48 protein-coding genes (2 of these 48 only partly in view) are annotated in these 57671 nt (G+C 67.7%); 23 read left to right on the forward strand and 25 right to left on the reverse strand.

Going from position 1 to position 57671, the window contains the following annotated elements; translation table 11 throughout:
• The 6 genes from NI1_RS12585 to NI1_RS12610 form a co-directional block, all read left to right on the forward strand.
• Positions 1-106, forward strand: partial view of a DUF7373 family lipoprotein gene (locus NI1_RS12585; RefSeq protein WP_067818892.1) — the end only. It extends 1103 nt beyond the left edge of the window; only the last 106 of its 1209 coding nucleotides appear in the window; its start codon lies beyond the left edge, outside the window; the stop codon is at positions 104-106.
• A gap of 61 nt (positions 107-167) precedes the next feature.
• Positions 168-1748 carry a serine/threonine-protein kinase gene (locus NI1_RS12590; protein WP_067818895.1) on the forward strand — a complete coding sequence of 527 codons (1581 nt, stop codon included), beginning with the start codon at positions 168-170 and terminating at the stop codon, positions 1746-1748.
• A 127-nt stretch (positions 1749-1875) separates the two neighbouring features.
• On the forward strand, positions 1876-3009 hold the full coding sequence (locus tag NI1_RS12595) for a DUF7373 family lipoprotein (RefSeq protein WP_084523066.1): 1134 nt from the start codon (positions 1876-1878) through the stop codon (positions 3007-3009).
• 21 nt (positions 3010-3030) lie between these two features.
• Positions 3031-4248: a DUF7373 family lipoprotein gene (locus NI1_RS12600; RefSeq protein ID WP_067818901.1), complete on the forward strand. Its 1218-nt coding sequence runs from the start codon at positions 3031-3033 to the stop codon at positions 4246-4248.
• A gap of 194 nt (positions 4249-4442) precedes the next feature.
• Positions 4443-4772: a WXG100 family type VII secretion target gene (locus NI1_RS12605; protein ID WP_067711754.1), complete on the forward strand. Its 330-nt coding sequence runs from the start codon at positions 4443-4445 to the stop codon at positions 4770-4772.
• Positions 4773-4819: 47 nt separating this feature from the next.
• Positions 4820-5119: a WXG100 family type VII secretion target gene (locus NI1_RS12610; protein ID WP_067819319.1), complete on the forward strand. Its 300-nt coding sequence runs from the start codon at positions 4820-4822 to the stop codon at positions 5117-5119.
• Positions 5120-5273: 154 nt separating this feature from the next.
• Here NI1_RS12610 and eccCa (NI1_RS12615) read toward each other — a convergent pair whose 3' ends face one another.
• Positions 5274-9305, reverse strand: coding sequence for a type VII secretion protein EccCa (gene eccCa, locus NI1_RS12615; RefSeq protein WP_067818903.1), 4032 nt, complete (start codon positions 9303-9305; stop codon positions 5274-5276).
• 173 nt (positions 9306-9478) lie between these two features.
• On the opposite strand from eccCa (NI1_RS12615), the gene eccD reads away from it, so the two are divergent.
• Entirely contained in the window at positions 9479-10939 is a 1461-nt protein-coding gene (gene eccD / locus NI1_RS12620; RefSeq protein ID WP_067818906.1) for a type VII secretion integral membrane protein EccD, read from the forward strand.
• An 8-nt stretch (positions 10940-10947) separates the two neighbouring features.
• Positions 10948-12363, forward strand: coding sequence for a type VII secretion-associated serine protease mycosin (mycP, locus tag NI1_RS12625; RefSeq protein WP_067818909.1), 1416 nt, complete (start codon positions 10948-10950; stop codon positions 12361-12363).
• Here mycP (NI1_RS12625) and eccB read toward each other — a convergent pair whose 3' ends face one another.
• A complete protein-coding gene (gene eccB, locus NI1_RS12630; protein WP_067819323.1) occupies positions 12364-13782 on the reverse strand; it encodes a type VII secretion protein EccB in 1419 nt (472 codons plus the stop codon).
• Positions 13783-13955: 173 nt separating this feature from the next.
• Between eccB and eccE the strand changes: the two genes are divergently transcribed.
• Positions 13956-15563, forward strand: a complete 1608-nt coding sequence (gene eccE / locus NI1_RS12635) for a type VII secretion protein EccE (protein WP_067818912.1) — start codon at positions 13956-13958, stop codon at positions 15561-15563.
• Between the two features lie 7 nt (positions 15564-15570).
• On the opposite strand, the gene NI1_RS12640 is transcribed toward eccE, so the two are convergent.
• The 3 genes from NI1_RS12640 to NI1_RS39245 form a co-directional block, all read right to left on the reverse strand.
• Entirely contained in the window at positions 15571-16131 is a 561-nt protein-coding gene (locus NI1_RS12640; RefSeq protein ID WP_067818914.1) for an NADPH-dependent FMN reductase, read from the reverse strand.
• Positions 16132-16145: 14 nt separating this feature from the next.
• On the reverse strand, positions 16146-17138 hold the full coding sequence (locus NI1_RS12645) for an LLM class flavin-dependent oxidoreductase (protein ID WP_067818917.1): 993 nt from the start codon (positions 17136-17138) through the stop codon (positions 16146-16148).
• A gap of 153 nt (positions 17139-17291) precedes the next feature.
• The gene (locus tag NI1_RS39245) at positions 17292-18671 is read right to left on the reverse strand and encodes an NAD-dependent epimerase/dehydratase family protein (protein WP_067818920.1); all 1380 of its coding nucleotides are present in this window, start codon (positions 18669-18671) and stop codon (positions 17292-17294) included.
• Between the two features lie 127 nt (positions 18672-18798).
• Between NI1_RS39245 and NI1_RS12655 the strand changes: the two genes are divergently transcribed.
• The 4 genes from NI1_RS12655 (at position 18799) to NI1_RS12670 (ending at position 21519) form a co-directional block, all read left to right on the forward strand.
• Complete coding sequence (locus tag NI1_RS12655; RefSeq protein ID WP_084523069.1) at positions 18799-19377, forward strand: RNA polymerase sigma factor; 579 nt, start codon at positions 18799-18801, stop codon at positions 19375-19377.
• A complete protein-coding gene (locus NI1_RS12660; RefSeq protein WP_067818922.1) occupies positions 19374-20054 on the forward strand; it encodes a QcrA and Rieske domain-containing protein in 681 nt (226 codons plus the stop codon). The genes NI1_RS12655 and NI1_RS12660 overlap by 4 nt, the downstream gene beginning before the upstream one ends.
• Before the next feature lie 68 nt (positions 20055-20122).
• Entirely contained in the window at positions 20123-20593 is a 471-nt protein-coding gene (locus NI1_RS12665) for a cupredoxin domain-containing protein (RefSeq protein ID WP_067818925.1), read from the forward strand.
• Between the two features lie 20 nt (positions 20594-20613).
• A complete protein-coding gene (locus NI1_RS12670) occupies positions 20614-21519 on the forward strand; it encodes a metallophosphoesterase family protein (protein ID WP_067819328.1) in 906 nt (301 codons plus the stop codon).
• A 110-nt stretch (positions 21520-21629) separates the two neighbouring features.
• Here NI1_RS12670 and NI1_RS12675 read toward each other — a convergent pair whose 3' ends face one another.
• Positions 21630-22463: an S-methyl-5'-thioadenosine phosphorylase gene (locus NI1_RS12675; protein WP_067818928.1), complete on the reverse strand. Its 834-nt coding sequence runs from the start codon at positions 22461-22463 to the stop codon at positions 21630-21632.
• 172 nt (positions 22464-22635) lie between these two features.
• Between NI1_RS12675 and NI1_RS12680 the strand changes: the two genes are divergently transcribed.
• A complete protein-coding gene (locus tag NI1_RS12680; protein WP_067818931.1) occupies positions 22636-22971 on the forward strand; it encodes a metal-sensitive transcriptional regulator in 336 nt (111 codons plus the stop codon).
• A gap of 58 nt (positions 22972-23029) precedes the next feature.
• Here NI1_RS12680 and NI1_RS12685 read toward each other — a convergent pair whose 3' ends face one another.
• The 14 genes from NI1_RS12685 to infA all read right to left on the reverse strand — a co-directional run bounded on the left by NI1_RS12685 (position 23030) and on the right by infA (position 34334).
• Positions 23030-24001, reverse strand: coding sequence for a nitrilase-related carbon-nitrogen hydrolase (locus NI1_RS12685; protein ID WP_084523071.1), 972 nt, complete (start codon positions 23999-24001; stop codon positions 23030-23032).
• 94 nt (positions 24002-24095) lie between these two features.
• Complete coding sequence (locus NI1_RS12690; RefSeq protein ID WP_084523073.1) at positions 24096-25058, reverse strand: AraC-like ligand-binding domain-containing protein; 963 nt, start codon at positions 25056-25058, stop codon at positions 24096-24098.
• 93 nt (positions 25059-25151) lie between these two features.
• Complete coding sequence (locus NI1_RS12695) at positions 25152-26006, reverse strand: nitrilase-related carbon-nitrogen hydrolase (protein ID WP_067819331.1); 855 nt, start codon at positions 26004-26006, stop codon at positions 25152-25154.
• 84 nt (positions 26007-26090) lie between these two features.
• The gene (locus NI1_RS12700) at positions 26091-27071 is read right to left on the reverse strand and encodes an AraC family transcriptional regulator (protein ID WP_169815570.1); all 981 of its coding nucleotides are present in this window, start codon (positions 27069-27071) and stop codon (positions 26091-26093) included.
• A gap of 207 nt (positions 27072-27278) precedes the next feature.
• A complete protein-coding gene (locus NI1_RS12705; RefSeq protein ID WP_067818945.1) occupies positions 27279-28244 on the reverse strand; it encodes a helix-turn-helix domain-containing protein in 966 nt (321 codons plus the stop codon).
• A 199-nt stretch (positions 28245-28443) separates the two neighbouring features.
• The gene (locus NI1_RS12710) at positions 28444-29268 is read right to left on the reverse strand and encodes a hypothetical protein (protein WP_157535085.1); all 825 of its coding nucleotides are present in this window, start codon (positions 29266-29268) and stop codon (positions 28444-28446) included.
• Between the two features lie 105 nt (positions 29269-29373).
• Entirely contained in the window at positions 29374-30288 is a 915-nt protein-coding gene (gene truA, locus NI1_RS12715) for a tRNA pseudouridine(38-40) synthase TruA (protein ID WP_084523126.1), read from the reverse strand.
• A gap of 247 nt (positions 30289-30535) precedes the next feature.
• Complete coding sequence (gene rplQ, locus NI1_RS12720) at positions 30536-31033, reverse strand: 50S ribosomal protein L17 (protein WP_067818951.1); 498 nt, start codon at positions 31031-31033, stop codon at positions 30536-30538.
• Positions 31034-31089: 56 nt separating this feature from the next.
• Complete coding sequence (locus NI1_RS12725; protein WP_029923719.1) at positions 31090-32148, reverse strand: DNA-directed RNA polymerase subunit alpha; 1059 nt, start codon at positions 32146-32148, stop codon at positions 31090-31092.
• A gap of 105 nt (positions 32149-32253) precedes the next feature.
• The gene (rpsD, locus tag NI1_RS12730; RefSeq protein ID WP_067711827.1) at positions 32254-32859 is read right to left on the reverse strand and encodes a 30S ribosomal protein S4; all 606 of its coding nucleotides are present in this window, start codon (positions 32857-32859) and stop codon (positions 32254-32256) included.
• A 21-nt stretch (positions 32860-32880) separates the two neighbouring features.
• Positions 32881-33294, reverse strand: a complete 414-nt coding sequence (rpsK, locus tag NI1_RS12735) for a 30S ribosomal protein S11 (RefSeq protein ID WP_067818955.1) — start codon at positions 33292-33294, stop codon at positions 32881-32883.
• Positions 33295-33303: 9 nt separating this feature from the next.
• A complete protein-coding gene (rpsM, locus tag NI1_RS12740) occupies positions 33304-33675 on the reverse strand; it encodes a 30S ribosomal protein S13 (protein WP_067818958.1) in 372 nt (123 codons plus the stop codon).
• Positions 33676-33900: 225 nt separating this feature from the next.
• Positions 33901-34014, reverse strand: coding sequence for a 50S ribosomal protein L36 (gene rpmJ / locus NI1_RS12745; RefSeq protein WP_033085975.1), 114 nt, complete (start codon positions 34012-34014; stop codon positions 33901-33903).
• Positions 34015-34112: 98 nt separating this feature from the next.
• Positions 34113-34334 carry a translation initiation factor IF-1 gene (infA, locus tag NI1_RS12750; protein WP_040804562.1) on the reverse strand — a complete coding sequence of 74 codons (222 nt, stop codon included), beginning with the start codon at positions 34332-34334 and terminating at the stop codon, positions 34113-34115.
• 2713 nt (positions 34335-37047) lie between these two features.
• On the opposite strand from infA, the gene NI1_RS12765 reads away from it, so the two are divergent.
• The 4 genes from NI1_RS12765 to NI1_RS12780 all read left to right on the forward strand — a co-directional run bounded on the left by NI1_RS12765 (position 37048) and on the right by NI1_RS12780 (position 43577).
• Positions 37048-38430, forward strand: a complete 1383-nt coding sequence (locus tag NI1_RS12765; protein ID WP_439957253.1) for a MinD/ParA family ATP-binding protein — start codon at positions 37048-37050, stop codon at positions 38428-38430.
• A 178-nt stretch (positions 38431-38608) separates the two neighbouring features.
• Entirely contained in the window at positions 38609-39796 is a 1188-nt protein-coding gene (locus NI1_RS12770) for a DUF7373 family lipoprotein (RefSeq protein ID WP_067818970.1), read from the forward strand.
• A complete protein-coding gene (locus NI1_RS12775) occupies positions 39793-41691 on the forward strand; it encodes a serine/threonine-protein kinase (protein ID WP_084523082.1) in 1899 nt (632 codons plus the stop codon). The genes NI1_RS12770 and NI1_RS12775 overlap by 4 nt, the downstream gene beginning before the upstream one ends.
• Positions 41688-43577, forward strand: a complete 1890-nt coding sequence (locus tag NI1_RS12780; RefSeq protein WP_067818973.1) for a serine/threonine-protein kinase — start codon at positions 41688-41690, stop codon at positions 43575-43577. Before NI1_RS12775 ends, NI1_RS12780 begins: the two co-directional genes overlap by 4 nt.
• 49 nt (positions 43578-43626) lie before the next feature.
• Here the strand turns inward: NI1_RS12780 and NI1_RS12785 are convergent, their stop codons facing one another.
• Complete coding sequence (locus NI1_RS12785; protein ID WP_245663188.1) at positions 43627-44133, reverse strand: DUF4254 domain-containing protein; 507 nt, start codon at positions 44131-44133, stop codon at positions 43627-43629.
• 178 nt (positions 44134-44311) lie between these two features.
• Here NI1_RS12785 and NI1_RS12790 point away from each other — a divergent pair, with 178 nt between their 5' ends.
• The 5 genes from NI1_RS12790 to NI1_RS12810 all read left to right on the forward strand — a co-directional run bounded on the left by NI1_RS12790 (position 44312) and on the right by NI1_RS12810 (position 50001).
• Positions 44312-45151, forward strand: coding sequence for a GntR family transcriptional regulator (locus NI1_RS12790; protein WP_067818976.1), 840 nt, complete (start codon positions 44312-44314; stop codon positions 45149-45151).
• Complete coding sequence (locus tag NI1_RS12795; protein WP_084523084.1) at positions 45148-45849, forward strand: GNAT family N-acetyltransferase; 702 nt, start codon at positions 45148-45150, stop codon at positions 45847-45849. Before NI1_RS12790 ends, NI1_RS12795 begins: the two co-directional genes overlap by 4 nt.
• 69 nt (positions 45850-45918) lie before the next feature.
• Complete coding sequence (locus NI1_RS12800) at positions 45919-47136, forward strand: DUF7373 family lipoprotein (protein ID WP_157535086.1); 1218 nt, start codon at positions 45919-45921, stop codon at positions 47134-47136.
• 9 nt (positions 47137-47145) lie between these two features.
• A complete protein-coding gene (locus tag NI1_RS12805; protein WP_067818982.1) occupies positions 47146-48405 on the forward strand; it encodes a DUF7373 family lipoprotein in 1260 nt (419 codons plus the stop codon).
• Positions 48406-48411: 6 nt separating this feature from the next.
• Complete coding sequence (locus tag NI1_RS12810; RefSeq protein ID WP_067818984.1) at positions 48412-50001, forward strand: serine/threonine-protein kinase; 1590 nt, start codon at positions 48412-48414, stop codon at positions 49999-50001.
• Position 50002: 1 nt separating this feature from the next.
• Here the strand turns inward: NI1_RS12810 and NI1_RS12815 are convergent, their stop codons facing one another.
• The 4 genes in view from NI1_RS12815 to mycP (NI1_RS12830) are tightly spaced (at most 43 nt apart) and all read right to left on the reverse strand, a layout consistent with a single transcriptional unit that may run on beyond the window.
• On the reverse strand, positions 50003-51802 hold the full coding sequence (locus tag NI1_RS12815) for a serine/threonine-protein kinase (RefSeq protein ID WP_067818988.1): 1800 nt from the start codon (positions 51800-51802) through the stop codon (positions 50003-50005).
• Between the two features lie 43 nt (positions 51803-51845).
• Positions 51846-52985, reverse strand: a complete 1140-nt coding sequence (locus NI1_RS12820) for a serine/threonine-protein kinase (RefSeq protein ID WP_067818991.1) — start codon at positions 52983-52985, stop codon at positions 51846-51848.
• A gap of 11 nt (positions 52986-52996) precedes the next feature.
• Complete coding sequence (eccCa, locus tag NI1_RS12825; RefSeq protein ID WP_067818994.1) at positions 52997-57007, reverse strand: type VII secretion protein EccCa; 4011 nt, start codon at positions 57005-57007, stop codon at positions 52997-52999.
• Between the two features lie 17 nt (positions 57008-57024).
• A protein-coding gene (gene mycP, locus NI1_RS12830; protein ID WP_067818998.1) for a type VII secretion-associated serine protease mycosin crosses the window boundary here: on the reverse strand, positions 57025-57671 show its 3' portion. It continues 799 nt past the right edge of the window; the window shows 647 of its 1446 coding nt (coding positions 800-1446); its start codon lies off the right edge, out of view; its stop codon occupies positions 57025-57027.

Here is a 57671-nt window from a genome sequence, read left to right on the forward strand (position 1 = left end):
CTACGTCTACTACAAGCGCTATCTCGGCGTGGTGTCCAGCGACAACGAATCCGACGTCCGCCAGCAGGTGGCGGCCGAATACGCCCTGCTGGCGAACAGCCTCTGAACACGGCCTCCAGTAAGCTCCGGGGGCACCGCACCACCCCGAGCTATCCAGGAGTACTGACATGGTGATGAGTCCCGGCACCATCGTCGGCGGGTATCGCATCGAGCGGGTGCTCGGTGCCGGCGGTATGGGCACCGTCTACCTGGCCAAGCATCCGAGCCTGCCGCGCATGGACGCGCTCAAGGTGCTCTCCGCCGAACTCTCCCGCAATGACGAGTTCCGTGGCCGCTTCCAACGCGAGGCCAATCTGGTTGCCGGACTGGATCATCCGAACATCGTCTCGGTGCACAATCGCGGTGAGGAGAACGGCCAGCTCTGGATCGCCATGCAGTACGTGGAGGGCACCGACGCCTCCGCCGAGCAGAAGCGCGATCCGGCGGCCATGACCCCGCTGCGCGCGCTGCGCATCACCGCCGAGATCGGGCGCGGCCTGGACTACGCGCATCGCAAGGGCCTGCTGCACCGGGATGTGAAGCCCGCCAACTTCCTGCTCGCCATCTCCGAGAACGAGGAGGATCGCGCGCTGCTGGCCGACTTCGGGGTCGCCAAGTCCACCGAGGACGCCACCGAGCTCACCCAGACCGGCAGCTTCGTGGCCACCATCGCCTACGCGCCGCCGGAGCAGCTGTCCGGGCACTCGCTGGACCATCGCGCCGATATCTACAGCCTGGCGTGCTCGTTCTTCAAACTGCTCACCGGCCAGAATCCTTATCCCGCAACGCAACCCGCGCTGGTCATGATGGGGCACCTGCACGAGCCGCCGCCGCGGGCGACCGCGCTGAACCCGCAGCTGCCGCAGGCGCTGGATCACGTGATCGCGGTGGCCATGGCCAAGGATCCGGCGCAGCGGTACAACACCTGCCGGGAATTCACCGACGCGCTGACCAATGCGCTGACCCCGGGCTGGAATCCGATCTCCACCAATACTTCCCCCACCTATCCGATCCAGGTGGCGCCGCCCGGATTCGTCAACTCCGGCGATCCGACCGAAAACTACACCGCCCCTTCGGGTCCCGGGCAGATCGCCGCGCCGCGCAAGAGCCGCAAGGGGCTCTATGCCGGGGCGGCCGGCGCGGCGGTGGTGGCACTCGCGGCCGGGATCGGCGTGGTCATCGCGACCGGAGACGACGGCAGCGTGAACGCCGACGTGACCGTATCGCGGGCAGCCGAGACGACGGCCACCTCGCCCAGCGCCGCCATGCCTCCGATGTCCAAGGCGCGCAGCGAGAATCCGTCCTTCGCGGGCAAGACCATCACCCTGGTCGATGTCGCGCAGTCGACGCTGAGCAACAAGTTCTCCATCTATTTGGACGGCACCGAGCAGACGCAGTTCCTGAAGGACCTCGGCTTCGTCTACAACCTGGAGTACCCGCGCAGTGGCGACGAGCCCTCGCCCCGGCCCGTCGAGGGCTACTCCGCGCTGAAGGTCACCGACGACTCGTACATCGTGGCGGTCCGCAGCGACGAGAAGGCGGGCAACGGGGGGCTGCTCGGCCTGCCGAGCGCCATCACCTCCTCGCGCGCCATCGTGATTCCGCTGGACGATGCGGCCGCCGTCGCCGCCTTGCGCACCTGGTCGCCGGAGTCCGAGCAGATTCTGATCAGCAAACTGGTCCCCGCGCTGCGCAAGGTGATCAAGTAGGGTTACCGGGGTCTTTGCTTCGGGGAGGGAAATGCGCAACTTCGGTCGTGCCTTATTGGCAGCGGGTCTAGCGGCGGCGGTGGCTTGGACCACCGCGTGCGGGTCCGAATCATCCACGGAATCGGCGGTGCCGGCGGAGCCCGTCATCGATCTGGCCAAGCTCGATGTCGGCAATCTGCCCACGCAGCCCAAGGTCTACGACAAACCCACCGCCATCGAGATGGCGAAGCTGGTGGAGGCTTGGCGGCTGGCCGAATACGTGCCGCTGCCCTCGGAAGTGATTCCCGAGGTCAAGTATCCGGCGCAGGCCATGAGCACCGTCGTACGCGCCTTCGTCGACTTCACCTCCGGAGCGGTGAAAACCCGCACCAAGGCCGACGGCGCGGCCATGAACGCCGCCGCGCCCGGTTTCGTCTCCGGATTCGTCAGCACGGGCAAGTCCGATTCCGAGTCCAGCCTGTCCTACGAGCTCGAGAACCTGGTCTTGCTGTTCAGTGATGAGCAGTCCGCCTCGGCCGCGGCGCAGGCGCTGGGCAAGCTGGATTTCGAGAGCGCCGCCAACGAAGAGCTGAAGATCGACAAGTATCCGGACGCCGTCGTGCATATCGAGAACAGCATCAGCGGCGTCGGCGGGCCGGTTCGATCCTGGTACGCCACCGGCAAATTCGTCGTCTTCACCTATGTGTACGACAGCGTCATGTCCCAGATAAAGCAGCGCGATCTGCCGAAACTGCTCGGCCGAGTGGAGCGCAGCCTGGACGTCATCCCGCCCGCCATCGCCAAGTTCTCCGCCACGCCGCAGGACAAGCTGATGGAGCTGGCGGTGGATCCCGACAAGATGCTGGGTCGCGCCCTGTCCACCGTCACCGCCGACAGCTCGCAGCCCGGTGTCCCCGGGGTGTACGGGCCGCATGCCGCGCTGCATATCAAGCAGGGCGAGGACCAGGTGAAACTATTCGAGGAGACGGGCGTGGACCGCCTCGGCTTCCGCGGTGGCACCGTCTACCGCGCTCGCGATGCCGCCGGGGCCGCCAAGATCGTGGCCGACCACGCTCAGACCACACGGCTGTTCAAGGCCGTCGAATCCCCGGCCAATCTGCCGAATGCCAAGTGCCGCCAGTACATCGCTTCGAAATACGCGATCAGCTTCTATTGCTTCGTCCAGCACGGCCGCTACGCCGCCGAAGTATCGGCGAATCAGCTGCTCGACGCCCAGCAGCGCATTTCGGCCCAGTACGCCATGCTGGTCAACGCCGGCTGATCGCAGAGTCGAGGAAATTCCATGCTTTCACGACGTTTTCGCGCCGCGGCGCTGGCACTGACCGCAATCGCCTTGTCCGCCTGCACTTCTCAGGTCGATGGCTCGGCACGCCCCGGCGAGATCGATGTCCGCACCCTGAATGTCGGCAAGTACCCCACCGGTCCGCTGGAAGAGCGCTACGCCTACCACCACGACATGAGCAACGGCTTCAATCTGGCGCTCGCGCGCCTCGCCGACCAGGTGGCGACGGGGCCGGAGATCGATCCGAAGTTCAAGTACGGCACCGGATCCGTGCCCTTCCTGGATTCTTCGAAGGCCACCAAAGTGCTGGCGGATGTCTCCGCGCCGATTCTGGATCGCAACGGCCTGATGTTCGGGTACGCGGTCGGCCACAGTGAGAAGGAACCCGACAAGAAGACGGGGAAGGCGCCGGAGGACAGCCCCTTCACCACCGTGACGGTCATGCAGTTCCCGGACGCGGCGACGGCCACGCGGGCAGCTGCGGAGCTGGAGGAAGCCGACTTCAATGTCGCGGCGGATCGCAATGAGCGGATCAACCTGTCGAAATATCCTGAGGCACATGCACATTGGCGGCCCGGGGTGGCCAGCATCGGCGCCGAGATCGCCCGCGGCAACTATGTGGTGGCGATCTACGCGGGCTCCGGGGAGGCGGAGACCGGCAAGCTGAGCGCGCTGGCCGAGAAGATCTTCGACGTGCAGCTCCCGCTGCTCGATGCACTCCCGCCGCTCGACCGCGAAGGCGTGCTGCGGTTGCCCGCCGATGCGGACGGGCTGCTACGCCGCACCCTCAATCCGGACGGCATCGGCACCCCGGACATCACCTCGCAGATCACCCTCGGTCAGCGTGGATATCAGCACCGGATATCCGATCAGGACTACACCAGCCGGATTCTGCGTGACTACGGAGTGGACCGGGTCGGTATCTCCGGCTCGTCCTACACCGGCGTCTCGGTGCTTTACCGCACCCGCGATGCCGAGGCGGCGGGGAAACTCCGTGGCGCGGTGGTCGAACGTAGCTATCCGGGTGCGGCCGATGCCCCCGCTGGGGTACCGGGTGCGGCATGCGGCGAAAACACTTCCAAGGGCACGAGCCAGAAGCGGTTCCGTTGTGCGGTGAACTACCGGAACTTCACCGCGACGGTGGAGGCCGATCAGCTCGAGGATGTTCACCAGAAAGCTGCCGCCCAGTACGCATTGCTGGCAAACGGCACCTGGTAGCCCGGTAGAGCGCATGGTGTGAGATCGATCTCGCGTGCGTGACCTCACCGTTCGGACGTAAGCACTGGTCACCGGCGGCGATCCTCGGATAGGGTGCTGGCAAATTGCTACATCGGGGTGGAACCGCCGGGCTGTGACCCACGTCCAATCAATTCAGAAGAGGTCGTCCGCCCGCGTATTCGAAAGGAGGCACCGTGGCCGGTGCATTCGAAGCCAGTAATGAGCTCATCCAGGCCAAGGCCCAGGAGTTCAAGAAGACCCACGAGACGCTCATGATCATGATTCGCGACCTCAAGCGCGATGAGGACAATATGACCGTCGGGTCGAAGTGGGAGGGCGAGGCCCGCAAGGCGTTCAACGCCTTCATGGAGCGCTACTACTTCCAGGCCGACAAGCTCAACGACAAGTTGATGCAGACCTCGGAGAACCTGATCAAGGCCGGCTCCAGCTACGAGGATCACGACCGCGACTACAGCGCCCAGGTCAACGCGCAGATGTCCAGCCTCGACCTGCCCGCGGTCTGACGGCCCTCCCCTCCTTCTCGAATACTTTGGCAAAGGAAGTCACCATCATGGCTACAGGCGGTCAGATCATCTCGGCCCAGTTCGCCGGCGTCGAGGACGGCGCGAACTCGATCATCAAGCGCGCGGAGCACATTCGCGACCAGCTCGAAGCCTTCCACCGCAGCGTGGAAGAGTTCGTCACCACCAACTGGAAGGGTGACGCCAACGAGGCGTTCGCCGACCTCCAGCGCATGTGGAACGGGCACGTGGGTCAGCTCAACGCCACCCTGGGCGGCGCGGCGACGCTGGTGCGCACCGGCAACGCCGAACTCCAGATCAAGGACACCGCGCTCGCGGGACTGTTCTGAGACGAGTACGAAAGCACGCCCCGGCACTGGAAAGTGCCGGGGCGTTCGCGTATCAACGGCCGCTTTCGTCATCCCGGCATGCTTTCAGCCGGGATCCACACCCAGCCACCGTGTGGATTCCGGCTGAGAGCGTGCCGGAATGACGGGGGCGCGGTCAGGCCGGGGGGAACCAGCCGAGTTGGACCAGGTCCTCACCTGCGCGGGTGACGTAGGTGCCGCGGCCCGGCGGCATCAGGGAGGGGCGGGTGTTGCCGAAGAGGATGCCCTCGTCGCGGCTGCAACTCATGACCAGGGCTGCCGAGTTCAGTTCCTTGAGCTGGTTCAGCGTGGCCTCGTACATGGCCCGGCCCGCACCACCGGAGCGGCGGGCGATGATCAGGTGGAAGCCGAGGTCGCGGGCGTGGGCCAGGTGGTCGACCATGGCGTGCAGGGGGTTGCCGCTGGAGGTCGCCACCAGGTCGTAGTCGTCGACGATCACGTAGAGTTCCGGCCCGCTCCACCAGGATCGGTCCTTGAGCTGCTGCGGCGTCACGTCCGGGCCCGGCATGCGCTTGCCGACGTAGGCGGCTAGATCGGCCATGTTCTGGGTGAATTGCGGTGCGGTGGAACCGTATCCGGCCAGATAGCCCTGCGGGACGGTGCCGAGCATGGTGCGCCGGTAGTCGCCCATGATGATGCGCGCCTGGTCGGGGGTATTGGCCGCGCAGATCGATTGCACGATGGAGCGCAGCAGCGTCGTCTTCCCGCTCTCGGAATCGCCGATGATCACCAGGTGCGGGCTGGCGTTGAAGTCCAGGTACACCGGGGCGAGCTCGGATTCGTTGATACCGAACGGGATTCGCATGGTTTTGGTCGCGGCGTCCGCGTGCGCGGGCCAGTCGCCCGCCATGCGCAGCAGATCCTCGCGCGGCAGGCGTTCGGGCAGCATTCGCACGCGCGGCGCGGGTCGTCCCGGGGTCGTCGCCGCGATGGCCGAAACCGCTTGCGCTACACCGATACCCAGGGTTTGCGGATCCGGGTCGGAGTCGACGCGCGGCAGTGCCGTCAGCATGTGCAGCCCGTCGGGGGTCATACCGCGACCGGGCCGCCCCATCGGGACCAGGGTGGCGAACTTGCGGCCCAGGTCGGAGTCCATGGGATCACCGAGGCGCAGTTCGATGCGGGTGCCGATCTGATCCTTGAGCGCCGGGCGCGCCTCCGGCCAGCGCGCCAGGGAGATCACCACGTGCACACCGTACGAAAGACCCTGCACGGCAAGGTTCATGATGGTCTGCTCCAGCGCGTCGAACTCCTGCCGGAAGACGCCGTAACCGTCGATCACCAGGAAGACGTCGCCGAACGGGTCCTCGTGCACGCCGGCGGCGGCCGAGCTGGAGGCCGGGCTCATGGCCCGCATACGCCGGAACTCGGCCATGGATTCGATGCCCAGCTGCCGGAACCGCGCCTCGCGCTGCCGCACCACGGTCACCATCTCGGCGATGGTGCGCCGCACCTTGTCCGATTCCAGCCGGGTGGCGACCGCACCGACGTGCGGCAGCCCTTCGAGCCCGACCAGGGTGCCGCCGCCGAAGTCCAGGCAGTAGAACTGCACCTGTTCGGCGGTGTGGGTCAACGACATCGACATGACCAGCGACCGCAGCGCCGTGGACTTGCCGGATTGCGGACCGCCGACCACCGCCACGTGTCCGCGCGAACCGGACAGGTCGACCACCATGGGATCGCGGCGCTGATCGTAGGGCCGGTCCACGATGCCGATGGGTGCGCGCAGGGTGGCGATCGGGTGCACGTCGCCGGTCAGCACCGAACGCGGCACCAGTTCGTCCAGGGTGGACGGCGCGCCCAGTGGCGGCAGCCAGATCTCGTGCGCGGGCCGCCCGTGACCGCGCACCCGCGACACCAGCATCTGGAGATTGGAGACCTGCTCGGCCTCGGGCGGCGGCGGCGGCGCCGCTTCCGGTACGGCGGGCAGCGGCAGGTAGTCGCTCGCCCGGAAATCCACGTGGGTGGCGGTGAAAAGCCGCGCGGTGGTGTCGAATTCGGATTCCTCGCGGCCGGACCGGGTGACATCCCGCGTCGAAGCGCCACCCAGGTAGGGCCCGGAAACATAGGCCGACTGGAATCGCACGATCTCTCCGGAGTTGGACTTGAGATAGCCGCCGCCGGGATTGTTGGGCAGGTTGTAGGCATCGGGCACGCCGAGCACCTGACGGGATTCGTTGGCGGAGAACGTCTTCAAGCCGATCCGATACGACAGATGGCTCTCGAGGCCCTTCAGCCGCCCCTCTTCCAGCCGCTGCGAGGCGAGCAGCAGATGTACGTGCAGCGACCGGCCCAACCGGCCGATCATGGTGAACAGGTCCGCGAAATCCGGGTGCTGGGCCAGCAATTCGGAGAATTCGTCCAGCACCACGAAGAGCGCGGGCAGCGGATCCAGGTCCGCGCCCGCCGCCCGCGCCTTCTCGTACTCCCCCACATTGGCGAAATTGCCCGCCGAGCGCAGCAATTCCTGCCGCCGGTTCATCTCGCCTTCGAGCGCATCGCGCATACGCGAGACGAGGTCGGCCTCCTCCTCCAGGTTCGTGATGATGGCCGCGATGTGCTCGACCCCGTCCAGTCCCAGGAAGGTCGCGCCGCCCTTGAAGTCGACCAGTACGAAGTTCAGCTGATCGGGCGAGTGCGTGGCGACCAGCGAAAGCACCAGGGTGCGCAGGAATTCCGACTTACCGGAACCGGTCGCGCCGATGCACAGTCCATGCGGGCCCATGCCGCCCTCGGCGGCTTCCTTGATATCCAGGTACACCGGCAGCCCGTCGGCTCCGACACCGAACGGCACTCGCAGCCGATCCTTGCCGTAGCGGGGCTGCCAAGCGGTTTCGGGGGTGAAGGTACCGATATCGCCCAGGCCCAGCAGTTGCGACCAGGTCGAAATCACTTCGCCCTCTTCGCCGCTCGCATCCGGTCCGCGTTTCACGGGTGCCCGGTAGGGAGCCAGCCGCCGCGCCGCCTGCTCGGCCTCGCGCGCGGTGATGCGGTCGATGATCGCGAACCGCTCCATCGCCCCGGATGCGCCCTGGCCCGCGCATTCCCCGTTCTCCACCACCATCTGGATCCCGCGCGAGGCCGCCAGCCGTGGCGCGTACCCGCACAGGTCGACAATGGTCACGCCCTCGAATCCGCTCTCCCGCAGAGGATCTTCCTCGGCCTCGAGCAGACCGCCGTCCACCACGATGATCAGCTGCGTCAGGTTCGGGTCCGGCGGCTGATTGCGGGAATAGCGAACCCGGTTGTGCAGCAACGGCCGCAGCCCGGCGTGCGCCTCGCGTATCGAGCCGTAGACCATGCGCTCGCTGCCGACGCCGTCCTGGGAATCGGGATGCTGGGTGTGCGGCAGCCATTTCGCCCACTCCCATTCGGGGGCGGTATCGGCTCCGCAGACCACCGCGACCAGCACCTGATCCGGTCCCTGGAACATAGCCAGCTGCAATAACATGGCCCGGGTCAGCTCTCGCGCCTGCGCCCGGTCGCCGGTCAGCTGAATGCTGGCGAACCCCTTCACGGCAATGGCGGTGGGCAGGTCCGGCACCGTGGAATGGGTACGGACGAAGCGCCTCAGCGAAACCGCAGCTATCGGTTCGAGTTCCTCCACCGGACCGGTTTCCGGGGCGACCAATCGAGTAGCCAGACGTTGGCTGCCGAGCCCGATCCGGGCGTGGCAGAAGTCCTTGTCCCCCGGCCGCCGCTCCCACATGCGAGTCGTGCCGGCCAGCATCCAGATCAACCCCGGCTCCGGATGACTCCACTCCACGGCGGCGCGCTGCTGTTCGGCGGTCTCGCGCACATCGCGGCGGACCTGATCGAGATAGCGCAGATAGTCCTTGCGGTCCTCGTCGGCCTCGGCCGCCTTCTGTCCCTTGCCGCTCTGCCCGGCGTACATGCCGACCATGGAGAAGACCATCATCATGGGGAACATCAGGCTCATCGGGTTGGACGCGATACCGCTGCCCGAGGTGAACATGAGCGCGACCATGCCGAGCATGCCGACCACCATCACCAGCGGCATGAGCTTGCCGAAGAGATTGGCCGGGACGGCGCGCGGAATCTCCGGCGGCGGCTGGAGCGTCACCTCACCGCCGGGCGAGCGTGGAATCTCCCGGCGCGGGCGTCGTTGAAACCGTACGGTGCTCATTGATTGCTCACTGGTCGGCATTCCCCCATGGATGACTTCAGTCCGGCCTCAGTGTACGGACCTGCACCGACATGCCGTAAAGTGCGGGCAACAATTCTGCACATCCCAGCGCCGCGACCGCATTCTCCCGACGCGCGCGCGGAAACGAGTTCTCACCCGGAGTTGGGGGCAGTGTGACCGACGCGCGAACAGATCAGCTCGACGAGACCCGCGGCACCGTCCGCGCGCCCGACCTCGCGCGCGTGACCATCCTGGCCAAACACACCCAGGTCGATATGGCCATCCCCGGCGATGTACCGGTGGCGCTGGTCATCCCCAGCGTGGTCGACATGGTCGCCCAGCACAGCCGGGTCAACGACTTCGATCACGACGGCGAGCAGTTCGAACCGCACGAATGGGTGCTGGCCCGGATCGGGCAGCCGCCGCTGACCGGGTCGCTCACCCTCGTCGAACAGGAGGTGCGCGACGGCGAGCTGCTCATGCTGGAGAGCGCCGAACACACCGCGCCCACACCGTTGTTCGACGACATCATGTACAACGTCGCGGTCGCCGACGCCGACCATTTCCGCGGCTGGACGCCCCGCACCGCGCGGCTCACCGGCTCGGTGCTGGCGGTGCTGACCATGCTGGTCGGCTGTCTCGGATTGCTGGCCGCGCCGGACGCGGTCCCCGGCTGGGTGAGCGGGACCGTCGCGCTCTTCGTCGCGGTGCTGCTGGTGATCGCGTCCACGGTGATCAGCCGCATGTACGGCGATACCGCCGGCGCGCTCGTGGTCGGCGGCTGCGCGTTACCGCCAGCGTTCGCCGCGGGCATGCTCTTCGTGCCCGATCATTACGGCTGGGCGAACCTGTTGCTGGGCGCGGTCCTGCTGGGCGCGATCGGGGTGCTGACCTGGCGAGTGAGCGGGGTCGGGCTGGGTCTGTTCATCGGCGTCACCGCGGTCGCCGTCTACGCCGTGCCGGCCGCACTGGTCGGGCTGCTGGCAGAACTGCCGGTCAAGGCCATCGGCGCGGGCGCGGCGGGGCTCGGTTTGGCCGGATTGTCGCTGGCCCCAAGGATTTCCATGCTGCTGGCCAAGCTGCCGCTGCCGCCGGTGCCCGCGCCGGGGACGCCCATCGATCCCACCGAGGACGATCCGGACGATCACCGCGCACTGCCCAGCCTGGAGGCATTGCGCGCCAAATCCGAACGGGCGCGCAAATATCTGGCCGGATTGGTAGCCGCCACCACGCTGGTCGTCGCGACCGGTGCGGTGGCCTCGGTCGAACCGATCGCGGACCGCCCGTACTGGCCGGGCCTGGCGCTGGCGGTGGTGTGCGCGGTGGTGCTCATGTTCCGCAGCCGCACCTATGCCGGAGCCGAGCAGGCGGTGGTGCTGCTGGCCGGCGGGGCCGCGATTCCGCTGGTGCTCATGGGTTTCGCCGCGTTCACGCTGCGTCAGCCGCTGGCGATCTTCGGCATCGCCGTCCTGCTGCTGGTGGCGGCGCTGGTGCTCGGCATTCTGGTGCCGCGTCAGCAAGCCACCCCGCCCATGCGCCGGGCGCTGGAATTGCTCGAATACGCCTTCGTGGCCGCCATTGTGCCGTTGGTGTTCTGGGTGACCGAGCTCTATTCGCTCGTGCGCGGACTGTAGCCGCCGCGATGTCGATCGCCCTGAGCGCCAAAGTCTTTCGTGTTGCGGCGGCCACCGCCGTACTGGCCGTGGGCATTACCTACGATGCCGGCCCGGCCGTCGCCGATCACCCGCCCGCCGTCGATCCCGGACTGCTGCCGCCCGGCGGTCCCGCCGCACCGCCCGGCAAGACCGAACATCCGGCCAATTCCCCTTGCATCAGTACGCAATCCGGCGGTGCGGGCCCGACCATCCCGGTCGCGCAGCGCTCCCTGGATCTCGAGCACGCCTGGCAATTCGCCAAGGGCGCGGGCCAATTGGTGGCGGTCATCGATACCGGGGTATCCCCGCACCCGCGGCTACCCGGCTTGATCCCCGGCGGCGACTACGTCGCGAACTCCGGTGACGGCACCGAGGATTGCGACGCCCACGGCACCCTGGTGGCCGGGCTCATCGCCGCCACCCAGCAGGAGGGGCAGGGCTTCGCCGGCGTCGCGCCCGAGGCGCGCATCATGACCATTCGCCAGACCAGCGCGCTGTATCAGGCCGAAGGCGCGGGCCGGGACAAGGGCCCGGACGATATGCCCGACGGCTACGGCAAGATCTCCGCACTGGCCTCGGCTATTCGCCGGGCCGCCGACGCCGGGGCGCGGGTCATCAATATCTCGCTGGTGGCGTGTCCGACCCGGGAACCCAGCAGTCCGGAAATGGGCATGCTCGGTGCGGCGGTGCGTTACGCGGCGGCGGAGAAGGATGACGTCATCGTCACCTCGGCCGGAAATACCGACACCTGCAAGGCGAGCAATCCGGGCCCGAATCCGGTGCGGCCCGATGAAGATCTGTGGAATCACATCACCTCGTATGTGGTGCCGTCCTGGTGGGACGAATACGTGCTCTCGGTCGGCTCCGTCGATTCCTTCGGCCAGTACTCGAAATTCACGGTGCCGGGACCGTGGGTCGGGGTGGCCGCGCCGGGCGAGAACATCATTTCCCTCGATCCGCGCAGCAATGGTTTGACCACCGCCAAGGTCACCAATCAAGGCCAGATAATGCCGTACAGCGGAACGAGTTTCGCCGCGCCCTATGTATCGGGCGTCGCCGCGTTGATTCGATCCCGATTCCCGGATCTGAACGCACACGACGTGATTCAGCGCATCGAGGCCACCGCGCACGCGCCCGGCGAAGGCTGGAATCCCTATATCGGTTACGGCGCGGTCGATCCCGTCGCCGCCCTGACCGCGCAGGTGCCGAAACAATTGCCGCCCAAACAACCCCACGCGGCCGTGGACCAACAGCTCGCCATTCCCAGCCCGCCCCCGCCGCCCGATCACACCGCGCGCAATGTGGCTTTGATCGGCACCGGCATCGTGGGATTGCTACTGGTTCTGGGATTTCTGGCGTCCTTCCCGCTGCGCCGCCGCTTCGGCGGGCACGACGAAGACTGATCAGTTCTGGTTCTGCCCCTTGACCGGTTGCGGCGCGGGATTCGGGTCCGGGGCCACCCCGTCATGGGCCACCATCGCGGCTTCCCGGCTCAATGTCGGTCCGGGCGCGAGCAATCCGATGATCGGCCACGGTGCGGGCTCCGGGGTGACCGCGGCGGGATCCATGCCGAGCGCCTTCGCCGTCTCCAGATCCTTGATGCCGTAGCGCACCCCGAAATCGGAGATGAAGAACAGGCTGTCGCGCCGCTGACTGTCGGGTTCGATGCCGGTGGCCTGAACGTATTCGCCCGCACCGGGTTCGGTGTAGAAGGCATCCACATTCGACCCGTTGCCGTCCGCCTGGGCCAGGGGCACCAGTCCGGCGCGATCGGGGATCGGCACCGCGTGGCCGGTGAGCACGGTCAGCTCGGCGTGCTTGCTGCCGTCGGTCTGGTCGGCCGCGCCGACCGGCCGCCAGGACAGGCAATCCACCGGCTGATCCTTGCCGTCCACCAGCTCCGGAACACGATCCGGATAGTTCGATACGTGCAGCGCGCCGGAGACCGGCGCGGCGGTGCGATCGGCCTGCGCGATGTAGTCGTCGGCGGCGGCCGATCGGTAGGTATTGCGGATGATGTCGGCGGTCAGCTGCGAAACCGGTTGCAGGCCATCGGCGAGCACGGCGTAGTAGCGATTGTCGCTGCGCACCTGCACCACATCCCCGATGCGATGGTCGCCGATCGAATACGCCGGGGCCGCACCGGCATCCGCGATCTGCGGCGGCACCAGCGGCAGCACCTCGGGGATGGCATTGAGCAGCCCCTCGCTGATCGGACGCGGGGTGCGGCCGCGAATATCGAGGGCATCCACCACGGCCCGGTCGTTCACATCGATGCGGGCGCGCTGATTGTCGTAGACCAGGTAGGCGGCGTCGCGCCCCTGCACCAGCAGCGCCTTACCGTCGGCGAGCGGTGCCGCCTTGTCGCCGAGCACCGGTGCGCCGACCAGCACCGAGGTGGTCAGGCTGCGGCTGCCGTCATTGGCGAGCACATCGCACACCGTCCAGGCGCGGTCGGAGGTGTCGTAGTTGAGCGAGGCGGGCGCGCCCGGAATGCCGATGAGCTGTCCGCGCGGCTTCTTCGCGAGTTCGGATTCCTTCACCGTGGCCGGTTTGGCGGCCTCCCCCGCCGCGAGCCGGGCCGAGGCGAGGTTGAGCGCCGGATGCACGACATTGTCGATGACCACGTAGACCGCGCCGGAGTCCTTGCCGATCAGGATCTTGCTGGACCCGATCTTGTCCTGCGGGCGGAGCAGAGCTAACACACCGCAACCGGCGAGTGCGACCAGCGCCAGGATCAACCCGACGGCGAAGGCCCGGGTCTGCGAGCGCATCGGGTCGTGCAGCATGCGCACGTCCCGGCGCACCAGGGCGTGCTCCATGCGGCGCACCAGAAAGCGGTACCCGCTCACCTGCCACCGCGTGGTGGGATTTGAAGGCGTCGAAATCACCCCCGACCAGTCATGACGTTCGCCGAACACAGTACAGTTCGCTGCGATCGCCATTCACACTCGGCCACCGGAACCGGGCCGAACGAGCCGCGCGGGGGAAGACGATGAGCGCTTCGGTGAGGCTGCGCAGCCTGCTGCTGGCACAGTTGACCGGCGTGGTTTTCCTGCTCGTCGCGGTGGCCTGCGGACTACCGTTCTGGGGTGCGCTCGCCATCGGCATAGTGGTCGGTCTGCTTCTTCTCTTGCCGTTAGGCAAACGACCAGTTTCCGAATGGCTGCGCACCCGGCGCGCGTTCCGCGGCCATCGCGAACACGCCGCCGCCGACCTGATGGACTTCCGCGCCGGGGACGGGCGCACGCTCGGGCTGTACCGCGACGGCAGCCGCGTCGTCGCGGTCGTCGAGGTACTGCCGGCCAAGGGCGGCCTGACCCGGCTCGGGCGCTCCACCGTGGCCGCCTCGCATCTGCTGCCGCTCACCGGACTCGCCGCCAGCCTGCGTCAGCACGACATCGCGCTGGCCGGGATCGACATCGTGTCGCACGGGCATCGCAGCCGCTCCGGGACACCGGCGGGGGCCATCTACGAATCGTTGCTGGGGCCGCTGCCCGCCACCGCGCACCGCACCGTCTGGCTGGCCATCGCCTTCGATCCGCTGCTCAGCCCCGCGGCCGCGGCCCGGCGCGGCGGCGGCGCGGACGGGGCCTGCCGGGCCGTCACCATCGCCACCCGGCGCATCGTGCGCCTGCTCGCGGACTCCGGTTGTCCCGCACGCATTCTCACCGCGCACGAGATCAAGGCGGCGGCCTTGCAGATCACCGCGGGGGTGGATCCCGCACGGCTGAAACAGCATTGGCGTTACGTGGAGCTCGGCAACAGCGTGAACCTGGGCGCGGCCGTCGACCCCGCGCGCCTGGATTCCGAGACGCTCGCGGGCCTGTGGGTACCGCAGTCGCGGGGCACCACGGTCGCGGTGCGGCTGCGGCCCGGACCGGATGCCGGGATCGTGCGAGTGGGGGCGGCGTGGCGGCTCACCGCGCGGGAACTGCCGGAAGAGCCATTGCAGCAGCACATGATCTCGATGAACGGGCGGCATCGCGAAGGACTGCTGGCGCATCTGCCGCTGGCCGTGCCCGGACTCGACGACACCGTCCCCACCGCGGAACGGCAGCTCGCCGAGATCGCGGAGGTGCAGCTGCCCGCCGCCGGATGCGGGCAGCTGCTCGGCTCCGACGATCAGGGCAACGGCGTCGCGGTCCGCGTTGTCGGACAGGGTATCTCGAGCGTGTACGTGGCCGGGGAGCTGTATCTGGCGCAGCAGCTGGTATTCCGCGCCCTGGCGGTCGGTGAACGGGTGCTGGTCCGCACCGACCGGCCGCAGGCGTGGAATCAACTGGTCACCACCATCGGCAATGCGGAGCGACTCACCCTCGCCACCGAAACCCACCAGCCCGATACCGAATTCACCGCGGTGGTGGTGGACGGGGTGCTCTCCGCCGCCCCGCACGCCGGTGTCACCACCATCTATCTCGCGGGCGATCCGCTGGGCTGGCCGGCCGCCCGCCCCGATCTGTCCATCCAGCAGCCCGGGGCCACCGGGAACCGAATCATCCTGCGCACCGGCAAGACCCAGGTCGAGCTGACCCTGGTCTCCATCCCACGGGAAGCGACCTACATCGGCCGGCCGCGCAGCGTGAGCGCCCTCGCCAGATAAGCCGTCCTCAGCCCGGATACGGGTCGGCGGCGCGGGCGGCGCGCAGAGTACGCCCCCACCAAGCCAATTGGCGCAGCAGCCGGACGGCGGCATCGATGGCCGCTCCGTCGGCGGTCTCGCCGTCCTGGTCGAACTTCCGTTTGGCCTCGTGGAAGCTGACCGTCTCACGGATCGACACCATGTGGATCTCCGCCACCACCTGCCGCAGCTGCTCCACCGCGCGCAGGCCGCCCGAGAGCCCGCCGTAGCTCACGAAACCGATGGGCTTGGCCCGCCATTCGCGTTTGGCGATATCCAGCGCGGTCTTCAGCGACGCCGGGTAGCCATGGTTGTACTCCGAGGTGACGGCCACGAAAGCGTCTGCGGCGGAGATTCTTTCGCGATACGCCTCGGCCTCGGGCGTATCGCCCAGATCCACCGGCAGCGGAGTCTCCGCCAGGTCGATGACGCCCACCTCGAACCGCTCGTCCGCCCGCGCGGTCCTCAGGAACCACTCCGCGACCACGGGCGCGAACCGTCCCGGTCGCGTGCTGGCCACTATCACCTCGAGCCGCAGCGGAGCTTCCATGCCGCGAGCCTAGGCTAAGCGGCCAGCGCCTTCTTGATCAGTTCGAACGAGCGTGTGCGCGTGTCGATGTCGTAGACGAGCGTATTGAGCATGAGTTCATCGGCCTGGGTATCGGCCAGCAGCTCCTCGACCTGCCCGCGCACGGTGGCGGGCGAACCGAGCAGCTGTCCCTGCCGCCGCTGGGCGATGAAATGCCGCTGCTGCGTATCGGGTTCGAAGCCGGCCGCCTCCTGCGGCGTCGGCAGGGCGCGGGGCCGCCCGCTCACCAGGTACAGGAATGCCAGATCCCGGGGCGTGGCCTGGAAATCGGCCTCCTCGTCGGTATCGGCGCAGATCGCCGAGGCCGCCACCATCGCGTAGGGCTCGGTCAAGGTCTCCGACGGCCGGAAGTTCTCGCGATACAACCGCAGCGCCGCCACGGTATTGCCCGGGCTGATGTGATGCGCGAACGCGAACGGCAACCCGAGCGCCGCCGCCACCTGCGCGCTGTACCCGCTCGACCCCAGCAGCCAGACGTCCGGCTTGTCGCCGCGCCCCGGCGTAGCGGCGATCCCGCCCACACCCGCAGGCCCGAAGTAGTCGATCAAAGCCCGCAGCTCCCGCGGAAAATGCTCCGCGTTCAGCCCCTCCGTGGTCCGCCGCAAAGCCGCCGCCGTCGCCTGATCGGTTCCCGGCGCCCGCCCGATCCCCAGATCCACCCGCCCCGGATGCAAGGCTTCGAGGGTCCCGAACTGCTCGGCCACCACCAACGGCGCATGATTCGGCAGCATCACCCCACCCGATCCGACCTTGATGCTCGAAGTGGCGGCGGCCAGATGCGCGAGCAACACCGCCGGCGCCGAGCTGGCGATCCCCGGCATGTTGTGATGCTCCGCCACCCAGAATCGCCGATACCCCAGCGCCTCCGTCCGCCGCGCCAACTCGGTCGTGGCCGCCAGCGCCTCCCCCGCACTCCGCCCACTCTCCACCGGCGCGAGCTCCAACACGGACAACGGCACGTCGATCATGAGACTCCTCCGAATACACCACAGACCCCCATCCCAACGCCGCGCCCCGCCGCCCTATTTCACCCACCCACTCGCGTCACACCGGCCGCGTGGCACACCACGGTGGAAATTGCCCGAATTTCCCGCGCTGGTGTGCCACTCGACCGCTGGGTTTCAGTGGGGGCGGGCGGCGGTGGAGGTGGCGTACTCGGCGAGGCCGCGGGCGGGCTGGATGCGGGCGGTGAAGTCGAGGGCGTGGCGGGCGCGGTCGGGGGCGGCTACCAGGTGGCGGATGTCGGTGAGGCGGTATTGGCCGGAGACGATGGGGCTGGGGGCTTCGAGGGCTTTCGCCATGATCGAGGCGACCTCCCACAGGGTGAGTGGGTGGCCGGAGGCGATGTTCAGCGGTACGAAACCGGCGAGCGGGCGGGCGATCGCGGCTACGGTCGCGGCGGCGATATCGCGGACGTGCACGAAATCTCTTACCTGGCCGCCATCTTCGAATACGCGCAGCGGGCGGCCCTGGCGCAGATCGGCGCGAAAGCGCGCGGCCACACCGGTTTCCGCCGATCGCGGCATGCGACCATCGGCGATGGGGTCGCCGTACACGTGGTGATAGCGCAACGCCGACGCCGCCGAACCGGTGCTGGCCGCCCAGGCCAGTGCGTAATGCTCCTGCGCGACTTTGCTTGCGGCGTAGGCACTCCGGGGACGTAGCGGCGCGTCCTCACCGATCGGTTCCCAGGTCAGCACCTCTCCGCTGCGCGGTGCGCGATGATCGAAATACCCGCGATCGAGATCCGCCCGCCGGCGCACCCCCGGGAAGAACGGCCCGCTCCGCACTCCGCGATACCGGCCCTCCCCGTACACAGCCACCGAAGATCCCAGCACCAGCCGCCGTACCCCCGCCCGCTCCATGGCGGCCAGCAGCATCGCCGTCGCCGTGTCATTGTGCGAGGCATACAAGGCCGCCCGCTGCATTCCGACCGGTCCCGGCTTGCCGATGCCTTGGCTCTCGCGGCCGCTGTCGCCCGCGCCCGTACGGACACAGGGCCCGGTACCGTGCCCCACGTCTTCCCGTCGTCCGGCCAGCGGCCGCCCCCGGCCGGGCAGCGCCTCCGGCAGGTCGCCCGTGTGCTCGGGCCCCGGCGCCTCCGGCACCCCGGAGTCGGGTGCATCCGGCAGCGTGTCAGGCGGTGTGGACCGATCGGGCGCGTGGGACAGGTCGAAGGCGGGGCCACCCGAGGACCGGCGGCCGGGACCGATGAGGCCCGCGGGCGGTTCCGGAAGGTCGGGCAGGGGGACCGCCGCCGCCAGATGACAGACCACGTCGATGCCGCGCAGCAGCGGCTCGAGCGCGTCGAGGTCCCGGATGTCCACCGGCAGAACATCTTCGGGAACAGCCGCGTTCGCACCGTGCACCATCGGCAACAGGGCGTCCACCGCGATGACCTCGTGCCCGGCCGCGACCAAGGCTCGATGCACGTGTCCCCCGATGAACCCGGCCGCGCCGGTCAGCAGCACCCGTACACCGTCGTGTCCGTCCGTGCTCATGACTCGAGCATAGGCGCGTCCGCGCGATGGGTCCCCCGGTGTCACGGCCCGCACTGAACTCCGGGCGGTGTAACCCCGTGCCCTATCGAGTAGGGACGGGGTGGCCGGATTCGGAAGGTAACGGGCGATGGCGGGACGGAGCGTTCCCCGATGGCGCGCAACGGCACGAGAACTGCCCGAGCGGTCCGCCGCACGGGAGCTACGGCTGGTCGCCGCCGACTCATATGCGGGCTGGGAGGAGGTGTACCGCGACAATGTCGGCTGGATCTTCGGTCTCATGTACGAGAAGACCGGAAACCGGCCCGACGCCGAGGATCTGACCGCCGAGGTCTTCTCCAGTGCGCTACCGCCGCTGCGGCTTTCGGCCGGACGACCGGAGGTGCGCGGCTATCTGCGCGCCACCGCGCGCACGGTCTTGGCGGCGCACTGGCGCCGGCGGCTGGGTCGTGAGATCACCTGCATCCCGGATGATCTCGCCGAGGCAGCACCGGAACCCGCGCCCGGAACCCGCGCCGCGGAGCGGGCGGCGGCGCTGCTGGCCGCGCTGCCGGATCGCTATCGGCGCATTCTGGATCTACGGTTCTTGCAGGGCATGTCGGTGCGCGAGGCGGCGGAGGTGCTCGGGATCAGCGTGACGAACGCGAAGGTGCTGCAACACCGGGCATTACGCGCGGCGGCGCGGGTGGAAGCGGGAGGTGGGTCGTGAGCGGGCGCGGTTTCCGCCGGTATGTCGAGGATCTCTTGCGCGGCCGCCGGCCCGGGGCGTTCCGGCCTGATGCGGAGGAGGCGGAACAGCTTCGCGTCGCCATCGCATTGCGCGCGGCCAGGAGCGGGGACGCCGAGCCGTCCGAGGAGTTCGTCGATGGCCTGCGCGATCGGCTGGCCGCGGAATTATCCGGTGCGGCACCGCGATCCACCGATGGTCGCGGTCGCCGTCAGGTGCTCGTCGGCGGATCGGTCGCCGCGGCGGCCGCGGTGGCGGGGGCGACGGTCGACCGGCTGATCACCGCGAATCCGGAACCGGAACCCGAAGCGACCACCACGGTGGAACCGAACAGCGGTGCGTGGCAGGCGATCGCGGCTGCCGCCGATCTCCCCGAGGGCGGGGTGCTCGCCTTCGATGCCGGCACCATCAGCGGATTCGTGCGGCGCACCGGGGGAATTCCGGTCGCGGTATCGGGGGTGTGCACGCATCAGGGGTGCAAGCTGTGGCTGGACGCGCCCGCCGATCGCTTGCGCTGCCCCTGTCACTCCACCTCCTTCGCCACCGATGGGCGCGTGCTCACCCATCAACTCCCCATCGCGCCCGCCACGCTCCCCCGCCTGCGGGTGCGCGAGAACGGCGGTGCCATCGAGGTTTTCGCGCCCACCCGGCCGGTGTAACCCCCGCGCCTATCTATTGGTGAACCCTCCGCCGACAACGGCGGAAGCACCGATCGGAGGCCCGGACCATGAGATTCCCCCTACGACGCGCCGCCGCGGCCGCCGCGCTCGTCATGACCGCGAGCGCTTGCGGCAGCAGCCCGCCCACGACGTCCGCGCCCGCCCCGACGCCCGTATTCGCCTCCGGCACCGAAACTCCCGGCCTGGTGCCGGACGGCTCCACCTCGGCCATGCCCGGCATGTCCATGCCCGCCACCTCGTCGTCCGGCGCGAATTCGCCTGCGGCGGGGCCGAACGCGGTGAACATCGACAACTTCACCTTCGCCCCTGCGACCTTGAGCGTCCCGGCGGGGACCACCGTCACCTGGACCAACCGCGACGAGGAACCGCACACCGTCGCGGCAGACAACGGCACCTTCCGCTCGCCCGGAATGGGCACGGGCGCACAGTATTCGTTCACTTTCACGAAGGCGGGCAGCTATGCCTACACCTGCTCCATCCACCCGTTCATGCACGCCACGGTGACGGTGACGCCGTGACCGAACGCGATCCCCAGTCCATGACCCGCCGCCAATTGATCCGGCACAGCGCGTGGTTCGGCGCGGCCGTCGGGCTCGCCGTCGTGGGCGGTGAGGTGGTGTCCCAGCTGGCGAGCGCACCGCCCGCCGCGGCCGCCGATCGGCCGACGCTGCGTTTCGCGCAGGTCAGCGACAGTCACATCGGCTTTCAGGGCGCCGCGAACACCGATGTGACCGCTACCTTCCAGACCGCGATCGACCAGATCAACGGGCTCGGCTACACCCCCGATTTCGTCATCCACACCGGCGACCTCACCCATTTGGCGACCCCCGAACAGTTCGACCAGGTCGAGCAGATGATGAAAGGGCTGAAGACCCAGCACGTGTTCACCGTGCCCGGGGAGCACGACGCGACCGACGATGCCGGGCAGCGCTATCGCCAGGTCTTCGGCAAAGGCACGCGCGGGGACGGCTGGTACAGCTTCGATATCGCGGGCGTGCACGTGATCGGGCTGGTCAACACGCTGAACCTGCAAAGCCTCGGGCATCTGGGCCGCGATCAGCTGGATTTCGTCCGGCAGGATGTGGCGGGCCTCGGCGACGACACCCCCATCATCGTGTTCAGCCATATTCCGCTGTTCGCCATGTATCCCCAATGGGGCTGGGGCACAGACGATGCCACCGAGGCATTGAGCTACCTCCGCCGGTTCTCCTCGGTGACCTGCCTCAATGGCCATGTGCACCAGCTGTTCACGAAGACCGAGGGCAATATCACCTTCTACAGCGGCACCACGACCGCCTACCCGCTGCCGGCCCCGGGCGATGGCCCCGCACCCAAACCGGTGACGCTGCCGGCCGGGAAATTGCATGACGCCTTGGGTATTCGCGAGGTCACCTACCAGCGCGGTCAGCAGTTGCTGGCGCTCAAAGACCAGAAACTGCGATAGCCCGCGCGGGCGCTGAGGTGCGACGAGGCATCTCGGGCACAGCGTGGTGCCCCGCTCGTCCGGCGGCGCGAGGGCTCACCACCCTCGCCACCGCCGGACGTGTGCGCACGCTAGGGCAATTCGAAGGGCAGCTGCACGCCGGTGCCGGTGAGCACGCGGCACTTGTCGCAGGTGTCATCGCCCTCGACGGCCGCGACCGCGCCGCGCACGAGCGCCTTGAACGGCACCAGGTTTCGCTCGAACTCGGCGAAAACGTCGGCGGCGGTGACGCCTTCACCGGATTCCAGGCCGGCATCCAGATCGGTGACGAGAGCGATTGCGGAGTAGCACATTTCGAGTTCGCGGGCGAGCACGGCCTCGGGGTGCCCGGTCATGTTGATCAGTTCCCAGCCGAGTCCGGCGAACCAGCGGCTCTCGGCGCGGGTGGAGAAGCGCGGGCCCTGGACCACGACCATGGTGCCGTGGTCCTTCATCGGCAGTTCCGGCACGGCCGCGCCGATGGCGGCGGTACGCAGCTGCGCGCAGTACGGGTCGGCGAAGGAGACGTGCACGCCGCCGGCGTCGTAGAAGGTCTGATCGCGGCCGGAGGTGCGGTCCACCAGCTGGTCCGGGACGGCGACGGTGCCCGGACCCCAGTCGGCACGCAGCGAGCCGACCGCGCACGGGCCGAAGATCCGGCGCACGCCCAGCGAGCGCAGCGCCCACATATTGGCGCGGTAGGGCACGGTGTGCGGGGAGTATTCGTGCTTGCGACCGTGCCGGGGCAGGAACGCGACCGCCCGCCCCTCCACCTGGCCGATGGTGATGGGCGCGCTGGGCGCGCCGAACGGGGTCTCGACCTCGACCGTGGTCGCGTCGTCACCGAAGAAGTCGTAGAACCCGCTACCGCCGATAATGGCCAGCGAGGCCCGAGGCTGGGTCTGATCGAAAGGCACCGAACTCATGGGCTCGATTCTTGCGCACCCGTGCATGGATGCCGGTGTCAGGTCCGCACACCCGGACCGACATCACACCCGGCCCGGTGCGGCGCGGCTGGCAGTCGCACCCCCGCGCGTGTACCCTCGGGGGGTATCAAATGGCGAGGGCCCGACAAGGCCGGGAGCGAGGACACGGTCGATGACGAACGAGCAGCAGTCCACCACCACGGACGAGTCCTGCCACGATCACGGCACGCACGGCTACATCACCGCCAAGGACGACTACCTCAAGCGCCTGCGCCGCATCGAGGGCCAGGCCCGCGGCCTCCAGCGGATGGTCGAGGAGGAGAAGTACTGCATCGACATCCTCACCCAGGTGTCGGCCATGACCAAGGCGCTCCAGGCGGTCGCGATGGGCCTGCTCGAGGATCACATCAGCCACTGCGTGGTCGACGCCGCGGTGGCGGGCGGCCCGGAGGCCGAAGCCAAGATCAAGGAAGCCACCGACGCCATCGCCCGCCTGGTGCGTTCCTGACGGATCCGAGTTCGGCCCGGCGGGGATCGATCCCCGCCGGGCCGAATCGTGCTCCGGCTCAGCAGGCCGCGGCGAAGCCCGGATACATCCCGGACACCATGGGCATGGCGCGCTCCTGCACGCCCGTGCGGGGCAGCGGACCGGCTCCCCAGCCGCGCGCCCGCTGCGGCGCCCGCACCGGCTCACGCGGATCCAGCCGGGGCCCGCGATCGATATCACCGACCTCGCCCGCACCCAGTTCGAGTTCGGCGTAGAGAATGCCGTCGGCGCCCTCGGCCAGCGCCGGCACCACTTCACCGCCGTCGGCCGCGAAGATGTGCGCCTGCCCGGTCCGGACCCCCGCCACCCCGCCCCAGCCGTGGTCGCCGACCACCGCGCACGGCGCCAGCACGAACGCGCTCCCCTCCAGCGCGTACATCCGGCTCACGGTCGGCCCGGACTGCGCGGGCGCGGTCTCCACCGCGGGCCCGCCCGGCCACGCCGCGACGTGGATCGTCTCCTCGTCGGCCCGCAGCGCCCGGGTGAGCAGCGTGCGCTGATTCTCCTGCCCCGACAGCGCACCCAGGCGGCCGAACGGGCTCTGGTGTACCGCCGGCAACTGCGGTGCGCCGGAGGCGAATACCTTGCGTTCGACACTGTTGAGCCCGGCTTTGCGGCGCACCGACAACACCTTGCCGCGATCGCTGATCACGGCTTGCGCCATGAAGATCCGGCGCTCCTGCCGTTCCCCGAATCCGAGCACGACGTGAATGTCATTGCGCCGCGCTGTCATTGCGATCTTCCGCATTTCGGCGCCATCCCTAGTCATCGAATTCTCGCGGCACCGAGTCGAGTATTCGACATTCCATTGATTGGATTCCACCCACCGCCACCACGGATACCCCGGTAGAAACGTCTCCGGAAACGCGACCAACCGGGCCCCCTCGGCCGCGGCCGCACCGATCAGTTCGACGACTTGCTCGACACCGTCCGACAACCGCAGCCATTTCGGCTCGGCTTGGACGGCGGCGACTCGCACCGTATTCCTCATCGCGCATTCCTCATGAAAGCTGATGCTTGCCAATCATTTAGGGAATGTCAGTGCCGGTGTGTGCCGTCTTTCGGACCGATCATGCCAAGGCCGGTCAGAGCAGGGCCCGGAATGCGCCCGGCGTAGTCCCCATTTCCAGCCGGAATGCCCGGTAGAAACTGCGTTCGGTGAGAAAACCCGCCGCCTTCGCCACCGCCGAGAGCGGCAACTGCGGCGCATTACGCAACAATTCGCAAGCGCGTTCGATTCGCATCCGCCGCAACGCCGTTCCCGGCCCACCCTCGAGTTCGTCGAAAACCCGATACAGGGTGCGGCGAGACATTCTGCACCCCTGCGCGATTCGATCCACACCCAGGTCCGGATCCGCGCAATGCGCACGCATAAAGGCCAGCACACGTTGCCGATTCAACGCGTCGGCGGATCGATCGCGCACCGCCCCGCCCGCGGCCGCGATCACCGCGGCGGCCAGCAGATCCATTCCCGATTCGGCGAGCAGCGCGGCCCCGCCCGGATCCTCCTCTTGCAGGCTCGCGACACCGCGGAAGAACTGCGCCACCACCCCGGGCGCGGTGGTGCGGCCGAACGCGGTCGCGGTGGGGACATCGGGACCGGCCACGCCGTAGCGCTCGCGCAGCCGGGTCATGGAGACCTGGAGCACCACCTGTTCCCATTCCCGTTCCATTTCCCAGTGGTACGGGCGGGTGGTGTCGTAGAACACCATTTCGCCGGGGCGGACTTCGGCGGTGCGGCCGTCCTGATGGAGCCGGGCGCTACCGGCAACCGGAATGCTGGCAATGAGGTACTGATCGTCGGCGTCGGCGATGAGCCGTTCGGTGCGCTGAATGCGCTGCGGGCCGGATCCGACCACGCTCAGGTCGATATCGCCGTATCGTGAGTGCTCGATGAACCCAGAAAAGCGACCGGTCGGTATTGGTGAAACGGCAAGCGGCACATACGCTTCGCTGACCTGCGCCTCCCAGCGCTGAAATGCCTCGCTGGCCGATGTTTCCGGACCGGACCGCACCTCTACTCGACTGACCGCGTCCGACCGATCCACTCCGCATCCCTCGACAAACCAGCCGGCCGGGGTACGACCGAATAGCAGGAATTCTGTCAGATACGAAGCGTCACAGCCAATACGAGCGTATGGCTAGGCCGCCGACTCCGCGGCGAGATCGAGCTCCAGATCGCCGTAGACCAGCCCCTCCTCGTGCCCGCTCAACGGCACACCCAGTTCCTCGCCACCCGGCGCGAAAATCCTTGCGTGCCCGCCCGGTCCGCGCACCAGCTGCTTGGCGGGATCGTTCCCGTAGCGGCTCTCGCTGCCCGCCACCTCCATCACCGCGCACGCCGCCACCACGTGCAAACGGCCCACCACCGCGTACCAGAGCGTGGCCGCATTGTTCACGCGCACACCCCATTCCACATCCCGCGCCGTGATGAACCCCGGCCACGAGACGATATGCACTTGCGCCCCAGTACGTTCCAGTTCGTGCCGCGCGGGCAGGTGCAACTGCTCGGAGCCACCCTGCACGCCGATCCGGCCGATCGCGGTCCGGAAGACATGGGGTTCACCGGCCTCGCCGCACCGGAATATCCGATGCTCCAGCGGGGACAGTTCGGGCTTGCGCCGGACTCCGAGCAGTACCCCGCGATCATCGATCAGGCACTGCGACATATACAGCGAATTCCCGCAGCGCTCACTGAAACCCAGCAGGACGTGAATGCGATGCCGGCGCGCGGCATCGGCGATCCGCCGGAATTCGGTGCGGCCCACGGTCATCGAATTGGTGCGATAGCGCGCCAGGAAACCCTGCCCCCAGCTCACCGAGTCCAGCCACAGCCACCACGGATAACCGGGCAGGAAGGTCTCCGGGAAAGCGACCAGTTGCGCACCACCCGCCGCGGCCGTCTCGATGAGCTCGACGACCTGTCCGACGCCCGCCCGCAGATCCAGCCAGCGCGGTTCCGCCTGGACAGCCGCTACTCGCACCTTCGTCGACACCTCGGCTCCTTCGACGCGAACGGGATTGCTGTGCAATCACCTTTCGCCGAAGCGCAGCCCGCGGCACCGACTCAGCGTGCCGCTCTACCGACCGCCTGTGCCTGCGTCCAGCTGGGTCCGGAACTGGCCCGGCGTCAACCCGGTTTCCTCGCGAAATGCCCGGTAGAAGTGCCGATCGGTGGAGAAGCCGGAGGCCGCGGCAATCGCCGCCAGCGGCCGCGCCGGATCCGCCCGCAAGAGCCGGCGGGCATGCTCGACGCGCATCCGGCGCATGAGCGCTCCCGGACCGCCGAAACCCTCGCACACCCGGTACAGCGTGCGCCGCGAGACCAGGCAGGCGTGCGCCACCTCTTCGATGGTGAGGTCCGGATCGGTGAAGCGCCTGCGCAGGTAGGCCAGCACCTGCTGCCGGGTGTAGAGCGAATCGGACGGGGCGGGCGAATCCCGGCCCGCGGCCAGCAGCAGCGCCGACCCGAGCATGCTCGCGCCCTCGGAACTCATGACGGCCGCGGCCTTCTCGGCCTCGCCCGGCGGTAGTTCGGCCAGCCCGCGGAAGAAGCTCGCGACCACGCCGAGCGCGCCGGTAATGGGAATCGCGGTGGCCGTGGGCAATTCATCCCGATGCAGTCCGGCGTGTTCGAGTACCAGGTGCATGGGGGCGCGCACGATGGCCGAAGTGGAGTTCTCGCTGGTCCGGCTCTCCAATGGGCGGCCGCTGTCGAAGAAGGCGATGGAACCGAGCTGCGATTCGGCGGTCTGGCGGCCCTGCTCGGTCCAATTCGTCCCGTCCAGCACGATATTCACCAAGAGGAACTCGTCTTCGGACTGTTCGACCAGTTTGCGGGAGCGCACCACCCGTTGCGCACTGGCACGCATGAGCGAGACGCTGAATCGATCGAATTGGGTGCTGGTGACCCGCCCGCGCCAATCACCATCGTGCAAAGGCTCGATGACCGAGGGCACGACGGCGTCGGCCACCAGCGCCTCCCAGCGCTCGAAGGCCTGGCGTGGCGAAACAGTTGAGGAGGAGCAGACCTCGACCGTGCCGACAGCGGCTTGATCCACCCGGTTATCTTCCCACCGCGCGCCGTCCGGCAAACGCATTTCGAACCTGTTCGCGTGCTGCCCGGCCATCGGCGGCTCGTGCGACGACCGGGCACCCCAAGTATTTCGATCAACGGTGGCGGTGTGACTGTCCGCTCGTGCCAGATCCCTGACCATTCGCGACAGCCGAAGTCAGCAATTCGGACTATTCACAATGAATCTCGCATTTCAGGCATGGCGCAGGCGGAATTCGCCCGGGGTCATACCGGTTTCGCGTTTGAAGGCCCGATAGAACTGCCGCTCCGAGACGAATCCCGCGGCGCGCGCGATGGAAAGCAGCGGACGCACCGGATCGGTCCGGATCAAGGCGACCGCGTGCTCGATTCGCAAGCGCCGCAACATAGCGGCCACCCCGTCCTCGCCGTCCTCGAAGAGCCGGTACAGGGTGCGCCGCGAGACCGCGCAGGCGGCGGCCACCTGTTCGACGGTCAGCGCCGGATCGGTGTAGTTGCGCTCCAGGAAGCCCAGGGCCCGCTGTTTGGCCAGTGCCTGCCCCGGTTCCTCGCGCGGCATCTCCCCCGCCGCCAATTGCACTACGGAGGCCAGCAATCCGGTGCCGTGCCGGGCCAGTATGGCCGCCTCGCCCGGGTCCGAATGCTGCAATCGGGCCAGCCCGCAGAAGAACCGGCCCACGATGCCCGCCGCGCCCACCGGGGGCAGCCGCACCGCCGTCGGCAACCGGTCCGCCGAGATCCCGGCCGCGCCCACCACCTGCGCCAGCGGCACCTGCACCACCGACACCGACCACGCCTGGTCGAAGTGCGCGGTAAACGGGCGCGAACTGACGTAGAGCATCAATCCGCCGTCGGCCATCTCACCGACCCGGCCGTCCTGCTCCAGCCAGCCGCGCCCGTGCGTGGTCACCGTGGCGAACAGGTACGGCTCGTCCGGCTCGTGAATCAGCCTGGGTATGCGGCTGATTCGCTGGCCGGTCGCCGACACCGTGGAGACTTCGATATCGGCGAAGCTGCTGTGCACGATCCGCGCCCGGAACTCCCCCGGCGCCACCGGCGTCACCACGAGCGGCACATAAGCCTGCGCCACCGCGGCCTCCCACTGCTCGAATGCCTCCTTCTCGGAAACTTCCGGGGTGGACCGGACCTCGACTACTGCGGGCTCAGAGGCGCCGCTCATTGGCCGATTGTCGCACCCGCGGCCAGCGTCGACCGCGAAATCCCTTCAGATATTTCAACTTTCGAATCCGGGTACGACGTGTACCGCATGCATGATGACGAACCGCAACTTGCGGACCGAACCCTCACCGGCGCGCATCCCCCGCCACGCCGCACGCACCACCGAAATCGATACACTCGGTGCGATGCCACGGCTTCGGTCATTCCGGCGCGATGCAGCTGAGGTGCGCGCGCAACACGCAGGCGGACACGCTGAACGGCGGAATCCCCTCCACCGCTTCGTCGAACGGCAGGATGCCGGCGTGTAGGTCGGCGGTGTCCTGCTGGGCGCGGACGGCGAGCGCGGCTTCGACCTGGCGGCGGAATTCGGTGCCGGGCAAAGGCTCGACGCAGCCGGTGAATTGGCCGCTCGCCACGCTCACGGCGCTGTCGAAGCCGTCGCCGGGGAACGGCACGATCTGTTCGACCGATCCGTCACCGAAGGTGTCCACCTCGACCAGGAATCCGTGCGGGCAGCCGGAGCGTTCGAAGCTTCCCACCAGTGCGGCGCCGACACCGTCGGCCGCGTTCACGCGCACGAACTCGCGCGGACGGACCGGTTCGGTGAATCGAGATGCCCACGGCGGCAGCTGAATTCCCGCCAGGATCAGGCGATCCACCGCGGCGGTCGCCGCATCCGCCAGCTCGCCCGGCGCGAGCCGCGACAGCCCGCACAGCAGCCCGAGCGCGGCGGGGGTGGGCCGAGTCTCCAGTAGCAGTACGCACCACGCGGTGAAGGCCCGGGCGAAAGCGGGGCCGCCGAGCCCGCCGAATTCGGCGACCGCGGCCGCCAGTAGCTCGCCCTCGAAAGCGCCCTCGTCCGCGGGCAATTCGGCCGCACCCGCGAGTACGCCGTCCAGTAGCTGCCACGGATCGAACTCTCCGCGCCGGCAGCGCGGGCAACCGCACAGCCCCGGCCTCGACGCTCGGCGACCGGCGCCACGCCCGCTCCGCTTGTGTCCCTTACGCCCCCTGTTTCGGCTCATGCCACCACGGTCCCCGGCCGCCGCATCCGCCGTGCCGAATATCTCGCCCCGCGCGAAGCTTCGCGCGACCCGACGACCGGCGTGTCGGGCGATCACACGCAAAGGTCAGTCGCCGCAGCAGCCTTCGGCGCTCGCGACGGTACGCATTTCCCGGGTCTGGGCATTACGGGCGGCGAGATCGGCGTCCGCCGGGTAATCGACGGCAATGAGACTCAAGCCGTGCGCGGGCGCGACCGTCACCGAACTGGAGCGTTCGCGCTCATTCAGCAAACCGGCAATCCAGTCGGGCGTACGTCGCCCCTCCCCCACCGCGAGCACCCCACCCACCAAACTCCGCACCATCGACCAGCAGAATGCATCGGCGCTGACATAAGCGGTGAGCAGGTCCCCGTCCTGCTCCCAATCGAAGCGCTGCAATTCACGAATGGTGGTGGCGCCTTCCCGCCGCTTACAGAAGGCGGCGAAATCATGCAGCCCCAGCAGTTTTCGCGACGCTTCCCGCATCGCCGCGAGATCCACACCGGAACGACAGGGCACCACATGCCGCGCCTGCAACGGATCCGCCCCGTAAGGCGCGGTGGTCAATCGATAGGCGTAATGCCGGCGAATGGCCGAAAACCGGGCATCGAACTCCGGCGGCACGATCCGAACATCCTTGACCCGCACATCTTTCGGCAGAAACCGCGCCAGCCGATGCACCAATTTGGGCCCGTCGACCTCGGTGTGCGTATCGAAATGCGCGACCTGCCCCTCCCCGTGCACCCCCGCATCGGTCCGCCCCGCCACGGTCAACTGAACAGTCTCCCGCTGCACCTTGCTCAGGCACTCCTCGAGCACCCCCTGCACGGTCCGCAGCCCGGGCTGCCGCGCCCACCCCGTGAAATCGGTGCCGTCATAGCTGATATCCAGTCGTACCCGAACCGAAACCGGCTCTGTCGGCTGATCCGCAACGATCACAGCGATCTCCTGGTTAACATGGAGAAAGCCCGCCGACCCGGAGGGGACGGCGGGCTCACTCATGGACTTTCCCACCTCGGATCCCAGGAACACGCCCCGACACCCGGTCGATTCGACATGCGGGTTCTCGGCGCTCCCACTGAGAACCCGGAATCGATCCCGACCCTGGGGTTTCAGGGGCCACCCTAGAGAACCCGGAATCGATCCCGACCCAGGGGTTTCAGGGGCCACCCTAGAGAACCCGGAGTCGACCCCACCCCCGGGGTTTCAGGGGTTTACCCCTGAGCACCCCAAGAGTGGGTGGAAGACATCAGTCTTCCTTCTTCTCCTCGGCGGCTTCCGCGGCGGGAGCCTCAGCCTCGACCACGGCCTCTTCGGCGGCGGCGGGGGCCTCGGTGGCCTTCTGCGAAGCGGCAACGCGACGGGCACGATCGGCCTCGTTGGTCACGGTCTTCTCGCGAACCAGCTCGATGATCGCCATCGGGGCGTTGTCACCCTTGCGCGGGATGGTCTTGATGATCCGGGTGTATCCACCGTCACGACCCTCGAACGAGGGACCGATCTCGGCGAACAGGGCGTGGACGATGTCCTTGCTACGGATCACCTTCATCACCTCGCGACGGTCGGCAAGGGTGCCGCCCTTCGCCTTGGTGACAAGCTTCTCGGCGTAGGGGCGCAGCGCCTTGGCCTTGGCCTCGGTGGTCGTGATACGACCGTGCTCGAAGAGCGCCGTCGCCAGATTGGCGAAGATCGCCTTCTGGTGCGACGCCGTCCCGCCGAAGCGGGCACCCTTCTTGGGCTTGGGCATTGTTGGAATCTCCTGTGTCTAAGGCCGATTCGGGGCGCTACACCCCGGCGTCGGGCCTAAAGCTGTTCGGTCTCGGCGTAGTCCTGCTCGCCGCTGTCGGTGTCGCTGAACGAACCGCTGTCGCTCCAGGTGCCGCTCGCCGCGTCGTAGCCGACGACGGAGGACGGGTCGAAGGAGGCCGGGGAGTCCTTGAGGGACAGGCCGAGCGAGTGCAGCTTGACCTTGACCTCGTCGATGGACTTCTGGCCGAAGTTCCGGATATCCAGCAGATCGGATTCGGTGCGGGCAACCAGCTCGCCGACGGTGTGCACACCTTCGCGCTTGAGGCAGTTGTAGGACCGCACGGTCAGATCCAGGTCCTCGATCGGCAGACCGAACGAAGCGATGTGGTCGGCCTCGGCCGGGCTGGGCCCGATCTCGATGCCTTCCGCCTCGACGTTCAGCTCGCGCGCCAGGCCGAACAGCTCGACCAGGGTCTTACCGGCCGACGCCAGCGCATCCCGAGCGGAGATCGAGTTCTTGGTCTCGACATCCAGGATGAGCCGGTCGAAGTCGGTGCGCTGCTCGACACGAGTCGCCTCGACCTTGTAGGTCACCTTGAGAACCGGCGAGTAGATCGAATCCACCGGAATCCGGCCGATTTCCGCACCCGAGGCCTTGTTCTGCACGGCAGGAACGTAACCGCGACCGCGCTCGACAACGAGCTCGATCTCCAGCTTGCCCTTGTCGTTCAGGGTGGCGATGTGCATGTCCGGATTGTGAACGGTCACACCGGCCGGCGGGACGATGTCACCGGCGGTGACGGTGCCCGGGCCCTGCTTGCGCACGTACATGGTGACCGGCTCGTCCTCTTCGGACGACACCACGAGGCCCTTGAGGTTCAGGATGATGTCGGTGACATCTTCCTTCACGCCCGGAACCGTGGTGAACTCGTGCAGCACGCCGTCGATGCGGATGCTGGTGACCGCGGCACCCGGAATGCTCGAGAGCAGGGTGCGGCGCAGCGAGTTGCCGAGGGTGTAACCGAAACCCGGCTCCAGCGGTTCGATGGTGAACCGCGACCGGTTCTCGGACACAACCTCTTCGGTCAGCGTCGGTCGCTGTGAAATCAGCATGGATTTTCCTCCTTCGAGCACCCACTATTTGATGCTCACGATTGGGAACTGTTGCGGCCCTGTGGTTTACAGAGCCGCAACCAGCGGCACGCTTACGCGCACCTATTACTTCGAGTAGAACTCGACGATCAGCTGTTCCTGGAGCGGAACATCGATCTGCGCACGCTCGGGGAGCTGGTGCACCAGAATGCGAAGGCGGCCGGGAACGACCTGGAGCCAACCCGGAACCGGGCGGTCGCCGACGGTCTCACGCGCAACCTGGAAAGGCAGCGTGGGCAGCGACTTCTCCTTGACATCGATGATGTCGTACTGCGAAACCTGGTACGACGGCACATCGACCTTCACGCCATTGACGATGAAGTGGCCGTGCGAGACCAGCTGACGAGCCTGGCGACGGGTACGAGCCAGACCGGCGCGGTACACGACGTTGTCCAGACGAGCCTCGAGCAGACGCAGCAGGTTGTCGCCGGTCTTGCCCTTCTGGCGGTTCGCCTCTTCGTAGTACTTGCGGAACTGCTTCTCCATGACGCCGTAGGAGAAGCGAGCCTTCTGCTTCTCCTGGAGCTGCATCAGGTACTCGGATTCCTTGATCCGCGCGCGGCCGTGCTGGCCGGGCGGGTAAGGACGACGCTCGAACGCCTGGTCGCCTCCGACGAGGTCGACACGCAGACGACGCGACTTGCGGGTGATGGGGCCTGTATAACGAGCCATTTTTCGCTAAATCCTTTCCCGCTAGACGCGACGGCGCTTGGGCGGCCGGCAGCCGTTGTGCGGCTGAGGAGTGACATCAGAGATCGAGCCGACCTCGAGGCCGGCGGCCTGAAGCGAGCGAATCGCGGTCTCGCGACCCGAACCCGGGCCCTTGACGAACACGTCGACCTTCTTGACGCCGTTCTCCTGCGCCTTACGGGCAGCGTTCTCGGCGGCGAGCTGTGCGGCGAACGGGGTCGACTTACGCGAACCCTTGAAGCCGACGTGACCCGAGGACGCCCACGAGATGACGTTGCCTTCCGGGTCGGTGATGGACACGATCGTGTTGTTGAACGTGCTCTTGATGTGCGCGTGGCCGTGCGGGATGTTCTTCTTATCCCGGCGACGCGACTTCTGAGTCTTCTTCGGGCCCGAGGCCCGGCTCTTCGGAGGCATGCGCTATCCCTACTTCTTCTTGCCGGCGACGGTCTTCTTCGGACCCTTACGCGTGCGGGCGTTGGTCTTCGTCCGCTGGCCGCGCACGGGGAGACCGCGACGGTGCCGCAGGCCCTGGTAGCAGCCGATCTCGATCTTGCGACGAATGTCGGCCTGCACCTCGCGACGCAGGTCACCCTCGACCTTGAACTCGCTCTTCTCGATGTAATCGCGGAGCTTGGTCAGGTCGTCATCGCTGAGGTCCTTGGAACGCAGATCGGCGCTGACGCCGGTCTCCGCCAGGATCTCCTGGGCGCGAGTACGGCCGATGCCGTAGATGTAGGTCAGCGCGATCTCCATGCGCTTTTCGCGCGGGAGGTCGACGCCCATCAGACGTGCCATGTTTGGCGATTCCTTACTTTTGCGGAGGTCTGCTCCCAGTCCGTCCCCGCGTAATGGGGCCCCGGCCTCCGTGCCGGGGGAAGGCCGCCATCCGCCCCCTTACGGGACTCGACGACGGCGACTGGTGCTGGGAGTTCTTCTTCTAGCCAATCCGAACCGCGTTCGGTGCTTGGCTGGTGAGCGACCGGGAATCAGAACCCCGGTGAGCCCGGCGCTAGGCCGAACTCAGCCCTGACGCTGCTTGTGGCGCAGGTTCTCGCAGATCACCATGACTCGCCCGTGACGGCGAATCACCTTGCACTTCTCGCAGATCGGCTTGACGGACGGCTGAACCTTCACGTCAGATCCAATCTCGGTTGGTGTCCACTGGCCGTGAACACAGTTTTTCCCCGGTCAGTTCGACCGGGGAAGACCCGGGGCTCGAAGGCCCCGGAAACTCACTTGTAGCGGTAGACGATGCGACCGCGGGTCAAGTCGTAGGGCGACAGCTCTACGACGACGCGGTCCTCGGGCAGGATGCGAATGTAGTGCTGCCGCATCTTGCCGCTGATGTGCGCGAGAACCTTGTGACCGTTCTCCAGCTCGATCCGGAACATCGCATTGGGCAACGGCTCGATAACCCGGCCCTCGACCTCGATGGCCCCTTCCTTCTTCGCCATATCCTCCGCGATCCCGGTTAGGCTGAACCTGGTTGGTTCATGCTCTGTACGGCTGGTCGGTCGCCACATTTCGTCGTGCATCTGCGTCGACCAGCTGCGATACTCGAGAGCCGGTATACGGACATGCCGCAACCACTCTGAGAACGCACCAGCAGCCAAGCTTACCCGTATCCCCAGATGCGGCCAAATACGGATGCCTCGGCGTGCGCCAGAACACCCTCGGGCCCCTCCTCCACCGGACAGTCCCGCCGACTCTCGCTAAACTGGCCACGCAATCGAGCAAGATCGGGACTCAGGGGTACGAGGGGTAGATGTGAGTCGCACCAACGACGGCCTCCCCATGCTGCCGCCGTGGCTGTCCGAGAACGAGGTCACGCCGGCCGGCTACGAAGAACCAGTCCGCAACCTCCCCCAAGAGGACCCGATCCCGGAGGAGAAGTCCTCCCGCGGTTTCTTCGGCCGCCGCAAGTCCCGCAAGGACACCCCGGCCCCCGAGCCCGAACACACTCCCGAACCGGTCCGCATCCCCGCGACCCCGTCGTGGAACCAGCCCGGCCAGCCCCCGTCCCCCACCGACGGCCGCGCCCCCGAATCCCAGCCCTACCGCCCCCCGGTAGCCCCGAATCCCGCGCCGCAGCCGCCGGCCGCCGACCCGGCCGCCCCCACCCAGCGCTGGTCCTCCGCCACCCCGCCCGCGGACCCGTCGACTCCGCCACCGCAGCGGCATCCCTCGGATCCGCCGGCGCAACCGCAGTCCCCGGCCGTCGATCCCACGGCAGCGACCCGGCAGTGGGCGCCCTCCACCCCGATCGCGCCACCCTCGAACCGACCGCCCGTCACCGGCGAATTGCCGACCGGCGCAACCAAATCCGCCCCGTCCGTGCCGCAGTCAGCCCCGGCCGCGCAACCACCGGCCCCGGCTGTCGATCCGGCCGAAGCGACCCGCCAGTGGCCGCCCTCCGACCCGGTCGCGGCACCACGGTCCCGCCCGCCCGCCACGGGCGAAATGCCGAACGGCACCGGTCGAACGGCCCCAGCAGCACCCCCGCACATTCCGGCCCCGCCGCCGGGCATCCCCGGCCCGCCCCCGCACTCCGCGCCCAATACCGTTCCGCCGCAACAGCATTCAGCCCCAGCGGACCCGACGGTCGCGCACACGCGCATCCCCCCGATGCCCCCGCTCGACGAGCGCCCAGCCGCACCTCGAGCGAACCGCAACGGCAACAGCCAGCTCCCGCCCCAACCGAACCCCACCGGCGACAGCCAGCTCCCGCCCCAACCGAACCCCGCAGGTTCCGACCGGAACGGCCCGGAACCGCTGGGCACGTCCGGGCCGGCCGCGATGACCACCCGTATGCCGCTGCCCCCATCGCCGCATGTCGCGCCGCCGGTGCAGCCCGGGCCGACCGAGGAACCTCGTCGACCGCAGTCGTCGACCCAGCTTCCGGCCCGCGCGCCCTTGCCTCCGCCGCCCGGCGTCGATATCCCGGCTCCCGGCCCGGTCGGACCGGCAGACCTCACCAGGCGTGTCCAACTGCCGCCGCTCAACCGGCCGGAAATACCCGCCCCGCCGAAAACGGCGAACACCTCGGAAGCCGGCGATATCGGCGGTGCTGACCGACCCCCGGCCCCCGGTACCGAACCCACTGGCACGGCCGCGAACTCCGGTCCCGAAGCGACTCCGGCCCAAGAGAATTCGAACCCCGACATTGGGGATGCGACGCCGGAGTCGATGAATCCCGTTACCCGGCCGACTGCCGCCACGCCTCCCGGCGATGCCGCTTCACAAGTCGCCGGGCCTGGCGCAAACCGAACCGCGGCCGCGACCGACACTTCCGGCCCAGCTGCGCGCTCGCCGATCGAGACCGATCCGATCGAGGCCGCGTGGGCCGCGGCGAGCGCCCCGATTCAAGTGCCGGGCGGGCTCGAACCCACTGCCGCACAGGCTCCTACGCGGCAGCCCGACAGCTTCGATCCGGTTGCTGCCGCAGCGCAGGCGGCCGCCGCGTCCGGGCTCACCGGCACGCCGACCAGGAACGACGGCCAACCGTCCGATACAACTTCGGGGACTACGGATTCTCCCGCCGCACCTGACAACACCGAGGGTGAACCGACCACGGGTCAGCTGCCGGTGACCGGCGGACGTCATCGGGCGACGAATGCGCCGCCGCTGACCCCGCCGCAGGGTTTCCCGGCACCCGTTAAGCCACAAATGGATTCATGGGCGAACCCCCAGACTCCGTCGCCATACGGGCCGCGAGGTGGTCAGCAGCCGGTTCCACCCGCCCCCGCCGGTCGGCAGCCCGGCGACAACAGCCAATGGATGGCTCCGCCTTCCACCCCGCAGGAACCGAATTCACCTGTGACGCAAGGCCGTACGGCACCGACCGGGTCGTCCCCGGCCACGCGGTCGAGCGAGCCCGCGTCGCAGCCGAACCCGTGGCAGCCCAACGGCTCGCCGGATGGTCCCGGACCGACCGGCGGACCTTTCACTCCCGGCACGAATCCAGCTGCCGCACACAGCTCGAATCCGATCGCTTCGCCGCCCTCGGAAGATGCCGGGCCGCAGGCAAACTGGCTGCCGGGCGCACAGCAGCAGGTTCCGCAGACTTCCCCCGCACCTCAGCAATGGGCCGCCGGTGGGCAACCGCAAGCCCCCTGGGGCGGCGGCACAGCTAACCAGGCGGACGCCGGGGAACACCCCCAGCCGGGCATGAACTCCCAGCCGGGCATGAACTCCCAGCCGGGCGCGAACCCTCAGCCAGGCGCGAACTCCCAGCCAAGCGCGAACCCTCAGCCAGGCGCGAACTCCCAGCCAGGCACGAACCCTCAGCCAGGCGCGAACTCCCAGCCAGGCACGAACCCTCAGCCAGGCGCGAACTCCCAGCCAGGCATGAATCCCGGGCCGGGCGTTAACCCGCAGTCGGGTGCGCAGCCGCAGTGGGGTGCCGATACGGCGGGGGGTCGGCCCGCGGCGGCAGCGCAGGGGCAGGTGCACGGGTCCGTGCCGGGCGCGGTGGATCCGCAGCTGGCGGCGTGGGCCACGCAGCAGCAGGCCGCTCGGCAAGGGGCGGACGGGCAGCAGTGGGGACAGCCGCAGGCAGGTCCGGGTGGACAGCAGTGGGGTGGGCAGCCGCAGTGGGGAGGCGGTGGCGGGCCGGGGAATCCGGCGCCCTCGCTGGACGATGTGCCGATGCGGCGGGCCAAGAAGGCGCCCGGGTCGGGGTGGCGGAAGGCCGTACACCACATGTCGGGCGGGAACATCAATCCTGGAATGTCCGCGGAGGAGCGGCGGCTCCAGGAGTTGGTGGCCCGGATCCGGCAGCCGGTGCGTGGCGACTACCGAATCGCGGTGCTGTCGTTGAAGGGTGGCGTGGGTAAGACCACCACCACCATGGGGCTCGGTTCGACCTTCGCTTCGATTCGCGGGGACCGGGTTATCGCGGTGGATGCGAATCCGGACTTCGGCACCCTGTCGCAGCGGGTGCCGTTGCAGACCCGGTCGACGGTGCGAGACCTGTTGCTGGATCCGAACATTCAGCGATATTCGGATGTGCGTCGGCATACCTCGCAGGGCGGCAGCCGGTTGGAAGTGCTTGCCAGCGAGCGGGATCCGGCGGCTTCGGAGGCGTTCAGCGATGAGGAGTACCGGGCGGTGGCCCGCATTCTCCAGCGCTTCTACAACATCATCCTCACCGATTGCGGTACCGGACTCATGCATTCGGCGATGGCGGGTGTACTGGACCTGGCGCATTCGCTGGTGCTGATCTCGTCCTCGGCCATCGACGGCGCGCGCAGTGCGGCGGCCACGCTGGACTGGTTGTCCTTGCACGGGCACGACCATCTGGTGCGGAACGCGGTGGTGGTGATCAACCTGCCGCGGCCCGGCGCCCCGAATGTGGGCATCAACCAGCTGCGCGATTACTTCCTGTCGCGATGCCGCGCGGTGCACATCATCCCGTACGACCCGCATCTGGGCGAGGGCGCGGAGATCGATCTGCATCGCCTGAGCAAGCCGGTGAAGCGCGCGTACGTGGAGCTGGCCGCCACCGTGGCAGACGATTTCGTGGTCGATCACCGGCGGCATCGCGGCTGATCGAGCGGCGGCGGCGCGGCCGGACCGGCACAAATCGGGTGACTCCGGTCCGGGCTCTCAGCTGGCTGGGCCCGCCGCCACGGTGATAGGTTGACGCCGACCGAGACCAGACCATTCGCTCGGTTTTCAGCTTGTGATCGACAGTCCGTGCGCCTCCGTAGCCGGACCGAGGGGGATTATGCGGTTCCGGTTCCACCGGCTCGCCGCGGTGGCGCTGACCGCTGCCGCGCTAGCCGGTCTGACGACCGCATGCGGCTCGGATTCCGGTGCCGGCCAGGAGTTTTCACGCTACGGCTCCTACTCGATCCAGCGCCCGGGCAACGCTTACGACGAAGGCGCGAGCAAGGCGCGGGGCCGATTGGCGGAGGGATTGCGGCTCGCCGACCACATCGTCTTCGGCAGTGATGTCGCACCGGAATTGACCGCCGGCCGCGGCGGCAAGGTGCTGTACGGCGCGCACGGCCTGGAGAACGCGACCGGCGTCTTCGCCTCGGCGCTACAACCTTTCGACCTGCTCGGCGCCTACATCGCCGACGCCGCCGACACGGCGTATCTCGGTGCGCACGAGGACCACTACCAGCTGACGGTGGCGCTGCTCTCCTTCCCCGACGACCAGACCGCCACCGCAGCCGCGGCCGCCATGGAGGCCGAGAACTTCGGGGCGAACAAGGACAACGCCCCCATCGCCCTCCCTGATCAGCCTGCCGCACTGAGCCATTGGCGTCCGGATCGCGCCAATATGGGCAGCTGGATGGCGTACAAATCCGTGGTGATCGCCCTGTACGTGCAGATCCGGGAGGTGAACCTGGATCGTCTGGTAGCCATCGCGAGCAAGGCATACCAGCAGCAGGTCTCCCAGCTCGCCGACTACACCCCGGTCGCCGCGGCCGATATCCCGAATCTGAAGCTCGACCGCGACAAACTGCTGACCCGCCTGGTGCGAACCGGTGACGACATCCCGGATCAGCGCGACTTCGCCGTCTACGGCCCCCGGGCTTTCGCGGTGTCCAGCCTCGATCCGGCCGCCGACGCGAAGCGGTACCGGGACGCCGGCGTCGACTCGATCGCGGTGTCTGGCAACAAGTATCTGTATCAGCTGCCCGACAGCGCCGCCGCCGGCAAGTTCGCCGCCCGGCTGACCGCCGATCCGACTGTGTCGAAGTACGTGCCCGCGGCCGGGGTCGCCGACACCCCCGAGATCTCCTGTTTCCAAGCCACCCAGGCGAATCCAACCGTCGCGGGCGCCCGCCGCTTCCGCTGCGTGATCCCGCACGGCAAGTTCGTCGCGGAGGTCTTCAGCAATCAGGAGCCGGATGTGCAGCAGTTGGCGGCGGCCGAGTACGCGGTATTGAAGGACGGCGAATGAAGGGCTTGGGTTCCAAGGATCCGGAATGGCTGGGCCGCAATCGCATGGTGGCCGTGATCGGTCAGGGCGGGATGGGCCGGGTGCTGCTCGGGCAGGCGCCGTCGGGAAGACTGGTGGCGGTCAAGCGGATTCACCCCCATCTGGCCGGCGATCCGGAGTTCCGCGCCCGCTTCCACCGCGAGGTGCAAGCCAGCAGCAAGGTGACCGGCGCCTATACGGCCGCGGTGGTCGACAGTGACACCGATTCGGAAACACCCTGGCTGGCAACCGAATACATCCCTGGCCCGTCGCTCAAGACGGTTGTCGAGGAGACCGGCCCGCTCTCCCTGGGCGGATTGCGACTGCTGGCGGCGGGTCTGGCGGCGGCGCTGATGGAGATCCATCGCGCCGGCCTGATCCACCGAGACCTCAAGCCCGCCAACGTATTGCTCTCCACCGACGGCCCCCGCGTCATCGACTTCGGCATCGCCCGGGCGCTGGAGGGCGACGCCCAGCTCACCGCCACCGGTTCGGTGATCGGCTCCCCCGCCTTCATGTCACCGGAACAGGCGCAGGGTCACCCGCTAGCCCCGGCCGCCGATGTCTTCTCGGTCGGCACCATCCTGGCGATGGCGGCCACCGGTGAGAGCCCGTTCGCGGGCACCGCGACACCCCAGGTCCTCTACAACGTCATGTACAACCCGCCGGACATCACCAAAGTGCCGGAACCGTTGCGGGACATCGTCGGTCGCTGCTTGGCGAAGGACCCGGAGCAGCGCCCGACCCCCGAGGAGCTGATGGCCGCGGCCGGCGCGATCGAGGCCGAACCGGTGTGGCCGGGCGCGGTGCGCGAGGTGATCGCCACCCACCGCACCGACTCCGACTGGTGGGCCGAGACCACCGCCAAACACGCGAAATACGAAGCGCAACTGGCTGATCTGCGGGCTCGCCGCAAACGCACCATCCGCCGGTGCGCCGCCGCGGCCGGGGCCCTGGTCCTGTTGATCGCCACCGGGATCGCAGCGCGGGAACTGGGCCTGCGGTCCGGCCACGCCAATGCCATGAGCAACCCGTCGGTGACCTTGACCGGCGCGGAATGGCGGCTGCTGGATGTCTGTGCGCTGCTGGAGAAATCCGGCACCGCAACGGTGGGCAAACGCACCGCCGACCTATCCGGCAACACCACGGGCAAGTGCTCCGCGGGCTTCACCGACTCGTCGGGCCTGAAATGGTACCTGGAACTCTCCGACAGCGAGTCGGTGTCGGACACCCTCTCCAAGTGGACGCCGTCCGGTGGGTCGGCGGCGTGGATGCCGATCTACGGCTTGTTCAAGGACGAGCAGGGCTGCGAACGCCGAGTGGTCACCCAGAACACCCCGGCGGTGGTCCTCGCCGTGACCGCCAGGTCACAGACGAAGGGCCAGAACGGGTGCAAGGTCGCCGAGTCGGTGATCCTGTCGGCGGTGAACCAGCTGACCACCAATCCCCCGCAGCTGGCCTTGCCGCCCGATTCGATCCGGCGGATCGCGCCCTGCGCGCTGCTGTCCCAAGACGTAGCCGCGCAGGTGCTGGGCACCGGCGCGGGCCGCAAGGAGGACATCGACAGCTGCTACGTGGAGAGCAACGACTACTTCATGAGCCTGTCGATGACCGAGCGCACCCGTCCGGATCAGGCCGACTATCAGGGCAAGACGAAAGAGACCGTCCAGATCGCGGGCAGGACGGTCTACGTCGATGACCCGATGCCCAAATACGGCCGGGGGAATTGCGAATTGTCCTATCTGTTCCGGCCGACCAAGGACAAGAAGGCGGAGGTGGCGTACGTGATGCTGGGCAATTGGAAGAGCCAGGACGCCGCCAACTGCGAGAAGGCGAAGCAGATCTTCGCCGCGGTACTACCTCAGCTGCCGAAATGACCGTCAAGCACCTGGCTCCCGGTGATCCGCGGCAGATCGGCCGGTACCGGATCCTGGGGGTATTGGGCGCGGGCGGTATGGGCCGGGTACTGCTCGGCACCGGCGCGGACGGCCGCCTGGTGGCCATCAAGCAGGTGCACGGCCATCTGCTCGACGAGAACGAGTATCGCGCCCGCTTCCGCCGGGAAGTGACTGCGACGACCCGGGTTTCGGGCGCCTTCACCGCACCGGTCATCGACTTCGATATCGATGCGCCGTCCCCGTGGCTGGCGTCGGCGTTCGTGCTGGGCGTGCCACTGGATCAGGTGGTGTCGGAATGGGGTCCGCTCCCGGTGCCCTCGCTGCGCATGCTCGCCGCCGGACTCGCGGCCGCATTGGAGGCGATTCACCGCGCCGGCCTGGTGCATCGAGATCTCAAGCCCGCCAATGTGCTGCTGGCCGCCGACGGCCCCCGGGTGATCGATTTCGGGATCGCGCAGCTGGCCGAGAATCCGGGCGGCCTCACCGAAACCGGTTCGACCCTGGGCTCTCCCGCGTTCATGTCGCCGGAACAGGCGCTGTCGGAACGGGTTACGGCCGCCTCCGATGTCTTCTCGCTGGGCGTGCTGATGATGAACGCCGCGACCGGGACGAGCCCGTTCGCGGCGCCGACCATGGCCTACACCCTGTTCAATATCGTGCACATCGAGCCGGAGTTGTCCGGGGTGCCGCCGGAGTTGCGCGAGTTGGTGGCCACCTGCCTGCACAAGGATCCGGCGGCGCGCCCCACGCCCGCCCAGATCCTGCATCATCTCGGTCAGCCGGAGCTGTTCGGGCGGCCGTGGCCGGAGCCGGTGCACGCCGAGATCGACCGGCGGGCAAGCAAATTGACCGTCCTGACCGCCGATCCGGAAGGGACGTCGGTGCTGCCGGGTGCGCGCCGACGGCCGAATCCCACGCACGCCGACGTGGCGGGAGCGCGGCCCTCCGGTCCCCGGCGCCGCCGATCCAGGATCTTGGTCGCCGCCTTGGCCGCGGTCCTGGTCGTGGCGGGCACGGCCGGTGCGGCGTGGTGGCGCCGGAGTGAAAATGCGCAAGCGGGCTCGACACAGCTCACCCTCGCCGAACTCCGGCAGACCGATGCCTGCGGCTGGTTGCGTATGGCACTGGGCGCGGCTCTACCCGACAAGCTGGTGCCGACCTGGTCGCTGGACGTCTCCGAATGGAAGTTCGAGACCGCGGCCGATTGGGGCTGCCACGTGGTCGGCGGCAACAACCAGTCACTGACCTTCGAGCCGGGCGGATACTTCGACCGGCTCTCCCCCACCGGCACGACGCTGGCCGGACGGCCCGTGCTCGGCGCCGCCTACGGCGACTACAGCTGCGAGCGCGGCCTGCAAACCGCTGGGACACAGGAGCATTGGGGCTTGAAGGTCATAGTGGGCAAAAGCGACCAATGCGCGCTGGCCGATTACGCGCTCACCGAGCTGATCGCCGTCACCGCACCGGCGCGCACCGGCGACGACCGCTCGCTGGCGCGCGTGGACCCGTGCACGCTGGTCGATCGCGACACCCTGACCACGCTGCTGGGCCCGCAGCCGGACGACCCCGCGCAGGTATCCGCGCACGGCTGCGGCTGGACCGGCTCCGCCGACGTGAACGTGACCGCGGAGTGGGCGGCACAGGTCGCCGACCGGGACCCCGTGATCGACCTGGGCGACGGCCACACGCTGGTGGCCCCCACGAGCACGGTGGCCGCCATCTGCACCCGCTACTACCGCTACCGGGAAGCCGGCGGCGGGACCGAGCAGGTGCAGATCAAGGTGCAGGGCGGACCGAACGCCGAGCTCAACTGCCGCACAGCGGAATCCGTCGCACGCGTGGTGGTGGCGAAGCTGCCGAAATGAGTCCGGCCCGCTCCGGGTCACCCTCGGACCCGGAGCGCGCCGGAGGTCATCACCACGCGGGTAGGCGTCGCCGTCCGGCCAGCACGTCGCGTACGAGATCATCGTAAGCGTCGGACAATTCAGCCAAATGGTGCCAAGCACCGTGTAGCACTTCATCATTCGCGTCAAGGGTCATCAACGCGTGATGCGCGCGTATGGAAGCCTCCGCCAATCGATCGATGACCGAACCGACTGTTTCGGTGTGCAAGGTCGCACCCAGCCGATGCTGGGGAACCGAGCGCACGATCCAGTCGTCGATGGCCATTACCAATTCGATTCGGCGGCGCTTGTTTTCGATGATCGACGTCGGATCGGTGTCGGGGCCGGTGCCGCCGCGGCCGACCAGCCTGCGCTCATGCAGTACGGCCAGGTCATGAGCGAACCACAGCAAGGGTCCGCCGATGACGCGGTGACCGCGGCATGCGCGCAGGAGCAGGTCGGAGGTCGGTAATAGACCGGTGACCAATGACGACGCCTCGACGTCCCCATACGAAGGGGACATGTCGGGCAGTGCCACAACAACCGTATTCGATGTCTCCGAACCTGCCACGTTGCCTCGACTTCATCGACGTAAAACAACACCGCATTCAGGACGTTCATTACAATAAACCTCGGAATGCGCTTGTCAAGCCTTACACGGCAGTAGGCCCCCGGGAGTAGACTTCTGGGCCTTGAAGCAACAACCGAGGAGCGAGATGGCGGACGGTCCGAGATACCAACGGATCGCAGACCTCCTCCGCGAGGAGATCCGCGCCGGCAAATGGAAACCGGGCGATCGACTACCGAGTCACAACGAGCTGGCCGATCAGATGCAGGTCTCGATCACCACGGCTCGCAATGCGATTCAGCTCCTGGTCGCCGAAAACCTGGTCTACACGGCAACTTCCAGAGGCACCATCGTGCGCAGCCGGGAAGTGCTGGAATCCGTTGTCACCAGCCCGATTCGGCCGGACCGACCCCGGACCGCGCGCGATATCTTCGTCGAGATCGCGCTCGCGGCCGGCCGAGAGCCGTCCAAGCAGTTCAGTGCCCGCATGGAACCGGCCAGTCCGGAGGTGGCGCATTGGCTCGGGGTGGAAAAGGACGAATGGGTGGTATCGCGCACCATCATGCAGTACCTGGACAACGAGCCGTGGTCCTGGGAGGTCAGCTTCTACCCCAGAGACCTGGCCGAGGCGACCGGCATCGACTGCCCGCACGACATCCCGGAGGGCACCACCCGGCGACTCGCCGAGCGGGGCTTCGCCGAGACCGCGCACCGCGACACCGTGGTCGCCCGGCCGGCCACCGCCGAGGAGGCCGTCATCCTCGGGATCGGCCCGGGCACAGTGCTGTTGGACCATCTGCGCATCGGTGCGAACCACGAGCGGATCACCCGGGTCACCCGGCACCGCTCCACGGCCGCACGCAATCGCCTGGCCTACGAGCTCGGCGACGACCTGGGTACGGAGATCATCCGCAAGACCCTCGGCTCGCCGCCGCCACCGGCCAATGCCCACTCCTTCGAGAGTTCCCTGCTACCCAGTTCGCCATGACTCCGCACGTCCGCCCGGCCCGACTCGCCGATCTGGGAACCATCACCAGGTTCCGCCTGCAACGCACCCATTGGCTGGCCGCCCGCGGCAGTGATCAATGGACCCGGGCCGGGCGCGGACTCCCCATCGAGCTCTTCGCCCGGGCGGTGACGCGCTCGGTGCGGGACGGGGAGACCTGGATCGCGGAGGTCAACGGCGAGCCCGCGGGCACCATCACGGTGAACGACCGTGCCGATCAAGGGCTTTGGTCGCCGGCCGAGCTCGCCGACGCGGTCATCGTGCACTTCATGATCGTGGATCTGCGCTTCGCCGGAAACCGCATCGGCCAGACGCTGCTGGCGCACGCCGGTGCGGTAGCGCGCGAAAAGCACCGGGACTGGGTGCGTTTGGATGCCTGGACCACGAATACCGCTCTGCACGAATACTATCGGCGCGCCGGCTTCCGGCTGGCGCGCATCGCGGGGCCCGACGCCACCGGCCCCTCGACCGCCCTGTTCGAACGCCGCACCGACAGCTGGCCCTGCCTGACCCGCTGGGACACCGGGGTCTCCCACCCGGTCCACGTGCTCGGCCCGGGGCACCAGGGCGCGGTCGCGGGCCGGCGGACGGTGCTCGCGGATCGCCGGACCGGTGATCGCGCGGACGCCACCGTCGCGGCGCTCGACCTGGGCCGCACCCGAAACCGAACGTTTGGTTAGACTCCCCGGCAAGTAGTTCGGCATCCACATCGGGGAACGGAGTGGACCTAGGGGCGGGGGCGCTTTTTCGTGCGCACATTTTCGCGGGCATGGTCGGCCTTGGCATTGACGGCGGTGCTGGTCGCCGGTGCGCCGGCCTGCGGTTTGGACTCCGGCGCCACGGCGGATCCGGTGGTGGAGCTCGGTCAGCTGGAGGTGGGCGGCTACGCCACCCAGCCCAAAGCCTTCGAGCCCAAGAACCATCAGTTCGTGGGGCGGTTCTTCGAGGCCGAGGCGCTCGGCACGGTCGTACCGCTGACCTCGGCGATCGACCCGTCGATGAAGGTCAACCGGCAGGAGATCGTGCACGCCTTCCTCGGCCCCGGGGACGGCTATCTCAGCCCGATGTTCTCCTACCTGGACAAGACCGGATTCGATACCGACGCACCCGGATTCGTCGGCGGCTTCGCGAGCACCGGCCAATCCGAGACGGATCAGGCCATCGGCAATTCGATGTCGGTGTCGGTGCTGCTCTTCCAGACCGAGGCGCAGGCGACGGCCGCGGCCACCGCGCTGGCCGCGCGCGGCTTCTACAACAACACCGGGCGGCCCGAGGCGATCACCCCGGTGCGGTCGGGTAAGTATCCGGAGACCACCTTCAGTTTCTACGCCGAGCAAAAAGCACTGGCCGGCTGGTATGCGACCGGCAAGTATGTGATCGTGCCGCTCGTCGACAGTCCGGAGGACAGACAGCTGGGCATCACCGACCCGGACAAGCTGCTGGGGCTGGCGGAGAACGCGATCCGGGTGGTTGCCGAAAAGGTGCCGGCCTTCCGGCCCACCGCCGTCGACCAGTTCTCGCAGCGCGACTTGGATCCGGACAAGATGCTGTACCGGACCCTGACCAGACCCGAGGGCGATTCGTACGAACAGCCGCCCGGTGTCTATGACGCCACCACCGACCTGCATTTCGCCGAATTCCCCGAGCGCACGCGAGCGATGTATGAACGCGCGGGTGTCGATCGGGTCAGCTACGGCGCGACGCAACTGGTGCGCACCCGTGATGCGGCCGCGGCCAAGCGCTACCTGTCCGAGGTGACCAGCGACAAGTACATGGTCGCCGCCGAGGCCCCTAAGGGATTGCCCGGCGCTCGCTGTCAGAAGTACCGGGGTCCGATCCGGGCGGCGGTTCCCTACTACTGCTACGTGGCATACGACCGGTATGTGGGTTTTGCCTGGGCGTCGCAATTATCGGAAGCCCAGCAACGCATTTCGGCCCAGTACGCGATTCTGGCGAACAGTAAGTAAGGCGAGCGCATGGCATTCCTTCGCACCACTCCGGCCGTCCGGCGCTTGTTCTCCTGCGCCGTCGCCCTCACCGCGGTCGCCGGCGCCACCGCGTGCGGGCCGTCGGTCTCCGGCAGTCCCGCCGCCGGTGAACCGGATATCCGCCGTTTCGATGTCGGCCAATATTCGGTGCTCCCGTTGGACTATCGGGCCCAGTATTCGCACAAGGTGTATCAGGGCAAGGAACTCGGCGCGATGCGTCTGGCCGGTTTCGTCGCCACCGGCGCGGAGATCGATCCGAACCTGAAATACGGGCGCGAGGGCTACGGCATCACCACGGCCGAGAACGTCGGCAATGTGCTGGCCGCCGTCGATACTCCGATCATCAACGGCAGCAATATGATGTTCGGGTTCAGCATGGCCGCGGCCGACACCGATCCCGGCACCCGCGACAAGACCGTGCAGCGGGAAGCCAATCGCACCGACGGCAGCAATTCGGCCAAGACCACCAGCGTCAATATCGTCGTGCTGCAATTCCCGGACGCCGAATCGGCCGCCAAGATCGCCGCCGATATCGAGGCCGCCGACTTCGCGGTGGCCGCCGACGCCAATCAGGCGGTCACGCTGGAGAAGTATCCGGAGGCGAAAGGCCATTGGCGGCCGGGGATTCCGAGCCTGGGCGTCACGCTGGCGCACGGCAACTATCTGATCAATGTCTTCATCCAGAAGCCTTCGCCCGAACTGGCGGAGTTGAAAGCCCTGGCGCAACAGGCTGTTTCGGTGCAGCTGCCGCTGCTCGATCAGCTACCGCCGCTGACCGCGCGCGATATGGTCCGCCAGGATTACGATTCGCAGGGCATGTTCCGGCGCACCCTGCACCCCAAGGACAGCCCCGATCCGGCCGTCAATACCGAATGGGTCTTCACCGCGCGCGGATTCCTGCACCAGGTCACCGAACAGGATCGCTGGCGAGCGATGCTCGACCCGTCCGGTGTCGATTTCGTCTCCCAGGCCAAGGGCGGCGCGCTGTTGTTGCGCGCCCGCGACGCCGGTGCCGCCGCGTCGTTGACGACCGCTATCACCGGCAGTTTTAAGAACAAAGCTAGTGCACCCCAAGGTGTCCCGGATGTCATATGCGAGGAGGCCGCCGATCCCAAAACCACCGAACGCTTCCGGTGCGTCGTCCGCTACAGCCGCTATGTCGCTCTCGTCGCCAGCAATCAGCTGACGGACGCGCATCAGCGCGCCGCCGCACAATACGCACTGCTCGCCAATGCCGAATGGATGTAGAGAGACATGAGTATCGGACCGGGTTCCGTGATTGGCGGATACTACATCGAACGCGTCCTCGGCGCGGGCGGCATGGGCACCGTCTATCTCGCCAAACATCCCGCCCTGCCGCGACGGGACGCCATCAAGGTACTCAGCACGCAATTCTCCGCCGATGCCGAATTCCGCACCCGTTTCCAGCGGGAAGCCAATCTCGCGGCCGCCCTGGATCATCCGAATATCGTCTCGGTCTACAACCGCGGTGAGGAGAACGGGCAACTCTGGATCGCCATGCAGTACGTGGACGGTGTCGACGCCGACGCCGCCATGAAGGCCGACCCGCGGTCGATGACCCCGCATCGGGCCTTGCGCATCATCGGCGAGGTCGGCCGCGGTCTCGATCACGCCCACCGTCGCGGCCTGCTGCACCGCGACATCAAACCCGCCAATTTCCTGCTCTCCCAAGGTGACGGCGACGAGGAACGGGTGCTGCTCACCGACTTCGGCGTGGCCAAATCCACCGCCGACACCAGCGAACTCACCCAGGCCGGCAGCTTCGTCGCCACCATCGCCTACGCCGCCCCCGAACAACTCACCGGCGGCCACCTCGACCACCGCTCCGACATCTACGGCCTGGCCTGCTCCTTCTTCAAACTGGCGACCGGCCGCAACCCCTACCCCGGCGCCCAGCCGGCCATGGTGATGATGGCCCACCTCACCGAACCCCCGCCCCGCATCTCCGCCGTCATGCCCGGCCTGCCGCCCGCCCTGGACGAAGTGCTGGCCGTGGCCATGGACAAGGACCCGGAGCACCGCTTCGACACCTGCCACGAATTCACCAAAGCCCTCGAATCCGCCATGCATTTCGGCGTCTCGGGCCTCACCATGCACACCCTGCCCGGCCGAATCCCGCTCGACACCAGCACAATCCAGCGCACCGGCCCCCGACCCGCCGCGCCAAGGGATCACACCCAATCCGCGGCGACCGAGCAAACCACCCTCAACCCGGCCCGCCGCCCCAACCGCAAACGAATCTGGATCGCCGCCGCCGCAGCAGCCGTCGCGGTCGCACTGGCGGCCGGCATCGGCATCTGGTCCACCCGCGGCACCCCCACCGACCAAGCCGCCCCCACCCAAAGCGCCACCCCCACCCCCACCTCCGCCCCGACCACCCCCGAGGAAGCCCGCCGCCAAAACCCCGCCTTCGAAGGCAAAACCATTGCCGCGGTAGACATCTCCGGCACCTCCGGCTACAACGCCACCGTAGCCCTACACCTCAAACCCAGCCCCCAAGCCACCTTCTTCCAAAACCTGGGCTTCGTCTACCACCCCGCCTGCACCACCAAATCCGACGAACCCACCCCCCGCCCAATAATCCGCTACGAACCCTCCGCCCTGGACCAAATCGACTCCGGCTACCTCCTGGCCGTCCGCAGCGACACCGCCTCCGGCGGCGGCGGCCTGGTAAACCTCCCCAACGTAGTCCAAAGCCGCCGAGCCTCCGTCATGGTCCTCGACGACCCCGCAGCCGTAGAAGCCCTCCGCAACTGGACCGACCAATCCGAACGCATCCTCCTCGAAAAACTCGTCCCCGTCCTCCGCAAGAGCGTGAAGTAGCTCAGGATCGGATCTTCGGGTAGACGGCATCGGCGAGTTCCTCGGCCCGGGCACACAGATCATCCAGCGTGACGGTCGGGGCGAAGTGGTTACTCATCTCGATCCGAACGTGTCCACCGGCGGTCGGCCAAACGACGGCGCACGTCGCATAGCTTCGACCGGTGTCCGCCGAGGTGCGAACCCGCTGTGCGGTAACAGCATTCGCCACACGCATGGATTGTGATCCCGCCTCGACGGGTGCTGGGGCCGTCGACAACGTAATTGCGCCGGACGCACTCCCCTGCTGTAGTTCCCGCCAATCACAACGACGTTGATCCGCAGTACTGCTGGGCAGTTCGACACTCCCGAGCCCGAAGGCCGAAGCGGGATTGCCACGGTCACCGAGAAGATCGCAAGGGTTCTGCATCCCGGCAGGAGCCGCTTGGGCCACCGCACTGGAGATTGTCGTCGTCAACGAGGCGGGCGATGACTGCCACCCCGACCAATCAGGCTGCGCGTCACCCCCTCCCGACCGGCCCACCAGGTACAACAACACAATCGTGACGGCCAGCACGCCGACCCCGATTCCGATGGCGAGCCGCCGCCGGGAGGAACTCTGCTCCGTACCGTGGACGAACGCCGACGGCTCCTCCCGGGGCATCGCGGGTATCCGATGCGACGCGAACAGCGGCTTCTCGAGCGGCGTGAGTAATGGCTGCTGACGCTCCCGGAGTGCGGCACGTTCCTGTGCGAGTCGCGCCAGCGAGGACACGGAGCCATGCGCGTTCTCACCACGTTCGGCGACCGCTCGTCGCTGCGCTACCTTCGCTGCCTCATCCGCCGCTCGTTGCGCGCGTGCGGCGGCCTCGGCTTCTTCGGCACGCTGCGCGGCCCGCTCCGCTGCCGCTCTACCACCGGCCAGACCCGCGAATTGCGAGACCGGCGAATCGTTTCGGACGGTGGGCGCACTGCGCGGATATCCACTCGCCAGCGCCGCTTCGACGGCCTCGGTGAACTCCTCACAGCTGCGATAGCGTTCCGCCGGATCTTTCGCCAGCGCCCGGGACAGGACCGCGTCCACGGCTGCGGGCAAATCGGCCCGCAGCGCGGTCAAACGTGGCGGAGGCTGATTGACGTGCCCCATCATCACCTCGAGCGGCTGTGTTCCCGGAAAGGGAGTCTGCCCGGCTACGAGGCGATAGAACGAGCAGGCCAGGCTGTAGATGTCGCTGCGCGCATCGACCTGCCCTCCGGATAGTTGTTCCGGCGAGGCATAGGCGATGGTGGCGAGAAACGTACCGGTACGAGTAAGTTCCGTGTTCCCGTCGGACTGCTTGGCAATCCCGAAATCCGCGAGCAACACCCGCTCTTCACCGTGATCTTGCGGAGCCAGCAGAAAGTTGGCGGGTTTGATATCGCGATGCAGCATGCCACTGCGGTGGGCGTAATCGAGCCCCTTACCGATCTCGGAGACGATCCGCAGCGCACGCCGCGCGGTCATACTCGCGGGATCCCGCTCGACCGCGGTCGCGGCATCGGTACCCGGCACGTACTGCAAGGCAATCCACAGGCAGCCCTCGTCCTCCCCTTTGTTATGAACCGTCACGATATTCGGATGATCCAGCGTCGCAGCGAGTCTCGCCTCCCGCTCGAACCGCGCCCGAAACTCGGCATCGCTCGCATGATGCGGCCACAACACCTTCAGCGCGTCGTAGCGAGGCAGGGCAGGGTGCTGGGCGAGGTAGACCGTGCCCATGCCGCCGCTACCCAAGGCGCGTTCGATGCGATAACCACCGAGAACGGTACCGGGACCGATGTTCACTCCGGATCCTTCCTGATACTGCTGCCCATCTGAACCGTGGTCCTCAGCGTCGCGTCGTGGGTGGGTGGGTGCTCGTGGCGGGGGTGGTTGTCCAAGTCTGCTGAGGTGAGTCGTCGGATCGATTGCCGTTGGCTGCCATACCCAGAATTACGAGAGCTGGGATCGTGAGGATGACGAATCCGGCGGCCTTCTTGCCGAAGCTGCTCGATTCCACCGATTCGTACCGTTGAGCCGGAGATCGATTCGATTTCTGTGCGGCTCTCGCCGCGGCACGAGCAGCTGAAGCATTCGTGAATCTGGGTGCTGCGGAGGCGTTTCGGACGGTCGGCAAGGTTCTCGCGTTGGGGATGGCGAGGGCTGCCGCCGCGGCGTCGGTGAATTCGAGGCAGCTGGCGAATCTGCGAGCGGGGTCTTTTGCCAGTGCCCGGTTCATGACTTCGTCCAGGGCCGGGTTCAGCTCCGGACGCACCGTGCTGATCTGCGGTGGAGGCTCGTTGATATGCCCCAGCATCACCTCGAGGGGCTGTGTTCCTGGGAAGGGAGTTTGCCCGGTGAGCAGGCGATAAAAGGAACAAGCGAGGCTGTAGATATCGCTGCGGGCGTCGAGACGCCCGCCGGAGAGCTGCTCCGGAGACGCGTACGCGACGGTTGCCATGAAGGTGCCGGTCCGTGTCAGCTCGGTATTGCCGTCCGCGCTCTTGGCTATGCCGAAATCTGCCAGCAGCACGCGTTCTTCGCCGTGCGTTTGCGGTGCGAGAAGGAAGTTCGCCGGTTTCACGTCGCGATGCAGCATGCCGTGGCGGTGGGCGTGATCGAGTCCCTTGCCGATCTCGGTCACGATGCGCAGCGCACGCTCGGGTGTCATCCCTGCTGGATCACGCTCGGCGGCAGTCGCGGCATCGGTGCCGGGAACGTATTGGAGAGCGATCCACAGGCAACCCTCATCCTCGCCCCTGTTCTGAACCGCCACGATATTCGGATGGTCCAGCGTCGCCGCCAGTTTGGCCTCACGTTCGAACCGGGCCCGGAATTCGACGTCCGAGACGAGATGGGGCCAGAGAACTTTCAGCGCGTCATACCTCGGCAGGGCGGGGTGCTGGGCCAGGTAGACCGTGCCCATGCCGCCGCTGCCGAGGGCGCGTTCGATGCGGTAGCCGCCTAGGACGGTGCCGGGGCCTATCACGTGGCTGCGACCTATTCCGGGGGGAGGTCGGCGATTTGGATCATCTGGTCGCCGGCGCGGGTCCAGAGGATGCCGCGGCCCGGGGGGAGTTTCATGGGGCGCAGGTCGCCGATGAGTTTGCCTTCGTCGCGGGGGCCGCTCATCAGCAGGGTAGCTACCGAGAGGTTCTTCATGGTGCCGAGGACGTTGTCGTAGAGGGCTCGGGAGACGCCGCCCATCATGCGGGTGACGACCAGGTGCAGGCCGATGTCGCGGGCTTGCGGGAGGAGCTCCACCAGGGGGCCGAAGGGGTTGCCGCCGGTGGTGACCATGTCGTAATCGTCTACTACGACGTAGATTTCGGGGCCGGTCCACCAGTTGCGCTCGCGCAGCTGCTGGGGGGTGATGTCGGCGCCGGGGATTCGGTTGGCCAGGTAACCGGCGACCTCTTTGATCATGGGGGCGCAGGTTTGCGAGGAGGTGGAGTAGCCGGCGAGCTGCTCGCCTTCCAGGGTGCCCAGCAGGGTGCGGCGGTAGTCGATGAGGATGATGCGGGCTTCTTGGGAGTTGGAGTTCTCCGCGATGCCGCGAATCAGGTTGCGCAGGAACGTGGTCTTGCCGGATTCGATGTCGGCGAAGGCCATGAAGTGCGGTTCGGCGGCGAAATCCAGTGCGACGGGCGCGAGTTCGGCCTCGCCGATGCCGATGACGACCTTGGTGGGGCCCTGTTGGATGCCGTGCTTGCCGGCCAGGTTGAGCACCTGCTCGCGCGGGATGTTGAGCGGCAGCATGCGCACTTCGGGCGCGCGCCGGTTGCCGTACATGGCCTCCATCTGGGTGCGCGCGTCGGACACACCGGCGGCCAGGGTCTGCGGATCGGTGTCGGAGTCCAAGCGCGGCAATGCGATCAGCATGTGCAGCGGATCGGCGGTGATACCGCGGCCCGGCTGATTCACCGGCACGTTCACCGCCACCTTGCGCCCCATCTCCGAGTCGGAGGGGTCACCGAGCCGCAGCTCGATGCGGGTGCCGGTCATATCCTTGACGCCGGGCCGGATCTCCGCCCACCGGTTGGCGGCGATGATCAAGTGGATGCCGTAGGAAAGACCCTGGGCGGCAAAGGCATTCATCTGCCCTTCCAGGAAGTCGAACTCCTCGCGAATGACGCCCCAGCCGTCGACGACGAGGAAGACGTCACCGAACTTGTCCTGCAACACCGGATCATCGTGAATGCCCTGCGAGAGCGCGGCATGCTTGCGCCGCCGGAACTCCGCCATCGATTCGATGCCGAGCTCGGCGAACCGCTCCTCACGCTGCCGCAGCAATGTCGCGATCTCGGCGACGGTGCGCCGGATGCGATCGACGTCGAGCTTGTTGGAGACCGAACCCACGTGCGGCATCCCGGCCAGGCTGGCCATGGAACCACCACCGAAGTCGAGGCAGTAGAACTGCACCTGCTCGGGCGTGTGGGTGGCCGCCGCCGCCATGATGATGGTGCGCAGCGCGGTGGACTTACCGGACAGCTTGCCGCCGACCACCGCCACATTGCCTTGCGCGCCCGCGAGATTGATGGTGAGCACGTCCCGCCGCTGCTCGTACGGCTTGTCGATGATGCCGATGGCCATCCACAGCTGACCGTGCCGGTTGACCGACGACCGCCAATCCGGATCCGGCAGCAGCATGTCCACGGTGGGCGATTCGTCCAGCGGCGGCAACCACACCTCGTGCGCCGGCCGCCCGTGCCCGGTCAGACGTTTCACCACGACCTGGAGCAGGCTGTCGGGAATGCCCTCGTCGACCGAGGGCGGCGGCGGCAGCAGGTCCAGCGGATCCAGCCGCTCCGGTTCGGGCAACGCCAGCACCTCGACCGGCCCCGCGGTGAACTTGCGCGGCGGCGCTTCGACGAGCGCACTGCCGTCGGCCTGCCGGGTGGCGCGCGGCGCGACATAGGGCCCGGAGACGTAGGTGGCGTTGAACCGCAAGGGATCCGACGCATCGCTCTTCAGGTAACCGGAGCCCGGAACACCGGGCAGATGATAGGCATCGGTGATACCCAGCACGGCCCGAGATTCGTTGGCGGAGAAGGTACGCAGACCGATCCGATAGGACAGGTGCGCATCCAGACCGCGCAGCTTGTTCTCCTCGAGCCGCTGCGAAGCCAGCAGCAGATGCACGTGCAGCGACCGCCCGAGCCGGCCGATCATGACGAACAGGTCGGCGAAATCCGGCTTCTGTGACAGCAATTCGGAGAACTCGTCGATGACCACGAACAGCGCCGGTAGCGGATCCAGCGGTACCCCGGCCGCCCGCGCCTTCTCGTAATCGTTGACGTTGGCGAAATTGCCCGCCGAGCGCAGCAATTCCTGCCGCCGCGTCATCTCACCGGCCAGCGCGTCGCGCATACGGTCGACGAGCGCGAGCTCGTCCTCGAGGTTGGTGATGACCGCCGCGACATGCGGCAGCGGGTCCAGGCCGAGGAAGGTCGCACCACCCTTGAAGTCGACCAGCACCAGGTTCAGCTGATCCGGCGAGTGCGTGGTGACCATCGAAAGCACCAGGGTGCGCAGGAATTCCGACTTACCGGAACCGGTAGCGCCGATGCACAGCCCGTGCGGGCCCATACCGTTCTCGGCCGATTCCTTGATATCGATCTCGACGGGCGTACCGTCCGGCGTGACGCCGATCGGCACCCGCAACCGCTCCCGCCCGGCACGCGGCCGCCACACCTTGGCCGGATCGATCTGCGCCGCATCCGGAATCTTCAGCAACGCCATCAAACCCGGATCGGTGGTCGTGGTGTTGTCGCCGAGGCTCACGATCTGCGCCGCGGTGGCGATCCGATAGCGAGCCAGACTGCGCGCGAAGGCTTCCGCTTCGGCGAGCGTCACCCGGTCGGCGGTGGCGAACTTCTCGGTGCCCGCAGCGCTTTTCGCGAACACCTCGCCGCCAGCGGCGACCAGCTGCAAACCACGCCGCGCGGCGAGCGAGTTCTCACTGGCGCTGAGGTCGATCACGGTCACCGCATCCAGACCGGATTCGCTGATCAGCCGCTCGTTACCGCTGACGTAGCCGTCATCGATCACCACGACCAGGTGCACCCGCCCCTGCGTCGGCTGCGGATTGCGCATGAACCGCCCGCGTTCGAGCAGATCATCGGCCAATGCCGTCTCCAGCTCACCGAGCGAGCCGTACATCATGCGCGCCGCGCCCATACCGTCCCGTGCCGACGAATGCTGAAGGTGCGGCAGCCATTTCGCCCAGGCCCAAGCATCGGAATCGGGCTCGGCGCACACGATGGCGACCGAAACATGGTCGGGCCCATGGAAAGCCGTGAGCTCCATCAGCATGCTCTGCACCATCATGCGGGCATCCTCGGCCGGACCCTCGACATTGATGGCGGGAAAAGCCCGCAGCGACACCGCAGTCGGCAGCTCGTGCACGACGGAATGGGTGCGCACGAACCGCCGCAGCGCCACGGTCGACACCGGCTCCAGGTCCTCCAGCGGACCGGTCTCCGGCCGCGCCAGCTTGGCGGCCAGCCGGTGCGTGCCGATGCCGACCCGCACATGCCCGAAGTCCGGATCGTTGGGCCGCCGCTCCCACATCCGCCGCGATCCCACCACCGAGGGCAGATCCGCCGGCTCCGGATGACTCCACACCAGCGTCTCCAGCTGCTTCTGGGCCGTGCGCCGCACTTCGCGCCGCGTCTGGTCCAGGTACCGGAAGTAGTCCTTGCGATCCTCGTTGAGTTCGGCCGCGCTCTTGTTGCCGCCGCGCTGGCCCATGAGCATGCCGGCCATCGACATGATCATCATCATCGGGAACATCATCATCATGGGGTTGCTCAGGATCGAGCGCCCCATCATCGCCATCATGGCGACCATGCCGATCATGGCGACCACCATGACCACCGGCATGAGCTTGGTCAGCAGCGAACCCGCCACCGCGCGTGGGATTTCCGGCGGCGGCGTCAACGCCATCTCACCGCCCGGCGCGCGCGGCGGGGCGATGCGGGGCCGGCGTACGAAACCTTCGGTGGCCATGAATGTTTCTCCGGTTCTTACGAATCGAGGTCGGGCAGCTCGTCGTCACGGCGCCGGCGTCGGAACGGAATCGACAGGGCGAGACCGATTCCGAGCGCGGACAGACAGACGATGGAGCCGACGATGGCCACCAGTCGCGGAAGTCGCGGCGGCCCGATGGGTTTGGGAGGTTCGGGGAAGGCGCGCGCCTGATCGGAGCCCGCGGTGACCGGCTTGTCCGGCAGCTGCGCGGTCAGCGCGGCCAGCGGATCGATCAGGCCGTAGCCGACGCGATCGTCGCGCCCGGTGCCGGGGGCGTGCGCGGTGCGGGTGATCCGGTCCATGACCTGCTGCGCGGACATCTCCGGATATTTGGCGCGAATCAACGCGGCCAGGCCGGAGACATAGGGCGCGGCGAAACTGGTGCCGCCGATGGGCTGCCAGCCGTTCGAGGTCAGCGCCTTGTCGACCAGTCCGGTCCCGCCGGGCTTGCTGTCCAGCCCGATGATATTGGTGCCGACGGCCGCGGCCGAGACCCAGGGACCGTAGAGGGTGAAGCTGGACGGACTGCCATTGCGGTCGACCGAGCCGACGGCCAGCACGTATTTGCTGAACCAGGCCGGGCTGGCCACCGTCTTGACCTTTTTCCAGCTGTTCTCGGAGTTCTGCGGGTTCTCGTCGTTCT

It is taken from the genome of Nocardia inohanensis NBRC 100128, assembly GCF_001612945.1.
Classification (GTDB): Bacteria; Actinomycetota; Actinomycetes; order Mycobacteriales; family Mycobacteriaceae; genus Nocardia; species Nocardia inohanensis.

Excerpts from the sequence above, each read along its gene's own strand:
- NI1_RS12655 (WP_084523069.1), top strand. The coding sequence starts at position 18,799 with ATGGCGGGACGGAGCGTTCCCCGATGGCGCGCAACGGCACGAGAACTG.
- NI1_RS12765 (WP_439957253.1), top strand. The coding sequence starts at position 37,048 with ATGAACTCCCAGCCGGGCATGAACTCCCAGCCGGGCGCGAACCCTCAG.
- NI1_RS12810 (WP_067818984.1), top strand. The coding sequence starts at position 48,412 with ATGAGTATCGGACCGGGTTCCGTGATTGGCGGATACTACATCGAACGC.
- rplQ (WP_067818951.1), bottom strand. The coding sequence starts at position 31,033 with ATGCCCAAGCCCAAGAAGGGTGCCCGCTTCGGCGGGACGGCGTCGCAC.
- NI1_RS39245 (WP_067818920.1), bottom strand. The coding sequence starts at position 18,671 with ATGAGCACGGACGGACACGACGGTGTACGGGTGCTGCTGACCGGCGCG.
- eccCa (WP_067818903.1), bottom strand. The coding sequence starts at position 9,305 with ATGAGCACCGTACGGTTTCAACGACGCCCGCGCCGGGAGATTCCACGC.
- NI1_RS12780 (WP_067818973.1), top strand. The coding sequence starts at position 41,688 with ATGACCGTCAAGCACCTGGCTCCCGGTGATCCGCGGCAGATCGGCCGG.
- eccCa (WP_067818994.1), bottom strand. The coding sequence starts at position 57,007 with ATGGCCACCGAAGGTTTCGTACGCCGGCCCCGCATCGCCCCGCCGCGC.
- NI1_RS12645 (WP_067818917.1), bottom strand. The coding sequence starts at position 17,138 with ATGATCGACGTGCCGTTGTCCGTGTTGGAGCTCGCGCCGGTGGAGAGT.
- NI1_RS12710 (WP_157535085.1), bottom strand. The coding sequence starts at position 29,268 with ATGAGCCGAAACAGGGGGCGTAAGGGACACAAGCGGAGCGGGCGTGGC.
- NI1_RS12590 (WP_067818895.1), top strand. The coding sequence starts at position 168 with ATGGTGATGAGTCCCGGCACCATCGTCGGCGGGTATCGCATCGAGCGG.
- rpsD (WP_067711827.1), bottom strand. The coding sequence starts at position 32,859 with ATGGCTCGTTATACAGGCCCCATCACCCGCAAGTCGCGTCGTCTGCGT.
- truA (WP_084523126.1), bottom strand. The coding sequence starts at position 30,288 with ATGAGTGAGCCCGCCGTCCCCTCCGGGTCGGCGGGCTTTCTCCATGTT.
- rpsM (WP_067818958.1), bottom strand. The coding sequence starts at position 33,675 with ATGGCACGTCTGATGGGCGTCGACCTCCCGCGCGAAAAGCGCATGGAG.
- NI1_RS12795 (WP_084523084.1), top strand. The coding sequence starts at position 45,148 with ATGACTCCGCACGTCCGCCCGGCCCGACTCGCCGATCTGGGAACCATC.
- NI1_RS12705 (WP_067818945.1), bottom strand. The coding sequence starts at position 28,244 with ATGAGCGGCGCCTCTGAGCCCGCAGTAGTCGAGGTCCGGTCCACCCCG.
- NI1_RS12725 (WP_029923719.1), bottom strand. The coding sequence starts at position 32,148 with ATGCTGATTTCACAGCGACCGACGCTGACCGAAGAGGTTGTGTCCGAG.
- NI1_RS12685 (WP_084523071.1), bottom strand. The coding sequence starts at position 24,001 with ATGAGGAATACGGTGCGAGTCGCCGCCGTCCAAGCCGAGCCGAAATGG.
- NI1_RS12680 (WP_067818931.1), top strand. The coding sequence starts at position 22,636 with ATGACGAACGAGCAGCAGTCCACCACCACGGACGAGTCCTGCCACGAT.
- NI1_RS12775 (WP_084523082.1), top strand. The coding sequence starts at position 39,793 with ATGAAGGGCTTGGGTTCCAAGGATCCGGAATGGCTGGGCCGCAATCGC.
- eccE (WP_067818912.1), top strand. The coding sequence starts at position 13,956 with ATGAGCGCTTCGGTGAGGCTGCGCAGCCTGCTGCTGGCACAGTTGACC.
- NI1_RS12805 (WP_067818982.1), top strand. The coding sequence starts at position 47,146 with ATGGCATTCCTTCGCACCACTCCGGCCGTCCGGCGCTTGTTCTCCTGC.
- NI1_RS12670 (WP_067819328.1), top strand. The coding sequence starts at position 20,614 with ATGACCCGCCGCCAATTGATCCGGCACAGCGCGTGGTTCGGCGCGGCC.
- NI1_RS12640 (WP_067818914.1), bottom strand. The coding sequence starts at position 16,131 with ATGGAAGCTCCGCTGCGGCTCGAGGTGATAGTGGCCAGCACGCGACCG.
- rpsK (WP_067818955.1), bottom strand. The coding sequence starts at position 33,294 with ATGCCTCCGAAGAGCCGGGCCTCGGGCCCGAAGAAGACTCAGAAGTCG.
- NI1_RS12790 (WP_067818976.1), top strand. The coding sequence starts at position 44,312 with ATGGCGGACGGTCCGAGATACCAACGGATCGCAGACCTCCTCCGCGAG.
- mycP (WP_067818909.1), top strand. The coding sequence starts at position 10,948 with ATGTCGATCGCCCTGAGCGCCAAAGTCTTTCGTGTTGCGGCGGCCACC.
- NI1_RS12675 (WP_067818928.1), bottom strand. The coding sequence starts at position 22,463 with ATGAGTTCGGTGCCTTTCGATCAGACCCAGCCTCGGGCCTCGCTGGCC.
- NI1_RS12770 (WP_067818970.1), top strand. The coding sequence starts at position 38,609 with ATGCGGTTCCGGTTCCACCGGCTCGCCGCGGTGGCGCTGACCGCTGCC.
- infA (WP_040804562.1), bottom strand. The coding sequence starts at position 34,334 with ATGGCGAAGAAGGAAGGGGCCATCGAGGTCGAGGGCCGGGTTATCGAG.
- eccB (WP_067819323.1), bottom strand. The coding sequence starts at position 13,782 with ATGGAGCACGCCCTGGTGCGCCGGGACGTGCGCATGCTGCACGACCCG.
- NI1_RS12610 (WP_067819319.1), top strand. The coding sequence starts at position 4,820 with ATGGCTACAGGCGGTCAGATCATCTCGGCCCAGTTCGCCGGCGTCGAG.
- NI1_RS12665 (WP_067818925.1), top strand. The coding sequence starts at position 20,123 with ATGAGATTCCCCCTACGACGCGCCGCCGCGGCCGCCGCGCTCGTCATG.
- NI1_RS12600 (WP_067818901.1), top strand. The coding sequence starts at position 3,031 with ATGCTTTCACGACGTTTTCGCGCCGCGGCGCTGGCACTGACCGCAATC.